The organism is Kineosporia babensis (assembly GCF_021129305.1).
In the GTDB taxonomy this organism is placed as follows: Bacteria; Actinomycetota; Actinomycetes; order Actinomycetales; family Kineosporiaceae; genus Kineosporia; species Kineosporia babensis.
In genome coordinates this window covers 1-57,671 of sequence record NZ_JAJOMB010000016.1, presented here as the reverse complement: position 1 = coordinate 57,671, position 57,671 = coordinate 1, and the positions used below count along the sequence as shown (strand labels likewise).

38 protein-coding genes (1 of these 38 running past the window's edge) are annotated in these 57,671 nt (G+C 69.3%); 20 read left to right on the top strand and 18 right to left on the bottom strand.

Annotated features, from left to right (window positions below; translation table 11 throughout):
- The 7 genes in view from LR394_RS25955 to LR394_RS25925 are tightly spaced (at most 30 nt apart) and all read left to right on the top strand, a layout consistent with a single transcriptional unit that may run on beyond the window.
- On the top strand, positions 1-984 hold the end of the coding sequence (locus tag LR394_RS25955) for an amino acid adenylation domain-containing protein (RefSeq protein WP_231446795.1). Its footprint begins 1,842 nt before the window's first position; 984 of the gene's 2,826 nt are visible here — the last part of the coding sequence; its start codon lies off the left edge, out of view; the stop codon is at positions 982-984.
- The gene (locus LR394_RS25950; protein ID WP_231446793.1) at positions 981-4,076 is read left to right on the top strand and encodes a non-ribosomal peptide synthetase; all 3,096 of its coding nucleotides are present in this window, start codon (positions 981-983) and stop codon (positions 4,074-4,076) included. The genes LR394_RS25955 and LR394_RS25950 overlap by 4 nt, the downstream gene beginning before the upstream one ends.
- Positions 4,077-4,106: 30 nt before the next feature.
- Complete coding sequence (locus LR394_RS25945) at positions 4,107-9,143, top strand: non-ribosomal peptide synthetase (RefSeq protein WP_231446791.1); 5,037 nt, start codon at positions 4,107-4,109, stop codon at positions 9,141-9,143.
- Positions 9,140-9,937, top strand: a complete 798-nt coding sequence (locus LR394_RS25940; protein WP_231446789.1) for an AzlC family ABC transporter permease — start codon at positions 9,140-9,142, stop codon at positions 9,935-9,937. The genes LR394_RS25945 and LR394_RS25940 overlap by 4 nt, the downstream gene beginning before the upstream one ends.
- Positions 9,937-10,260, top strand: coding sequence for an AzlD domain-containing protein (locus LR394_RS25935; protein ID WP_231446787.1), 324 nt, complete (start codon positions 9,937-9,939; stop codon positions 10,258-10,260). The genes LR394_RS25940 and LR394_RS25935 overlap by 1 nt, the downstream gene beginning before the upstream one ends.
- Positions 10,257-10,991, top strand: coding sequence for a carbon-nitrogen hydrolase family protein (locus LR394_RS25930; protein ID WP_231446785.1), 735 nt, complete (start codon positions 10,257-10,259; stop codon positions 10,989-10,991). The genes LR394_RS25935 and LR394_RS25930 overlap by 4 nt, the downstream gene beginning before the upstream one ends.
- The gene (locus LR394_RS25925) at positions 10,988-12,196 is read left to right on the top strand and encodes an ATP-grasp domain-containing protein (RefSeq protein ID WP_231446783.1); all 1,209 of its coding nucleotides are present in this window, start codon (positions 10,988-10,990) and stop codon (positions 12,194-12,196) included. Before LR394_RS25930 ends, LR394_RS25925 begins: the two co-directional genes overlap by 4 nt.
- Before the next feature lie 157 nt (positions 12,197-12,353).
- On the opposite strand, the gene LR394_RS25920 is transcribed toward LR394_RS25925, so the two are convergent.
- Both LR394_RS25920 and LR394_RS25915 read right to left on the bottom strand, forming a co-directional pair.
- On the bottom strand, positions 12,354-12,590 hold the full coding sequence (locus LR394_RS25920; protein ID WP_231446781.1) for a DUF397 domain-containing protein: 237 nt from the start codon (positions 12,588-12,590) through the stop codon (positions 12,354-12,356).
- Positions 12,587-13,423, bottom strand: a complete 837-nt coding sequence (locus LR394_RS25915; protein WP_231446779.1) for a DUF5753 domain-containing protein — start codon at positions 13,421-13,423, stop codon at positions 12,587-12,589. Before LR394_RS25915 ends, LR394_RS25920 begins: the two co-directional genes overlap by 4 nt.
- A gap of 545 nt (positions 13,424-13,968) precedes the next feature.
- Here LR394_RS25915 and LR394_RS25910 point away from each other — a divergent pair.
- Entirely contained in the window at positions 13,969-14,475 is a 507-nt protein-coding gene (locus LR394_RS25910) for a DUF6924 domain-containing protein (protein WP_231446777.1), read from the top strand.
- A 10-nt stretch (positions 14,476-14,485) separates the two neighbouring features.
- Here the strand turns inward: LR394_RS25910 and LR394_RS25905 are convergent, their stop codons facing one another.
- On the bottom strand, positions 14,486-16,339 hold the full coding sequence (locus LR394_RS25905; RefSeq protein WP_231447086.1) for an ABC transporter ATP-binding protein: 1,854 nt from the start codon (positions 16,337-16,339) through the stop codon (positions 14,486-14,488).
- A 253-nt stretch (positions 16,340-16,592) separates the two neighbouring features.
- Here LR394_RS25905 and LR394_RS25900 point away from each other — a divergent pair, with 253 nt between their 5' ends.
- Entirely contained in the window at positions 16,593-17,678 is a 1,086-nt protein-coding gene (locus LR394_RS25900; protein ID WP_231446776.1) for an alpha/beta hydrolase fold domain-containing protein, read from the top strand.
- A 29-nt stretch (positions 17,679-17,707) separates the two neighbouring features.
- Here the strand turns inward: LR394_RS25900 and LR394_RS25895 are convergent, their stop codons facing one another.
- Together LR394_RS25895 and LR394_RS25890 are read right to left on the bottom strand one after the other, a co-directional pair.
- A complete protein-coding gene (locus LR394_RS25895; protein WP_231446775.1) occupies positions 17,708-18,187 on the bottom strand; it encodes a hypothetical protein in 480 nt (159 codons plus the stop codon).
- 373 nt (positions 18,188-18,560) lie between these two features.
- Positions 18,561-19,496, bottom strand: coding sequence for a methionyl-tRNA formyltransferase (locus tag LR394_RS25890; protein ID WP_231446774.1), 936 nt, complete (start codon positions 19,494-19,496; stop codon positions 18,561-18,563).
- A gap of 212 nt (positions 19,497-19,708) precedes the next feature.
- Between LR394_RS25890 and LR394_RS25885 the strand changes: the two genes are divergently transcribed.
- The 4 genes from LR394_RS25885 (at position 19,709) to LR394_RS25870 (ending at position 35,895) form a co-directional block, all read left to right on the top strand.
- The gene (locus LR394_RS25885; RefSeq protein ID WP_231446773.1) at positions 19,709-21,034 is read left to right on the top strand and encodes a lysine N(6)-hydroxylase/L-ornithine N(5)-oxygenase family protein; all 1,326 of its coding nucleotides are present in this window, start codon (positions 19,709-19,711) and stop codon (positions 21,032-21,034) included.
- A gap of 25 nt (positions 21,035-21,059) precedes the next feature.
- Positions 21,060-21,263, top strand: coding sequence for an MbtH family protein (locus LR394_RS25880; RefSeq protein WP_231446772.1), 204 nt, complete (start codon positions 21,060-21,062; stop codon positions 21,261-21,263).
- A 49-nt stretch (positions 21,264-21,312) separates the two neighbouring features.
- Positions 21,313-34,839 carry a non-ribosomal peptide synthetase gene (locus tag LR394_RS25875; RefSeq protein WP_231446771.1) on the top strand — a complete coding sequence of 4,509 codons (13,527 nt, stop codon included), beginning with the start codon at positions 21,313-21,315 and terminating at the stop codon, positions 34,837-34,839.
- A 114-nt stretch (positions 34,840-34,953) separates the two neighbouring features.
- Complete coding sequence (locus LR394_RS25870; protein ID WP_231446770.1) at positions 34,954-35,895, top strand: Dyp-type peroxidase; 942 nt, start codon at positions 34,954-34,956, stop codon at positions 35,893-35,895.
- Between the two features lie 4 nt (positions 35,896-35,899).
- Here the strand turns inward: LR394_RS25870 and LR394_RS25865 are convergent, their stop codons facing one another.
- On the bottom strand, positions 35,900-36,721 hold the full coding sequence (locus LR394_RS25865; RefSeq protein WP_231446769.1) for an SDR family NAD(P)-dependent oxidoreductase: 822 nt from the start codon (positions 36,719-36,721) through the stop codon (positions 35,900-35,902).
- Between the two features lie 74 nt (positions 36,722-36,795).
- On the opposite strand from LR394_RS25865, the gene LR394_RS25860 reads away from it, so the two are divergent.
- The gene (locus tag LR394_RS25860) at positions 36,796-37,383 is read left to right on the top strand and encodes a TetR/AcrR family transcriptional regulator (protein ID WP_231446768.1); all 588 of its coding nucleotides are present in this window, start codon (positions 36,796-36,798) and stop codon (positions 37,381-37,383) included.
- A 7-nt stretch (positions 37,384-37,390) separates the two neighbouring features.
- On the opposite strand, the gene mltG is transcribed toward LR394_RS25860, so the two are convergent.
- Together mltG and LR394_RS25850 are read right to left on the bottom strand one after the other, a co-directional pair.
- A complete protein-coding gene (gene mltG / locus LR394_RS25855; RefSeq protein ID WP_231446767.1) occupies positions 37,391-38,536 on the bottom strand; it encodes an endolytic transglycosylase MltG in 1,146 nt (381 codons plus the stop codon).
- A gap of 466 nt (positions 38,537-39,002) precedes the next feature.
- The gene (locus LR394_RS25850) at positions 39,003-39,617 is read right to left on the bottom strand and encodes a DedA family protein (RefSeq protein ID WP_231446766.1); all 615 of its coding nucleotides are present in this window, start codon (positions 39,615-39,617) and stop codon (positions 39,003-39,005) included.
- 110 nt (positions 39,618-39,727) lie between these two features.
- Here LR394_RS25850 and LR394_RS25845 point away from each other — a divergent pair, with 110 nt between their 5' ends.
- Both LR394_RS25845 and LR394_RS25840 read left to right on the top strand, forming a co-directional pair.
- Complete coding sequence (locus tag LR394_RS25845; RefSeq protein WP_231446765.1) at positions 39,728-41,101, top strand: sensor histidine kinase; 1,374 nt, start codon at positions 39,728-39,730, stop codon at positions 41,099-41,101.
- Positions 41,098-41,757 carry a response regulator transcription factor gene (locus LR394_RS25840; protein WP_231446764.1) on the top strand — a complete coding sequence of 220 codons (660 nt, stop codon included), beginning with the start codon at positions 41,098-41,100 and terminating at the stop codon, positions 41,755-41,757. The genes LR394_RS25845 and LR394_RS25840 overlap by 4 nt, the downstream gene beginning before the upstream one ends.
- On the opposite strand, the gene LR394_RS25835 is transcribed toward LR394_RS25840, so the two are convergent.
- The 3 genes from LR394_RS25835 to LR394_RS25825 all read right to left on the bottom strand — a co-directional run bounded on the left by LR394_RS25835 (position 41,736) and on the right by LR394_RS25825 (position 44,669).
- Positions 41,736-42,230, bottom strand: coding sequence for a gluconokinase (locus LR394_RS25835; protein WP_269329804.1), 495 nt, complete (start codon positions 42,228-42,230; stop codon positions 41,736-41,738). The genes LR394_RS25840 and LR394_RS25835 overlap by 22 nt on opposite strands.
- 17 nt (positions 42,231-42,247) lie before the next feature.
- Positions 42,248-43,552 (bottom strand): lactate racemase domain-containing protein, encoded by a 1,305-nt coding sequence (locus tag LR394_RS25830; RefSeq protein ID WP_231446762.1) that lies wholly within the window; start codon positions 43,550-43,552, stop codon positions 42,248-42,250.
- Between the two features lie 64 nt (positions 43,553-43,616).
- Positions 43,617-44,669: a LacI family DNA-binding transcriptional regulator gene (locus LR394_RS25825; protein ID WP_231446760.1), complete on the bottom strand. Its 1,053-nt coding sequence runs from the start codon at positions 44,667-44,669 to the stop codon at positions 43,617-43,619.
- A 165-nt stretch (positions 44,670-44,834) separates the two neighbouring features.
- Between LR394_RS25825 and larE the strand changes: the two genes are divergently transcribed.
- The 3 genes from larE to larC are packed head-to-tail and all read left to right on the top strand — an operon-like array spanning position 44,835 to position 47,546.
- Positions 44,835-45,659 (top strand): ATP-dependent sacrificial sulfur transferase LarE, encoded by an 825-nt coding sequence (gene larE, locus LR394_RS25820; protein ID WP_231446758.1) that lies wholly within the window; start codon positions 44,835-44,837, stop codon positions 45,657-45,659.
- Positions 45,652-46,329, top strand: coding sequence for a nickel pincer cofactor biosynthesis protein LarB (larB, locus tag LR394_RS25815; protein ID WP_231446756.1), 678 nt, complete (start codon positions 45,652-45,654; stop codon positions 46,327-46,329). Before larE ends, larB begins: the two co-directional genes overlap by 8 nt.
- A complete protein-coding gene (gene larC / locus LR394_RS25810; protein WP_231446754.1) occupies positions 46,326-47,546 on the top strand; it encodes a nickel pincer cofactor biosynthesis protein LarC in 1,221 nt (406 codons plus the stop codon). The genes larB and larC overlap by 4 nt, the downstream gene beginning before the upstream one ends.
- Positions 47,547-47,596: 50 nt before the next feature.
- On the opposite strand, the gene LR394_RS25805 is transcribed toward larC, so the two are convergent.
- The 5 genes from LR394_RS25805 to uidA form a co-directional block, all read right to left on the bottom strand.
- Positions 47,597-49,726: a beta-glucosidase family protein gene (locus tag LR394_RS25805; protein WP_231446752.1), complete on the bottom strand. Its 2,130-nt coding sequence runs from the start codon at positions 49,724-49,726 to the stop codon at positions 47,597-47,599.
- Positions 49,727-49,746: 20 nt separating this feature from the next.
- Positions 49,747-51,036, bottom strand: coding sequence for a mannitol dehydrogenase family protein (locus LR394_RS25800; protein ID WP_231446751.1), 1,290 nt, complete (start codon positions 51,034-51,036; stop codon positions 49,747-49,749).
- Positions 51,033-52,427: a glucuronate isomerase gene (uxaC, locus tag LR394_RS25795; protein WP_231446749.1), complete on the bottom strand. Its 1,395-nt coding sequence runs from the start codon at positions 52,425-52,427 to the stop codon at positions 51,033-51,035. The genes LR394_RS25800 and uxaC overlap by 4 nt, the downstream gene beginning before the upstream one ends.
- A gap of 30 nt (positions 52,428-52,457) precedes the next feature.
- Positions 52,458-53,870, bottom strand: coding sequence for a glucuronide transporter (gene uidB / locus LR394_RS25790; protein WP_231446746.1), 1,413 nt, complete (start codon positions 53,868-53,870; stop codon positions 52,458-52,460).
- A gap of 95 nt (positions 53,871-53,965) precedes the next feature.
- Positions 53,966-55,756 (bottom strand): beta-glucuronidase, encoded by a 1,791-nt coding sequence (gene uidA / locus LR394_RS25785; protein WP_231446745.1) that lies wholly within the window; start codon positions 55,754-55,756, stop codon positions 53,966-53,968.
- A gap of 392 nt (positions 55,757-56,148) precedes the next feature.
- Here uidA and LR394_RS25780 point away from each other — a divergent pair, with 392 nt between their 5' ends.
- Positions 56,149-56,610, top strand: a complete 462-nt coding sequence (locus LR394_RS25780) for an AAA family ATPase (RefSeq protein ID WP_231447084.1) — start codon at positions 56,149-56,151, stop codon at positions 56,608-56,610.
- Positions 56,611-56,699: 89 nt separating this feature from the next.
- Here the strand turns inward: LR394_RS25780 and LR394_RS25775 are convergent, their stop codons facing one another.
- Positions 56,700-57,431: a siderophore-interacting protein gene (locus LR394_RS25775; RefSeq protein ID WP_231446743.1), complete on the bottom strand. Its 732-nt coding sequence runs from the start codon at positions 57,429-57,431 to the stop codon at positions 56,700-56,702.
- Between the two features lie 59 nt (positions 57,432-57,490).
- Positions 57,491-57,671, bottom strand: a 181-nt coding sequence (locus tag LR394_RS25770; RefSeq protein ID WP_231446741.1) for a hypothetical protein, incomplete at its 5' end; no start/stop codon positions are given.

Below are 57,671 nucleotides of genomic sequence, written 5' to 3'. Positions count from 1 at the left end.
GGCTGGTTCGACCGGTACCCCGAGACGGTCTGCCGGCTCGTGAACATGTTCGGCATCACCGAGACGACCGTCCACGTCACGTCGCGAACGTTGAGCCGCGCCGACGCTCTGACGGGTTCGTCCTCGGTGGGGTGGGCGCTGCCGGGATGGTCGCTGACCGTGCGGGATCGACGGCTGCGCCCGGTTCCGGTCGGCTTCCCCGGCGAGATCCTCGTCGGGGGAGCGGGATTGGCGCTGGAGTACCTGGGCCGGCCCGAGCTGACGGCCGAGCGTTTCGTCGAGGACCCGCTCACGGGTCGCCGGCTCTATCGCAGTGGTGACCTGGGCCGGCTCGGTCCGGACGGGCAGCTCGATCACCTGGGGCGCATCGACAACCAGGTGAAGATCCGCGGTTTCCGGATCGAGCTCGACGAGATCGCGAAGGTTCTGGAAGGAGCCCCCGGGGTCCAGGCCGCCGCGGTCGTGGTCGGCGGGGACACGGCGCAGGACACGGCCAACGCGCGCCTGGACGCGTACGTGGTGCCCGGCGGTCTCGACCTGCAGATGCTGCGTGTACGGGCCGAGCGGCTGCTGCCGGTGCACATGGTGCCGGCCACGATCACCCCGCTGGCGGCCCTGCCCCTGACAGCGAATGGCAAGCTTGACATCCGCGCCCTGCCCGATCCGTACGCGGTCCGGCAGCCCTCGCCTGCTCCGGTACCGGTCCCGACCATCCCGCCGGCCGCGACAGCAGATGTGTCAACGGACGAACAGGCGGTGGTGCCGCTGCCGGAGCGTCTGCGGGCCTTGTGGCAGGACCTCCTCGGAGTCCCGGTGAGCGCGCACGACAACTTCTTCGAGCTGGGCGGCAACTCGCTGCTCGCGGTGCGCCTGTCCACGCTCATGCGCGAGAACGGCCTGCCGCCGCTGAACCTGCGCCTGCTGTACCTCAACGCCACGCCCGGGGGCTTGGCCGCTGCCATGCAGGGGGTGCCGGTCGGATGACCCGGACCGTTCCTGATCCGCGTGATGACGCCCCAGCGCTCTACCCACGCGACACCCGGATCGAGCAACTCGTTCTGGACCGGGCGGCCCGTACGCCCCGCAGCGTTGCCGTGGCCGACGGCACGAGCCTGACCTACGCCCAGCTGGCCGATTGGTCAGCGGGTATCGCGAACCGGCTCGAGGTGAGCCCCGGTGACGTGGTCGCTCTGCACCTGTCCCGGGGCGCTGCCTTCGCGGCGGCCGCGCTGGCCGTCCTGCGCGCGGGAGCGGTGTACATGCCCGTCGACCCGGACCACCCGGACGAGCGGGTCGCCTATCTGCTCCAGGACGCCGGCGCAGTCGCCGTGCTCAGCTCGGCGGCCGACGCGCAGCGGGCCGCCCTGCGTGGGGCCCGGGTGATCGATCCCTGCGAGTGCGCCGAGGCCCCCGGGACGCCGCGCCCCCACGGGACGGCTGCCACCGACCCGGCGTACCTGATGTACACCTCCGGCACTACCGGCCGGCCCAAGGGAGTCCTGGTCCCGCACCGGGCGGTGGTGCGCCTGGCTCACGACGCCACCCATGCACACCTCGGGCCGGACACGGTCATGGCCCACATCGGGGCCACAAGCTTCGACGCCTCCGTCTGGGAGCTGTGGGGCACATTGATCAACGGCGGCACCCTGCAGGTGCTCTCCCGGGAAACCGTCCTGGACCCGGACGAGTTCGGGCAGGCGATCGCGACGCACGCGATCACCACCGGCCTGGTCACGTCCGCCCTGTTCAGTCATCTGGCGGATGCCGATCCGGGGATGTTCGCCCCGATGCGCGACCTGCTGGTCGGAGGCGACGTGCTCTCAGCCACCCACGCCCAGGCGGTGCTGGCCGCATGCCCGAACCTTCGGTTGGTGAACGCCTACGGGCCCACCGAGAACGGTGTCATCTCAACGGTTCACCAGGTCGTTCCGGGCAAGGACCACCGGCGCGTGCCGATCGGCCTGCCCATCGACAACTCGAGCGCGCTTGTCGTCACGGACGAGGGGCACCTTCAGCGACCGGGCCTGCCCGGGGAGCTGTGGGTCGGAGGTGACGGGCTCGCCGTCGGATACCACCGGCGTCCACAATTGACCGCCGCAGCGTTCGTCGAGGCATCGTTCGCTCCCGGGGAACGCTTCTACCGCACCGGTGACCGGGTGGTGTGCCGCCCCGACGGCGCGATCGAGTTCGTCGGCCGGGCCGACGGCCAGATCAAGGTGCGCGGCCAGCGCGTCGAGCTGGGCGAGGTCGAGAACCTCCTGATCGGGGTGGACGGCGTCGAGGAGGCCGTGGTCCTGGCCGACAAGTCGGTGCCTGGTGAACCCGTGCTGCGTGCTTTCGTCACCGGGACGGCAACGGCCGGCCAGGTCCGGGCGGACCTGAGCCGACGGGTACCGGAACACCTGGTGCCCTCGTCTGTCACCGTGATGGCACGCTTCCCGCTGACCGGGCACGGCAAGGTGGACCGGCAGGCTCTGGGCGCGCTGGTTGCCCAGCCGGATACAGACCCTGACCCAAGAGCCAGGACTGCCGGGACGGTCAGCCTCACACCCGCGCAGGAGCAGGTCGCCCAGATATGGCGGCGCGTGGTCGGTGTCGAGGAGATCGCACCGGGTGACACACTCACCCAGCTGGGCGGCAGTTCCCTGGCTGCGACCCGGATCGCGGGCCTGCTGCGAGCCGGGACCGGGCGTACCTGCCGGGTGATGTGGGTCCTGCGCGACGACCTGGCCACCCTCACGACGCGTCTGGAGCAGGCTCCGCCCGTGCCGGCCCGGCCCACCGGGGCCCAGAACGACGCCCCCTCCACCCTGCCGCTGCTGCCACAGCAGTCGGCCGTTCTCACCGAGGCGTTGCTGCGGCCCGGCGACCTCGGGTACAACCTCCCGGTCGTCGTCGAGATCCCCGGCCACCAGCTCGGACTCGACATCGCGGGCGCCCTGGCCCGTTTGCGGGACCGGCACGAGGCCCTGCGCACCACCCTGGTGGCAGGGACCGACGGCCAGTGGCGGCAGCGGGTGGGGCCGGTGAACGGGGGCGCGGTGCCGTTCGAGGTGCTGCGCGCGCCCGGTGACGACCTGGAGACCGTTCTGCATTCCTGGGTAAGGCCTTTTGATCTGGAAGCCGGGCCGTTGTGGCGAGCGGCGCTGGTCAGCGGCCCGACCCGCCAGGCCATGGCGATCGACGCCCATCACCTCATCGCGGACGGCTGGTCGCTGCGGGTGCTGCTGGAGGACCTGACCGCCGCCCGTCAGTCGGCCGTGCCCTCCTACGGCGAACTGGTGTGTGAGGCGCTGTCCCAGCAGATGGAGCAACCCGAGCGGCGAGCTGCGTTCGCCCGTCAGCCGGGTCCGGATCTGCCGCTGGACCGTCCTCGCCCGCCCTTACGGTCGACGGCGGGGGCCTGGGTGCGCCATCCGCTGGGCCTGAAGCGCACCCGCGCTGTGCGGGCCCTGGCCCAGGACTTGGGGGCACCGCCGTTCGCTGTCTACCTGACCGCGCTGGGCGTGGTCCTAGCCCGGGTCACCGGGAGCCCTCGGCCCACCGTGGCCGTCCCGTTCTCGGGCAGGCACGTGGCGGGCGGTGAGCACGCGGTCGGCATGCTGGTGGCCACCCACACCCTGGACGTGCCGGTGGCCCCGGAGACATCGTTCCCGTCCGCGGTGCGCGAGCTCGCCACGACGGCGGCCGAGACCGCAGACCTGCCGCAACCGGTTCAGGATGCGGGGCATGGTGGGCGCCGAGACCGCCATCCGGTCGCGGACGTCCTGTTCGCCTTCCAGGACACGGGTCTGGGCGACGTCGATGTTGCCGGAGGCCGGCCGCGCTGGCTACCGGAACTGACCGGTGCCGTGCTCTTCGACCTGGCCCTGCACATCGAGCCCCGCGGCGAAGGGGACGAGGCGCTCTGGGGTTTCGCGAGCGCGATCCTTGACGCGGGCACGGTGCACGCACTGCATACGGAGCTGACGGACGTCCTGGACGCGGCCGTCAGCGATCCGCACCGTCCTGTGGGGTCGCTGGGTGCCCCGGCGCCGAGCGCTGCGGTGCGCCCCGACTTCGTGTTCGACCTCTGATTCCCCGTCTTATCGCCAAGGAGTTGTTCCATGCAGTCTCTTGAGACCCAGGGCGCGCTGAGAGTTGCGGCAGCCCGCCGCCCTGAGCAGGCCGCGTACTGGGCGGCCGTTCTCGCCGACCTGCCCGAGCTGTCCCGGATCCTGCCCGATGCCTCTGCCACCGTCGGTCCCCGGCGTCAGCAGGAGTCGCTGTTGCCGGCGCCGGTGAGTGAGGCGGCCCGCCGGATCACCCGGGACGACGCCGGAGCGCTGCGGGTGCTGCTGATGGTCGCGGCCGGTGCGCTCCTGCGCCGGCACGGGCGCCAGGACGAACTGGTGACCGCGGTGACTCCGACCCGTTCGACGCTGACCCGGGCGCTGGTGGTCCCGTTCACCCTTGGGCGCCAGGACACGCTGCGTTCCGCGCTGGGCCGTGTGTCGGCGGCGGTGGCCGTGGCCGAACAGCACGCCGACTATCCGATCGAGGTTCTCGCCCCGACCTCCGATCCCTATCCGTTCGCCGAGGTCCTCATCGCACCGGTGGCGGGCTCGGGACAGCAGACGCTGGACGATGAGCGGTTCCCGCTGGTGCTCGGGATACGCCGCGCCGGAACGGACGGCGAAGACCTGGCCTTGTGCATCAGCGCCTCTCCGGCCTACTCACCCGCCGTGCTCACGCAGATCCTGCGCCATCTGACGGCCGTGCTCGCGGCGGCACTCGGCTCTCCCGACAACCCGCTGTGGGACGTCGACCTCACCGATGCGGGCGAAGCCGCGGTGGTCTCGGCGGCCAACGACACCCGGGCATCGTTCGAGGAGACGGCCCGGCTCGAGGACCAGTTGCGCCGGTACGCTCGCAGCCACCCGGACGCGGTGGCGGTGGAGACCGGCGAGAGTCACCTGACCTATGCGCAGCTGGACGCCGCCTCCGACGCGATCGCCCACCGCCTGCTGGCCGCCGGAGCCGGCCGCGAGAAGCTGGTCGCGGTCCTGGCCGAACGGGGGACCGCCCTGATCACCGGGATCTTCGGCATCTTGAAGGCCGGCGCGGCCTACGTTCCGATCGATCCGGGTTACCCGGCCGAGCGCATCGCCTACCTGCTCGAGGACTCAGCGGTGCGGGTCGTGCTCACCACGGCCGCTCATCGCGAAGTGGTGGCCGGGCTCGACGTCGCCACCGTGCTGGCGGACGAACCCGCGGCTGGTACGCAGGTCCCGGCAGGAGAGTTGCCGGGCGGGCTCTCATCGTCGGACGCCGCCTACGTGATCTACACCTCCGGCTCCACCGGTCGTCCCAAGGGAGTGGTGGTCGAGCACCGGTCGGTGATCAACCGGATCGCCTGGATGCAGAAGGCCTACCCGCTGACCAGCGACGACGTCCTGGTGCAGAAGACGCCGGTGTCGTTCGACGTCTCGGTGTGGGAGCTTTTCTGGTGGTCCTTCGCCGGTGCCCGCCTGGTACTGCCGCAGCCGGGCGTCGAGAAGGACCCTGAGGCGCTGACCGGCGTGATCGAGCGGCACAAGGTGAGCGTCATGCACTTCGTCCCCTCGATGCTGGGCGCGTTCGTCGGCTACGCCCAGCGCACCGGCGCCGCCGATCGCCTGGCCTCGTTGCGCCAGGTCTTCGCCAGCGGCGAGGCACTGGGCCGCCACCACGTCGACGCCTTCCACCACGCGCTCGCGCGTGAGCCTGAGAAGACCTGCGTACTTGTCAATCTGTACGGGCCGACAGAAGCGACGGTGGACGTCTCCCACCATCGCTGCGAGCCCGGTCAAGCGGGACCGGTCCCGATCGGTGTCCCGATCGACAACCTGCGCCTGTACGTCGTCGACGCGGATCTGCGTCCCGTACCTCTCAACGTCCCCGGAGAACTTCTCCTGGCCGGGGTCGGCCTGGCCCGTGGATATCTCGGGCGCCCCGAGCTCACCGCCGAGCGGTTCGTGCGTGGCGTCCTGGGGGAAGAGATGGTCTACCGCTCCGGGGACCTGGCCCGCTGGAGTCCACAGGGCACGGTGGAATACCTGGGACGACTGGACCAGCAGGTCAAGGTGCGCGGTCACCGCATCGAACCCGGTGAGATCCAGGAGTGCCTTCTGGCCGTCGCCGGAGTCGAGGACGCCATCGTCCTGACCCGCCCCGCCCCGGACGGGCAACTGGTGCTGTGGGCCTACCTGACGGGCGAAGGTGTGGACGCCGAGCGGGCCCGGGCCGAGGTCGCGCAGGTACTGCCCGATTACATGGTCCCCACCCACGTGGTCGGGCTGCCGTCCCTGCCGCTGACACCCAGTGGAAAGCTCGACCGTGCGGCCCTGCCCACCGACATCGCCGCCACCACGGACTACGTCGCACCCCGGACCGAGGCCGAGCGATCCCTGGCCGGGATCTGGGCGCAGGTCCTGGGGCTGGAGCGGGTGGGCATCGACGACAATCTCTTCAGCCTCGGCGGAAACTCCATCCATTTCGTGACCGTGCTGGCCCACGCCCGGGCTCTGGGGCTGACGTTCACCTTCCAGGACCTGTTCCGGCTGCCCACCGTCGCTGGGCTGGCGAGTGCGGCCACACTCGGCCAGGCACCACCCCAGGCACCCGACGCGCATCCCTTCGCTCTGGTTCCCGACAGCGACCGGGACCGGTTGCCGGCCGGGCTCGCCGACGCCTACCCGATGACGCAGCTGCAAGCCGGTCTGGTCTTCGAGACGGAACTGGACAAGAGCGTCGCTGGCTACCACGACATCCTGCTCTACACGATCTCCAGTTCCCTGGACATCGCGACGTTCGAGGAAGCGGTGCGCGAACTGGTGCGACGCACGCCGATCCTGCGCACCAGCTACGACCTGACCGGCTACTCGAGCAGCCTGCAACTGGTGCATCAGCAGGCTCCTTCCCCCCTGCGCCTGCACGACCTGCGAGACCTGGGCCCGCAGGAACAGGAACACTGGTACGAGAACTGGGTCGAGCAGGAGAAGACCGACCGCTTCACCTGGGACGCTCCCGGTCTCGTCCGCATCCATGTTCACGTGCTGGCCGACGACCTGTTCCGCTACGGGATCAGCCAGCACAACTCCGCCCTGGACGGCTGGAGCATCACCCTGTTGCACACCGACCTGTTCCAGATCTACGGCGACCTCAGGGCCGACCGCCCATTGCCCGAGATCACCACCGGAACACACCTGCGCGAGTACGCCGTCCTGGAACAGCAATCCCTGGCCGACCCCGACCACCGCGACTACTGGGGCCGGGTTCTGGACGGCGCCACCCTCACCCCTGTGCCCCGCAGCGACCGGCACGCTACCGACCAGCCGTTCGAGGTCGCCTTCCACGAGGTCGACCTGAGCGACCTGTCCACCCGGATCAAGGACACCGCCGATCGCCTCCAGGTCCCGGTCAAGAACGTGCTGATGGCCGGGCACCTGGCCGCCCTGGCCGCCCTCGGCGGCAGCGACGACGTCCTCACCGGTTACGAGCACTCCGGGCGCCCCGAGACCGAAGGGGCCACCCGGGCCATCGGGCTCTTCCTCAACACCGTGCCGTTCCGCGTCCGCCTCGGGCAAGGCAGCTGGGGCGACCTGGTCCGCGCCGTGAACGCGGCCGAGAGTGCGCTCCTGCCCGCCCGGCGCTATCCGATGGCTCAGATGAAGGCCGACCTCGGCGTCCAGATCCCTCTGTTCGAGACCGCATTCAACTTCACCCATTTCTCCCTGCTGCGTTCGCTGGACGAGCACGGGTTCTCCCTGCTGGACGTGCGCGCCAACTCCGAGACCGAGTTCGTCCTGCGCGCGGAGTTCTCCCAGCACTTCCGTACCGACGAGATCCGCCTGAGCCTGCACCACCACCTGACGGTCATAGACAGCCAGCTGGCCCTGATGTTCGCCCGGGCCTACCAGGCGGCGTTCACGGCGATCACGGCCCGCACCGATGAGCCTCAGGACGTCCGGCACCTGCTTCCCGGCCCGGACCACGACCTGCTCACCCGGCTGCGCCCGGAACCGGTGCCGTTCACCCCTGCCCAGGCCCGGGCACACGCCGCCACCGCTCAGCAGCACCGCGCCCCGGTCACCAGCACGCAGATGCGTATCGCCGAGGCCTGGAAAGAGGTTCTGGGCGAGGGCGAAACCGCCATCGGGCTGGACGACAACTTCTTCCTGCGGGGCGGCACGTCTCTGTCCGCCATGCGCCTGGCCGTCGAACTCGCAGGCCTGGTCAGCATTGCCGACATCATGCGCAACAGCCGGCTGGAAGACCTCAGCCGGGTGGCCGAGAAGAAGGTCACCGCATCCCTGTCCACGTCCACGCCTGCTGCCACCTCCGGCCCCCTGCTGCACCTGGTCGCCGGCGACCCGGTCAGGGCCGGTGTGACCCTGATCTGCTTCCCCTATGCCGGTGGCGGTGCCACGATCTTCGACGCGTTCGGGCAGGCGCTGCACCGGCAGGACCCACGTGTGGCCGTGTACTCCGTGGCCCTGCCCGGCCACGACATCTCCGAGAACGCCTCCGCCCTGAAGTCTCTCGAACAGATCGCCGACGCCCTCGTCACCGAGATCGAGGAGACCATCCCCACCCCGGTGGCTCTGTGGGGGCACTGCGTCGGATCTGCCCTCGCCCTGCGCACGGCCCACCTGCTGGAGAAGGACAGCGACGGCGTCAGGCACCTGTTCATCGGCGCCAAGCTCTTGTACCCGGCCTCCTCGGCCCGGGCCGGCATCGCCGAGGCCCGGGCCATGAGCGACCAGGATGTGGTGCGCTGGCTGGGGGAGGAGACCGGACTGATGGCGGCCCTCACCGCCGGCCCTCAGGTCGGCGCCTACCTCGCCCGTGTCTTCCGGCACGACTCGATCGCCGCCAACAGCTACCTCGCCGACGTCGCCGAAGGCCACGGCCCGCACCTGGAGACCCCTCTGACTCTGGTCCTGGCCGACGACGACCCGCTGACCGCGAACGGCCCCGACGTCAGCGCCTGGGCCGTGACCGGCAGCGACCCGCAGGTTCTGACCATCCCGACCGGGGGGCACTATTTCTGCGAGAGCGAACCGGACGCCGCAGCCGCCCTCGTCCTCGAACGCCTGCACGATCAGGAACTGACGAAATGACCACCGAGAACAGTGAAACCCGCCCGAGCACACCCAACCTGGAACCGCTCCGTCAGCTCACGGCGAAGGACCGCTACCTCGAAGGTGCGCGGGCCATGCTGCCCTTCCTCGTGAGCATCATCCCGATGTCACTGGCGGGAGGGGCTCTCGGCCCGGCCAGCGGCCTGAGCGCCCTGGAGACCCTCGGCCTGGCCATGGCCGCGAACTCCGGGACCGCCCAGTTCGTAGCGTTCTCCCTGGTACTTCAGGGCGCCAGCCTGGTGACCCTCTTCCTCACCACCCTGGTCCTGGGTCTGCGCATGCTCATCTACGCCACCGTGCTGCGCGAGCACTTCGAGGACGTACCCCGCGGCCTGAAGGCACTCGTGGCCTTCGGCCTGATCGACGCCATCTTCTTCGCGGCCATCGACAAGCTCCGGGACGGCACGCTCAACAGCCACAAGCACTGGTACTTCCTCGGAGCATCCAGCCTGATGTACGGAGTCTGGATGACCTGCACCGCCATCGGGGCGGTCCTGGGCTCACTCGTCCCGGACCTGCGCTCACGGGGACTGGACTTCCCGATGGCGGCGATGTTCGTGGCCATGCTCGTCCTGTCGGTCACCAGCCGCAAATTGCTCGCCATCGCCGTCGTGTCGGGAATCACCGTCCTGGCCGCCGCGACCCTTCCCTACAACCTGGGAATCGTCGTGGCCGTCGTGGCCGGTGTCGCCACCGGCGGTCTGTGGGATCTGCTGGCCGGCCGCCGCGAGGCCGGAACAAGCTCTGCCGTAACGCCCATGGAGGAGAACTGATGTCCGCTGTCGTCATGATCGCCCTGGTCGGGCTCGCGGCGTTCCTGCCCCGGTACCTGCCGTTCGTCGTGCTGCAGGACCGCAAACCGTCCGCCACGGCCAAGGACCTGCTCGGCTACGCGCCGGTCGCGGTGCTGGCCGCCCTGGCCGTGCCACCGGTGCTGACCCCCACCGGGGACGGGGACCGGCTCACGGTGCTGGGCCCTTACCTGGCCGGTGCCCTGGTGATCGTCGTCGTCGCCTACACCAGCCGGCACCTGCTGCTGTCGGCGCTGGCCGGGACCGTCGTGTTCTTTGTCCTCCGGGCGGTGATGGGCTCATGACCCCGCCGCTGACCGTCGCCGCTGTGCAGTCCGTCCCCGTGACCGGCGATGTCGTCGAGAACCTGGCCCGGGCTGAGTATCTTCTGGCCCAGGTGCCCGAGGCTGACCTGGTGGTGTTCCCGGAGCTGTCCCTGACCGGTTACGACCTGGACCTGCTGAAGAACGATCCCCGGGCGTGGTTCCGCCCCGGGGACGAGCGTCTGGACCCGATCCGCGAAGCCGTGGCCGCCCGAGGCGCCTGCGTGGTCCTGGGCGCGCCGGTCGAGGTCAAGGGCCGCCGCCACATCGCCTCTCTGGTGCTGACCGGCATCGGCCCCGATGTGGTGGCTCCCAAGACGTATCTGCACGGAGCCGAGAACGACCTTGTCGAACCCGGTGCCGGTCCCGTCGTTCTGGCCGTCGCCGACTGGAAGATCGCCCTGGCTGTGTGTTTCGACACCAGCGTGCCCGAGCACGCCGGTGCGGCCGGGACAGCCGGGGCCCAGGTGTACGTGGCCTCGGTGCTTTACACGGCAGGAGAGGAACGCAAGATGGCCGACCGGATGGCCGCGCGCGCCCGCGACAACGGGATGTGGTCGGTGGCCGCCAATCTCGGAGGGCACCCGGTCGGGGAACGCTCCAGCGGCGGCACCGGGGTCTGGGCCCCGGACGGCACCCTGCGCGCCGGGGCGACCGGTCGCGACGAGGAGATCGTCATCGAGATCCTGCACGCGCAGACGGGACCGGCATGAGCCCGGCGCCGACCGTCGTGCTGGGAGCAGCACCGGTGACGCTGGCCGCGGTCCGGCATCTGGGGATCGACATCGTCGATGTCCAGCACCCGGATCGGGCGGAGAAGGCAAGCGAGCTGGTCGTCGACTATACCGACGACCTCGCGTTCGACGCGGAGATGGACCGCCTGGCGGCCGGCCGGGGCCTGGCGAGAGTGATCTCGCTGACCGAGTCGGGCCTGGTTCCCGCTGCCCGCCAGCGCGAACGCCTGGCACTGCCCGGTCATGGCCCCGCGGTCTCGCAGCTGCTGCGCGACAAGGGGGCGATGCGTCAGGCGCTGGCCTCCGTACCCGGCCTGGTGCCGGTGCGTGCCGCAGTCGTGCACAGTGCCGACGAACTGCCGGAAGTGGCCCAGAAGATCGGGTATCCGGTGGTTCTCAAACCCGTGAACGGGGCCGCCGGGATCGGGGTGCACCTGGTCAGCGACCCTACCGGCCTGCTTGAGGCCGCCCGTCGGCACGAAGAGCTCCAGAGCCGGACCGGGCCCGCCCAGTTGCACCTTCGCGGCCTTCTGGTCGAAGAATATCTGGACGGTCCGGAGTACTCCGTGGAGGCGTTCTCCTTCGCTGGCCGTCACGTGGTGCTCGGTATCACCGAGAAGACCACTGGAGCTGGTTTCGTCGAGACCGGGCACGTCTTTCCCGCCCGCCTTCCGGCCGAACACAGCGCAGCCCTGGGCGAGGCAGTGCAACGGATCCTGGACGCTGTCGGGCTCACCGACGGGCCCAGCCACACCGAGATGCGCCTGACAGCCACAGGGCCGGCCCTGATCGAGTCCCACGACCGTCCCGGCGGCGGCCGGATCGTCGACCTGGTCGCTCTGAGCACCGGTTTCGCCTTGGACGCCGCGGCCGTGGCCTGGGCCGCCGGAACACTCGAACCCCTCACCACAGCCCCGGTTCCGGCCCGCGCCGCGGCGACGGCATTCGTCCTGGCGCCCGAGGGCGAGGTACTCGAAACCACCGGGCTGGAGGAGGTCAGGCAGATGCCGGGCGTCGTGGACGCCCAGTTCCTGGTGAAAACCGGTCAGTGGGTCGGGAGCGGACAGGGCAACCTTGACCGGGTGGCCCAGGTGCTGACCGTGGACACCAACGGCGCCCGGGCCCGTCGCACCGCGCGGCGGGCCGCGGAGAACCTTGTCGTGCGGACCGCAGCCACCTCGTGAAACCGGGGACCGCTTGCTCCGACGAAGGTGATGGGGCCGCCGGCCACGGCCGGATCCCGGGGATCCGGGTTCGTGCCGGAGGTTCTGGGCCGGGCGTGTGACCTGTGCTTGGGCGGCATCTCCGCGGCCGATGGCGGGGCCGACCAACGACATCAGTTCACATCATGGCCTCGTCGTCGAACTCGCGGGCCTGGACACCCTGAACAAAGGCGCGCCATTCCGGAATGGTGAAGCTGAGGGTGCCGAGGGCGCGGTTCTTGGTGTCGCGCACATGGACCATGCCGCCGCTGCGCCCGACCTCGACGCACGCTCCCTGCTCGCTGAAAGTCGACTTGTGGAAGTCGATGTCGGGGACCTCGCCGGTGCGCAGGTCGTTGCCGTCGGTGGCGCTCACAGGTACTCCTCGATCGGTGTTGAGCTGTCGAAAACGCTCTGGAACTTGTCGGTCATGCTCGCCACCACCTGGTGGTCGTCGGTGTGGGCGCCGCCCACCCAGCTCTCGGTGTAGACGATGGCCCGGGACTGGCCCCCGGCGGTGAACCGCAGGATCGTCGCGGCACCCCGCACCGCGGAATGGGCTCCCAAGGCGATCGGGTGGACGCGGATCTGCGCGTACTCCTCCCGAACCAGGCGCAGCAGGTGGTTCTTGAGTTCGTCCATGACCTCTTTGGACTCGACCTGCCGCAGGAGGACTTCCTCGTCCAGTGCTACGCGTACCTTCGCGCGTCCCAGGGTCAGGCGCTGGCGCTCCATGCGCAGGGCCACGACCACATCAGCCGCGGCTCCGTGGGCTCCGTCCAGACGCGCGGTCGCCGCTGCGTACCGAGGAGTCTGGATCAGTCCGTGCATCCCGCCGAGCGAGTCCACCCCCACGGCATGCCGCTCGAAGGCCAGATACTCGCGAAACGTCGGCTGCACGGAGGGAACCTGGGAGTCGACCTCCGCACTGGCCCGGGCCCGCATGTCCTCCAGCTCGTCGGCCTCCACGTCCGAGAGCCGAAAGGCCTTGCGCATCTGCTGAATATCGCCGGGGCGCAGGGCGAAACCACCCTTGTTGCCCTCGATCCGGTTCCACCGTGACTCCGAACCCAGACCGACGCCTGCCATCTGCCGGTACGTCAGCCCGGCCCGGAGACGGTACTCCTGGATCTGCTGGACCAGCAGCCAGCGGGTGATGCCGGGCCGTCCCCGTCCGTCCTGTGATGGTTCGTTCCCTGCCTCGACCACCGAGCCAGCCTACTGAGAAGTAGAAACTTCATCATGAGGGAAAACCCCCACGAAACCTGTCATAAAACGCCTTCCACCATGACAGGTAGTCAGGGAGTCGGATCATTTGTCAGGGTTTAGCTCCAGTAACCCGATCGGACGCCGAAGCAGACGCCGGCCGGACTTCCACGGGGGAAGCCCAGTCGGTCCGCTTCGGCGCCCCACACCGTGATGGGACAGCGATGCCGAACGAGTCAGGAAACACTGCCTACGGCCAGCAGCCGGGCGAACCGCCCGCCCCCGACTCGCTCGTTCGCTTCGTCATCCCGCGTCCCCGCCTTCCTTACGGCACCTCTTCGACGGGCGAGCGAATGGTGGGGTACGCGCCGCGAACGCGCTTGGCCTTCCTCGTCCCGCGCCCCCGTCGCTCACCGAAGCAACTTCCGTAGCCCGAGCATGACTGTGGGCTACGGCCAGCGTCCATGGGCACAAGGCAGCCTCAGGGATCTCTGGGTTACGCCGGATCACCTCCGCGAGCAGAGGCACGACCGGAGACAATGATGCCTATGCTTCCCATCACCGAGGACCACCTGGTCATCCGTACCGACTTCTCCGACCCCTCGGCCTGGGCCGCTGTCCAGGCAGACCTGGCCCAGAAGTGGGACGACGAGTTCGACATCTACGTCGAGATCATCGACGACCCGGCCTATGACGGGCTGGGCCCGGAGCAGTTCCTGGCCATGGCACCGGCGGACTACCCGCACCAGATCGTGGTGCTGGCCGACTCGGTGACCATGGCCGACCCTGAGCGTCTGTTGCTGGTGGTCAGTCTGGAGGAGAGCGACGAGGAACGGGAAGCGTTCCTGCGAGAACACGGCTACTGGGACGAGGAGACGGCCGCCGGAGGTCGCGGTTGGGAGAACGGTTGGCCGCAGCGGGGCGGGGTCTTCCGGTCCACCGCACCCGGTGTGGGAGCGATCGCTGCCAACCTGTCTGTCGCGAACATGGATCTTGGGGAATTCGCTACTGCGGTCGACGAGCAGGGGGTCTTCCGCAATTTCGAGAATGAGTGATCGCGCGGTCTCAACCTGCTGTTGCGAACTGAGTGTGGTGCAGTCCGGCGTAGCGTCCGCCCAAGGCCAGCAGTTCCTCGTTCGTGCCGCGCTCCACCACACGGCCGGCCTCCAGCACCAGGATCTGGTCCGCCGAGCGGATGGTGGACAGACGGTGCGCGATGACGATGGCGGTACGGCCCTCGAGAGCCTCGTCCAGGGCGGCCTGGACGGCCGCCTCCGAGGCTGAGTCCAGATGCGCGGTGGCCTCGTCCAATACCACGATCCGAGGCTGCGCCAGCAGCAGCCGGGCGATGGTCAGCCGCTGCCTTTCCCCGCCGGAGAACCGGTAACCCCGCTCGCCCACCACCGTGTCCAGACCCTCGGGAAGGCCGGCGATCACGTCGGCCAGCCGGCTGCGCCGCAGGGCGTCGAGCAGCTCCTCGTCGCTGGCCCCGGGCCGGGCCAACAGCAGGTTGGAGCGTAGTGACTCGTGGAACAGGTGACCGTCCTGGCTCACCACGCCGACGGTGCGTCGCAGCGATTCCGCCTGCAGCCGGCGCACATCGGTCCCGCCGACCAGAACCTGCCCGGAACTGACGTCGTACAGTCGGGCGAGCAGGTTCGCCAGCGTCGACTTACCGGCCCCGGACGAGCCCACCAGAGCGACCACCTGACCGGGCTCAACCCGGAAGGAGACGTCATGGATGATCTCTGCCCCACCTCGGGTCTCCAGCGTCGCGACATCTTCGAGTGAGGCGAGCGATACCTCCGCCGCGCTGGGGTAGGCGAAACGCACATCGCGGAACTCGACGCTCGCAGGGCCTTCGGGCACCGGACGTGCGTCCGGGGCCTCCTGGATCAGCGGGACCAGGTCCAGTACCTCGAACACCCGGTCGAAACTGACGAGCGCTCCCATGATGTCGATGCGGGCGCTGGCCAGGGCCGTCAGCGGCGCGTACAGCCTGGTCAGCAGCAGGGCCAGAGACACGATGCTGCCGGTCTCCAGGTCCCCGGCCACCGCTGCCACCCCACCGACCCCGTACACCAACGCCAGAGCCAGAGCGGAGGCCAGGGTGAGCGAGGTGATGAGCACCGTCTGCAGCACCGCCGTACGAACCCCGATGTCCCGCACCCGGCCCGCCGCCTCGGCGAAAGAGCGGGATTCGTCCTCGGGGCGGCCGTAGAGCTTGGTCAGGGCGGCCCCACTGGCCGAGAAGCGCTCGGTGCTGCGGGTCATCATCGCCGCGTCCAGCTGGGCGGCGTCCTGGGACAGCAGGGCCAGACGACGGCCCATGACCCGAACCGGAACGACGAAGACGGGCAGCAGGACCAAGGCCATCAGCGTCACCGGCCACGAGATCCCGATCATCACCGCACCGGTCAGGGCAACCGCGATCAGATTGCTGACGATGCCCGACAAGGTGTCGCTGAAGGCCCGCTGGGCGCCCAGCACATCGTTGTTCAGCCGGCTGACCAGAGCACCGGTTCGGGTCCGGTTGAAGAAGGCCAACGGCATGCGCTGCACGTGGTCGAACACCCGAGTGCGCAGATCCAGGATCAAGTCCTCGCCCAGCCGCGCCGACAGCCGGCGAACCGCCACACCCAGGACGGCCTCCGCCACCGCGATGAACGCAATGAACAACGCCAGCCGCACGACCGCGCCCCGATCACCCTCTCCGATCGCGTCCACGACCCGGCCGGCCAGGAGCGGGGTCACCACCGAAAGCACGGCCGTCACCGCACTGCCCACCACGAACAGAGCGAACAGCCGCGAGCGCTCGCGGGCCATGGCGATGACCCGGCGCACCGTGCCGGGCCGGAACGGTTGCCGTTCACGGGCCGACCGGGCACCGGCGATCGTCGACCAAGCTGCCATTTCCATGCTCACGGCGACGTAAACCTCTGTGCTGGTCCGAATTTCGCCAAGGGGCGCGGCCGGCCTCTCCCGGCGTGCATTCCGGCGCCCGGACCGGTGGGGCTCGGATTGCTCATGCGAGGGAGACTAGATGCTCAACTGCACTTGAGATCCAGCCTTCCCGCTGAAGGTGATGTCGGGCGAGCGGCTTGGTAGGTTCGTCCCGTTCGTCCCCGCCGAAGCAGGTGGGTATCCGGTGTCGTCGGAAGGTTGTGCAGTCATGGCAGGGAACGTTGACCAGCCCGGGCGTCTGGGCGACCCGGACCGCAATCTGAAGACCGACCCGCGCACGGACGTCCGGCTGGCGCGTCTACTGGGACAGTATGGGCTGGACCAGAACGCGCAGCCGGCATCGTTCGGGCCCGATGCTCCGCGCGAGCAGTTGCTGGAGTATGTCCAGGCCGCTGAAGACGGTAATGCGCAGTTCTTCGACCTGATTCTGGACGGTCTGGATTCGGTTCCAGGGCTACAGCATCACACCGAGACGATCGTCGGCTCGGACGGCAACGAGATCTCGCTGTACATCACGCGTCCTGGCGGCGTTTCGCAGGATCTTCCCGCGTTGCTCTACCTGCACGGCGGCGGCATGGTGATGCTGAAGGCGTCCGACCCGATCTACGTCCGGCTGGCTGACGAGCTCGCTGCGACCGGTCTGATCGTGATCACCCCCGAGTTTCGCAACGGGGCCGGGGCGCTCGGGCCGCATCCGTTCCCGGCCGGGCTCGACGACTGCGCCGCCGCTCTGGACTGGGTCCACGAAAACCGTTCTTCATTGGGGATTTCACGGCTGATCGTAGCGGGGGAGTCGGGCGGGGCCAATCTGGCCCTGGCCACCACGATCCGTGCGAAGCGTACGGGGCGGCTGGCTGCCGTCGACGGTGTGTACGTTCTCTGTCCTTTCATCTACGGCCAGTGGGGACGCGACGAGCAGGAACGCCGGGAGGTTCTGCCCTCGACGGTGGAGAACGACGGCTACATGAACACATGTCACGGCTCGTCGATGATGGCCGAGGTCTACGATCCGGGTGCCCAGCACGCCGAGGACCCGCTGTGCTGGCCGTATCACGCCACGGTCGAGGACCTGTCAGGATTGCCGCCGCACGCCATGTCGGTCAACGAGCTCGATCTGCTGCGCGACGAAGGGCTGGCCTACCACCGGCGTCTGCTCGAGGCCGGGGTCGAGTCGTCGGTCCGGACGGTGCCCGGCTTCACCCACGCCGCCGACCTGATGTTCCGGGCCGCCATCCCGGAGGAGTTCTTCGCGACGATCCGCAGCGTGCATCGTTTCGCCGTCGGCAACGACTGAGGTCGACGCTCAGGTAGAAGGGGTTCGACCTACTTCGCTGTCCGGGAACGGGAGAGCCGGGTGGTCTGCCAGGAGTCGATCAGCCCCATCAGCTCTGTGCGCTGCTCGGTCAGGCCGACTCTGGTGGTCACCAGTTTCGACGGGACCGCGGTTGTCGGTTGCGGGTCTGGGTTCATGTGCTGCTGCAGCATGGCGGTCTGGCTGCCCTGGGCGGGCAGGTGACTCCACGAGTCCACGTCCTGGGCCTGCGCAGGCAGATCGCGAGCGGGGATGTGGCCGGCTACGTACTCGCCGGTCTCGTCCTGGCATTGCCACTCGGTCTCGAGCACACATTCCTCGCAGGCCAGCACGCCGACCATGGCCGGAAAACGGCGCTGCCACTCGGGATCCAGCGCGAAGACCTCTTGCGCCGGGGGAATCAGCCGTCGGCACAGGCAGCACGTCACCCGGGGGACGGAAGATCCCTCGGGTGAGGAGTCCTGATCCTGGCGACCGCTGTAGTCCGTCATGCCCGAACGTTATGGTGGCCGCTCCCTCATCGGCCGCAGCGGCGGCGGTGTCTCACGACCACTGACTGAACGACGGAGCCGGTGCCCGGCAAGTGGCCAGGGGCCTGGTCCGGTCTTTCGCCTGGTGCAGGAGGGTGCGTCAGGCACTGCAGGTTCCGGTCAGCGGCGGTGTTTGCCCGTTCCCATTCAGCGGTCCGGTGACGGAGGCGCTTGCCTCTGGGCTTGGTCAGCCACCCGGCTGGGGATGGAGAAGCTCCTTGGCGGCGATGGCCAGAGCAAGCCGACCGTGCATGATGTCTCCTCGAATGCTGGAACCAGGTAGGTGGTCGGCGCTGCCCCTAGCCCACTTGAGTGAGTCGTCTCCAGGAATCGGCTAGTCCAGGTAGCCGCCCATCTTGCTGAAGAAGTCGCTGGCCAGATGGTCGGTGCCGTCCTCGGTGCGCACCCGCACCAGGCACAGGCCGTGCTCGGTGCCCCGCCGGGCGTTGGTGCCGGCCACGATCACCACGCCGTCGTCCTCTCGGTAGAAGATCCGCCCAGGAGTACCGCCGTAGGTGTTGGTGGAGACCCGGGCGCCGGTGATGCGCAGACGTTCGCCCTGGTAGAAGCAGTAGGCACTGGGGTAGGGGTCGCTCAGGGCCCGCACCAGCCGGTCGAGTTCGTCGGCCGACCAGGTCCAGTCGATGCGGCTGTCGCGGTCCGAGCGCTTGTGGAAGAAGCTGGCCCGGGAGCGGTCCTGGGCGATGAAGTCGGTGCGTCCGGCGGCGATCGCCTCCAGGCTTTCCAGCAGGATCGGCTCGATCAGTTCGAGGGTCTTGTGGAACAGGTCGGTGGTGGTGTCGCGGGGGCCGACCGATACGGCCTTCTGCACGACGATCGGCCCGGCGTCCAGGGTCTGGTCCATCATGTGGGCGGTCACGCCGACCTCGGGTTCGCCGTTGATCAAAGCCCAGATCAGCGGGGAGAAGCCGGCGTAGGCGGGCAGCAGCGAGTCGTGGACGTTGAGGGTGCCGTGGGCCGGTAGCGACCAGATCTGCTCGGGCAGGTAGGTGCGCCAGTTGTTGGCCACGATCAGGTCCGGCCGGATCGTCTGCAACTGCTCGAAGAGGTCGTCGTCCGGGCGGTTTCGCAGGACGACGGGGATGCCGTTCTGGGTGGCCAGGTCGGCAACGTTGTCGTCCCAGATCTTTTCGTAGGCGTGCTCGCTGCGCGGATGGGTGACGACGAGGACGACTTCGTGGCCGGAGGTCAGCAGGGCGGACAGGGTGCGGTGGCCCCAGGTCTGGTATCCGAACATGACGATGCGCACAAGTCCTCCAGGGGACAGTGGTTTTCGGTTGCGGACCTCGCGACATGATCGGTGCTGCCCGCCCATCTGTCCATGAACGCCCGGCCTCGGCCACCCCTGTTGCCGTGCCGATGCAGTGCCGTACGGGGAGGCCGGCGGGGTCGATATCGCGTGGAGGACAGATGTCGCGGCCCCCATGGCCGGAGCGTAGTCGCCGGGTTACTTTTCACTCGATGTCTACCGAAGCGCAAAAAAGCGGACAAAAACCTCTGGATGTCGTCGGGGTCGGGTTCGGTCCCTCCAACCTGGGCACCGCGATCGCCATCCACGAGCACAACGCCACGGCGTCGGCCGAGCAGCGGCTGAGCGCTGCCTTCGCCGAGCGCCAGGACCGGTTCGGATGGCATCGCGGCATGCTCCTGGAGGGCGCCACGATGCAGGTCCACTACCTGAAAGATCTGGCGACGCTGCGAAATCCGTCCAGCCAGTTCTCTTTCCTGGCCTACCTGCACGAGCACGACCGGCTCGCCGACTTCATCAATTACCGTTCCAGCTACCCGACTCGCCGGGAGTTCCACGACTACCTGGAGTGGGCCGCCGGGCGGGTGGAGAAACTGGCGGCCGAGAGCGTCGACGTCCGTTATGGGCGTGAGGTGCTGGAGGTCGTGCCGGTCCACGGGGACGGCACGGTCCAGGCCCTGGACGTCCTGCTGCGCAGCGGCGGTCAGGTGGAGCGTCTGCGGGCCCGAAACGTGGTCCTGGCCTGCGGTCTCGTCCCGGTGATGCCTGCCGGGGTGACGATGAGCAGCCGGATCTGGCACAACCGCGACCTGTTGTTCCGTACCGGCGAACTGGCGGGGACGAACCCACGGCGGTTCGCGGTGGTGGGTGCCGGGCAGAGCGCGGCCGAGACCGCCGAGCACCTGCACCGGACCTTCCCGGAGGCCGAGGTGCACGCGGTGTTCGCCCGGTACGGCTACAGCCCGGCGGACGACAGTTCTTTCGCCAACCGCATATTCGACCCGCCGGCCGTGGACCAGTTCTTCACCGCTCCGGACGAGGTCAAGGGCCGGATCGTGGGTTATCACAGCAACACCAACTACTCCGTGGTCGACTCCGACCTGATCGAGAAGCTCTACCGCACCCACTACGACGAGCGAGTGGCCGGCGCCGAGCGGCTGAAGTTCCACAACGTCTCCGAGGTGGTGGAGGTGGTCGAGGCCGGCGACCAGGTGAAACTCAGTGTTCAGTCGAACCTGGACGGCAGTCGCGAGGTGATCATGGTGGACGCGGTGGTGTACGCCACCGGGTACCGGGTCGACGATCCGCTGGAACTGCTCGACGACGGCCTGGCCGCAGCCGTGGTCCGTGATGATCAGGGGCGGCCGGCCGTACAGCGGGACTACCGACTCGCCACCACGACGATCGGCCAAACGCCAGTCAGAGCGGGGATCTACCTGCAGGGCGCCACCGAGCACACCCACGGCATCTCCTCCACCCTGCTGTCCAACGTCGCCGTCCGTTCCGGAGAGATCGTGCGCTCTCTGGCCGAGGTCTAGGGACCTCCGAACTACCTGGAGTCTGATGTCCACCAACCCGTTTGACGACCCTGACGGCACGTTCTACGCACTGGTGAACGAGGAAGGCCAGTACTCGTTGTGGCCCGTCTTCGCCGAAGTACCAGCAGGCTGGAACATCGAGCACGGGCCGGCGCAGCGGGCTGCGTGCCTGGAGCACATCGAGAACCACTGGACCGACCTGCGTCCACGCAGCCTGCAGGACCGCTGAGAACACTGAGTTCGCTGTTCACCAGTTCTTGCCCGAGGAGCCTGTCGCTGTGACCAGTACGCCGTCGTCCCCGTCCGCCCGCACGTCCGACTCGACGCAGGACGCGGCCCGGACCTGGCCACACCTGTTCGCCCGACGGGTTGCCGAGAACCCCGGCAAGATCGCGGTGGTCTGCCGGGACGAACAGCTCACCTACGCCGAACTCGACGATCGGGCGGGACGGCTGGCGACGGTGCTGCGGGAGCGGGGCGCCGGCCCGGAACGCCTGGTGGCGCTGGCCCTTCCCCGCGGGATCGATCTGATCGTCGCGCAGGTGGCGATCCTGCGGGCGGGCGCGGCCTATCTGCCGATCGACCCGGATCAGCCGTCCGCCCGGACCCGGCTGGTCCTCGAGGACGCCCGACCCGTGATCGCCATCAGCACAACAGAACTGGTGGGCCAGCTGCCCCTGTCTCCGCAGGCCGCCCAGGTGCTTCTCGACAAAGAGGACGACCAACGGACGATCGCGGCAGCGAAGCCGTCTGCGTTGCCAGACATCGATGTCCGGACGGCGGCGTACATCATTCACACGTCCGGTTCCACCGGCCGTCCCAAGGGGGTGGTGCTGACTCACACTGGCGTACTCCAACTGATCGCGACGCAGTCCGAACGGCTGAGGGTGGACGCGGACGCCCGGATTCTCGGGTTCGCCTCCACCGGCTTCGACGTGGCCTTCTGGGAACTGTGCATGGCCCTGCTGTCCGGCGGGCGCCTGATCGTGGTTCCGGCCGAGCTTCGGCTTCCCACCGAGGAATTCGCCCAGTACGCCCGCGAGCACGACGTTACGGTCATGATCCTGCCCCCGACCCTGCTCGCAGCGCTGCCGCCGGAGATTGAGCTTCCCAAGGCGGTTCTGCTGGCCGGGACGGAACGGGTCTCGCCGGAGCTAGTGGCCCGATGGGGACGCGGACGCCGCATGTTCAACGCCTACGGCCCGACCGAGGCGACGGTGAACTCGACCCTGGGGGAGTGCGACCCCGACCGGACAAGTGCGACGGTGCCGATCGGTGTGCCGGACCCGATGACCACGGCGTACGTTCTCGGCCCGGACCTGCGTCCGTGCGCGGAAGGCGAGCTGTACCTGGGTGGTCCGGGCCTGGCCCGCGGCTACCTGAACCGGCCGGGAGCCAGCGCCGAGCGTTTCGTCGCCGACCCGTTCGGGGCACCCGGCGAAAGGCTGTACCGTACCGGCGACCTGGTCCGTGTGGACGCCCACGGCGAGTTGGAGTTCCTCGGCCGCATCGACGATCAGCTCAAGGTGCGCGGCTACCGGATCGAGCCGGGAGAGATCGAGTCGGTGCTCCGGGCGCATCCGTTCGTCGGTGAGGCGATCGTCGGTGTACATGAGCCTGCTGCAGGTGAGCGGCGACTGACGGCCTGGGTGGTGCCGGCTACGGACAGGGGCGAAACCCAGGCCGAGCAGCAGGTGGCCGAGTGGAAGGACGTCCACGAGTTGCTGTACGCGGCCACCTCGGCCGAGGACGGCGATCCGCACGGGCACGAGGGCGGGTTCGCGGGCTGGAACTCCACCTACGACGGCACGGCGATCCCGCGGGAGGACATGCGGGCCTGGCGGGACACCACGGTGGCCCAGATTCGCGAGCTCGGGCCGGGGCGGGTCCTGGAGCTGGGCGTCGGCAACGGCCTGCTGCTGGCCGAACTGGCACCGCAGTGCCCGCGCTACGTCGGCACCGATGTCTCGGCCGAGGCCATTGCCGCCCTGGGCCGGTGGGTGGCGAACCAGCCGGAGCTGAACGAACGGGTCGAGCTTCGGGCGAGAGCTGCGCACGAACTCGAGGGTCTGGAAGGCCCGTTCGACACGATCGTGATCAACTCGGTGGCGCAGTATTTCCCCGGCCCGGACTACCTGGCCGACGTGATTCACCGCTCGGCGCAGCTGCTGGCGCCGGGCGGAGCGATCTTCGTCGGCGACGTGCGCCACGCCGGGCTGCTGCGGACGTTCCGGGCCGCTGTTCTCGAGGCCCGCAACCCCGGCGTCTCTCGTGAACAACTGGATGCCGCGCTCGCCTGGGAAGGCGAGCTGCTCTGCCATCCGGACTTCTTCAGTTCTCTGGAGGGGGTGAGCGGCTCCGACATCCGGATCAAGCGAGCCACCGCTCACAACGAGCTGAGCCGCTACCGCTACGACGTCGTCCTCCGGGCCGCCACACAGACCGAACAGACCGAACAGACCGAGCAGACCGAGCAGACCGAGCTGGTCTGGACGAATACCGCCGAGCTCCGTCAGGCGCTGAGCGAGCAGCCGCCAGCGCTACGGGTCATCGGTATCCCCGACCTGCGCTCAGCTGTCGACCGCGCGGTGCTGGCCCGGATCGACGGCGAAGAGCAAGGCCCGGACGGCGCAGACCCGGAGGAGCTCCTGCGCCTGGGTGAATCGCTGGGGTATGTCGCACACGGGACGTGGGGCACGGAACCAACCGTGGAGCTGCTGTTCATACGTCCCGGTGTGAAGGCCAGCCCGCTGTACCGGCCGATCGGCGCATCGGAGCTGACCCATGGCCCGGCGCCGTTCCGGGACATCGACGTTCTGCTCGGCTCATTGCGCGAATACCTGCGCACCCAGTTGCCGGAGTGGATGGTCCCGGCCGCGCTGGTGCCCCTGCATCGGGTTCCGCTCCTGGCCAACGGCAAGACCGACCGCGCAGCGCTGCCCGCTCCGGACCTGTCGGCGCAGGTGCGCGGGACCCGGGCTCAGACTGCGCGGCAGGAGCTGCTGTGCACGCTGGTCTCGGAGGTGCTCGGCGTGCCGGGAATCGGGATCGACGACGACTTCTTCGCCTTGGGCGGGGACTCGGTGCTGTCGATCCGGCTGGCGGTGCGGGCCCGGGAGGCCGGGCTGGCGCTCACCCTGCGGCAGGTGTTCACCCATCGCACGGTGCAGGAGCTGGCGCAGGTCGCCACGGTCTATCGGCAGGACGAGGCCGGCTCGCCGGTCGAGCTGGACGAGGTGGCCCGCCAGACGTTGGGGGCTCTGGACGGCCTGGTGCTGGCCGGGCCGGTCTCGCCGCTGCAGGAAGGCTTCTACTTCCACGCGGTCGTGGATCCGGAAGACACCTCGTACGTGGTGCAGGAAGTGCTGGATCTGCCGGAGGACGTGGACCGCCAGGTTCTGCGCGCCGCCCTGCAGGACCTGCTGGATCTTCACCCCCAGTTGCGGGCCGGATTCGCCCAGCGGGAGGACGGCCGGGTCGTCCAGGCCATCGCGGCCCGGGCAGTCCTGCCGTGGTCCGAACACGACTCGGACGAAGCCACCGAGATCCTGGACGCCGAGCGCGCCCGCCCGTTCGATCTGTCCAGGCCTCCGCTCCTGCGGGCAGCCCTCCTGCAGAACAAAGGACGCGTGCGGCTGGCTCTGACGTTCCAGCATGCGGTGCTGGACGGCTGGTCGGTAGCCGTGCTGATCGGGCACCTGCAAGATGCCTACGCCGCGCGACTTGACGGAACATCACTCAACCCCGACCAAGGGCAGACCACCCGTCTGCGTTCCTGGTTCACCCACCTGATCTCCCTGGAAACTTCTCGCGAGCAGGCCCAGGCCGTCTGGGAAGCAGAACTGGCCGGCGCGGAACCGGTTCTCCTCCTGAACGCCTTCAAGCAGGCCGAGGAACAGCAGCAGGGGCTCAAGCGCCCTCATGCCCACCGCACCCACACCCTCGACAAAGCCGCGACAACAGCGCTGGAGCAGGCGGCGCGGGCGCAGGGCGTTACCCCGTCGACCGTGTTGCATGCGGCCTGGGCGCTGACCGTCGGAGCGATCACCGGCAGCCAGGACGTCCTGATTGGCAGCACCGTCTCAGGCCGGGACGCTCCGGTGGAAGGGATCGAGGACGCGGTCGGGTTGTTCATCAACACCCTGCCGGTCCGGATGAGCTGGGCCCCCGGCGAAGCGCTCTCCGTACCGCTGCGCCGGATGCAGACCGGCCGGACCGCGGTCCTGGACCACCCCCAGGTCCGGCTGGCGGATCTGCAGCGGGGCCGCGGAGGGCTGTTCGACTCGATCGTCGTTGTCGAGAACTACCCCGCCGCCCCGGCCGGAACGGCACTGCCAATTGGGGACGTCGAGATCAGGGACGCTGTCCACTACCCGTTCGCTCTGGTGATCGCTACCGGGTCGACCACCACCGCCGTTCTCAAATTCGACCGGGCGCGCGTCGAGAACACCACGGCCGACCTCCTGATCAGCCTGTACGGCCGCTTCTTGCAGGCCCTGGTCGCCGACCCCGGACAGGCTGTGGGCGCACTACCCCTACGATCCGCACCAGAGGACGCGTCGGGTCCGGTTCGGTCCCTGGACCTGCGGACCCTGCCGCAGCGACTCCGTGAGGGACTGGCGATCAACCCCGCAGCAACAGCGGTGATCGCCCCGGACGCCACGCTTACCTTCGCTGAACTCGACCGTCGATCCGCCGCCGTAGCCGGCGCCCTGCGCGCCCGAGGAACCGGCCCGGTCGTCGGTGTCGCGGTACCCCGCTCAGCCGATCTGATGGTCGCTCTGTTCGGGGTGCTACGGGCAGGCGCCGCCTACCTACCCCTGGATCCGGACCTGCCCACCGCCCGGCTGACGTACCTGATCGAGGACGCCGGGATCGACACCGTCCTGGTGACCGGAACCGTCTCCAATGTGCCCGACACTGAACAGCTTCTCGTGCAGGATCTCGCCGAGCACAAGCACCCAGAGAACCTGCCCGACCCCCAACCAGACGATGCCGCCTACCTGATCTACACGTCCGGCTCGACCGGGCGGCCCAAGGGCGTGGTGGTCAGCCACCGCGCGATCGGCAACCGGCTGGACTGGATGCAGGAGCTCTACCCCCTAAACCCGGACGATCGGGTACTGCAGAAGACACCCGCGGGCTTCGACGTGTCGGTGTGGGAGTTCTTCTGGGCCCCCAGCCAGGGAGCAGCCGTAGTGCTCGCCGAGCCAGGGGGACACCGCGACCCGGAGTACCTCGCCGCGCTGATCGCCCGCGAACACGTCACCACCATGCATTTCGTGCCCTCGATGCTGGAAGGCTTCCTGGCCGCCAGTCAGGTCACCGACGATCCAACGTGGGCGCAGACCCTGCGTTGGGTGTTCTGCTCCGGCGAAGCCCTCCCGGCGACAGCCGCCCGGCGCTGGAGGGCCCTGACCGGCGTCGCCCTGCACAACCTGTACGGCCCGACCGAAGCCGCCGTCGACGTCACCACGCATCCCGTAGCAGCCGACCCGGGCGCATCCGTACCGATCGGCCGCCCGGTCGGCAATACCCGTACTCACGTCCTCGACGCCTGCCTGCGGCCCGTACCCGACGGGGTCGCCGGGGAGCTCTATCTGGCCGGCGTACAGCTGGCCCGCGGCTACCACGCACGTCCCGGCCTGACCGCCGAGCGTTTCGTGGCCGACCCGTTCGGCGCGCCGGGGGAGCGGCTGTACCGCACGGGAGACGTGGTCCGCCGGAACAACGGCGAACTGCACTACCTGGGCCGCGAGGACAGCCAGGTCAAGATCCGCGGCCAGCGCATCGAACTCGGCGAGATCGAAGCCGAACTCTCATGCCTGGACGGGGTCGCACAGGCAGTCGTCGTGCTCCGGCACGACGGCCCAGCGCCGCACCTGGCCGCCTACGTCGTCGGACGCCCCAAGATCGCCGAGCCCGCGCACCTCCTGGCCGAGCTAGCCACCCGCCTGCCCGAAGCCATGGTGCCCGCGAGCCTGACCGTCCTCCACGAAATCCCCCTGACCCCCAACGGAAAACTCGACCGTGCAGCCCTGCCCGCCCCCGACGCCCGCCCGGCCGGGCCGACCCGCGAGCCCTCCAGCGAGGCCGAACGTGTGCTGTGCACCGCGTTCGCCCAAGTCCTGCAACGGGAATCGGTCAGCCCGGACGACGACTTCCTGGCCCTCGGCGGAGACTCCATCACCTCCATCGCCGTCTCCTCGCACGCCCGCCGCGCCGGCCTCGACATCGGCCCGGCCGACGTGCTCGCCGCCCGTACCCCCGCCGCCGTGGCCGCCCGTGCCGCAGCCGTGGTCGACCATGCCCCACCCCTGCCGGACGCCGACGAGGCGGTCCTGCACCAACTGCGCTCAACCACGGCAGTCGACGTGGCCGAGGTCTGGCCGCTGTCCCCGCTGCAGGAAGGCCTGTACTTCCACGCCGGACTCGACGGCGCCGAGCACGACGTCTATACCGTCCAGGAAACCGTCGACCTGAACCACGAACTCGACCTACCCCGGTTCCGTGACGCCGTCGCCATCATGCTGCACCGCCACCCGGCCCTGCGAGCTGGCTTCACCGCCGAAGACCTCGACGGCCCGGTCCAGTTCATCGCCCGAGACCTCGAACCCCCGGTCGAGCTGATCGAGATCGCCGACGAGGACGAACGTGAGCACACCACGCAGACCGAACGCCTCAAACCCCTGGATCTCGCTGCGCCGCCGCTGTTCCGGATCACCGTGCTGCGCGGCGCCGGCTGGGACCGGGTCCTGATCCACCGGCACCTGCTGATCTGGGACGGCTGGTCGGCCTGGCTCTTCCTGCAGGGCCTGTTCGACACCTACGCCGGACAGGTGCCCGCCGAACCGGGCGGCTCGTACCGCGACCTGCTCGCCTGGCTGGCCTGGACCGACCCGGAACCGGCCCGCGAGGCCTGGCGCACTGCCCTGGCCGGACTGGACGAACCCACCCTCGCCGAACCCAGCGACCGAGGTGCCCAGCAACAGGTTTCGGAACTCCATCTCGACCTGGACCCGCAGACGTCAAACCGCCTGCGGGAACTGGCCCGAGCCAGCGGCGTGACCCCGAACACCGTCCTGTCGACCGTCTGGGCGCTCGCGCTCGCGGCGGGAACCGGTCGTTCCGACGTGGTTTTCGGGACGTCGGTGGCCGGCCGTCCGAGCGCGGTCCCGGACGTCGAGAACGTGATCGGGCTGTTCCTGAACACCGTTCCCGCGCGGGTCGTTCTGCAGCCCGGCGAAAGCGGTGCGACCCTGCTGTCCCGGGTGCAGCAGGAGCGTCTGGAGCTGTTGCCCTACGAGACCACCGGTCTCGGTGAGATTCAGCGGCTGGCCGGACATCGTCCTTTGTTCGACACTCTTTTCGTGTACCGGCCGGAGGGCGGCGATCAGCGGATCGCCGAGCTCAGTGCCCGCCACGGCGTGCGTGCGCTGCGCAACGTGGATGCCACGCACTACCCGCTGACGCTGGTGGTCACCCCGGGTGAGAAGTTCCGGATCACGCTGTCGCACAAGGTCTCTGAAGATGCAGCGGTTGCTTGGTTAGGGCGGGTGGAGAAGGCGCTGAGCGTTCTGCTGACCGACCCCGAGGCCCGGATCGGCACCTACGACATGCTGTCCAGCACGGAGCGGGCGGCCGTCGAGCAGCATCGAGATGGTCTGCGCGTCGATATCGGAAACGAAACGATCGCCGATCTTCTGGCCGATCGGGCCGCGAGTTCCCCCGACGAAAAGGCCCTCGTTTCCGGCGATCAGCAGCTCACGTATGCTGAGCTCGACGTCGCGATCAACCGTACGGCCCGGCTGCTGCTGGCGCGGGGTGCAGGCCCAGAAACCGTTGTAGCGCTGGGCCTGCCCCGATCCGCGGAGACGGTGATCGCCCTGTTCGCGGTGCTGCGGACCGGCGCCGCCTACCTGCCCCTGGAGCTGGATCACCCGGCCGAGCGGCTGGTCGGCATTCTGCGTGATGCTCGTCCGGTGGCGCTGCTGACGATCGCTGCGGTGGCCGAGAAGCTCTCGGCGGCAGGTGTTCCTGGCATCGTCTTGGACGATGCGGCCACCGCTGAGGAGCGGGCCAGTTTGTCGGCCGGAGAGCTGAAAGATCAAGAACTGGGGACGTTTGCGCGCACCAATGCGCGAAGGCTGGAGCGGCCCGCGTACCTGATCTACACCTCCGGTTCCACCGGCCGCCCCAAGGGGGTGCTCACGCCGTACCGGGGGCTGACGAACATGCAGCTCAATCACCGCCGGGAGATCTTCGACCCGGTCGTGACGGATGTGCGGATGCGTCGCGGTCCGCAGGCGCGGCTGCGGGTGGCGCACACCGTGTCCTTCGCGTTCGACATGAGCTGGGAGGAACTTCTCTGGCTGGTGGAAGGGCACGAGGTGCACGTGGCCGACGAGGAGCTGCGCCGCGATGCCGAACGTCTGGTGAGCTACTGCGACACCCACGCCATCGACGTCATCAATGTGACTCCCACCTACGCGTCCGCCCTGCTGGAGTCCGGGCTGCTGGAACGGCGTCCGATGCCTCTGGTCCTGCTCGGTGGTGAAGCCGTCCCGGATGCCGTGTGGGCAACACTGCGGGACACCGACGGGGTTCTGGGCTACAACCTGTACGGCCCGACCGAATACACCATCAACACCCTCGGCGCGGGGACAGCCGACTCGCTGACCCCCGCGGTCGGGCGTCCCATCACCAACACCACCACCCACGTCCTCGATTCTTGGCTGCGACCGGTGCCCGACGGCGTCCCGGGGGAGCTCTACATCGCCGGGGACGGTCTGGCCCGGGGGTACCTGGACCGGTACGGGCTCACCGCCGAACGGTTTGTGGCCGACCCCTGGAATGCCGGCGGCCGGATGTACCGCACCGGCGACCTGGTGCGGCGACGCCCGGACCGCGGCGGGCTGCTGGACTTCCTCGGCCGCACCGACGACCAGGTGAAAATCCGCGGGCACCGGGTGGAACCAGGCGAGGTCGCCACCTGGCTCGACGCACACGCTGCCGTTGTTCGCTCGGCCGTGGTTGCGGACCGTTCGGGTCCTGGCGGGATCGCCCGTCTGGTGGGGTACGTCGTTCCGGCCACCCCGGATGCGGAAGACCTTCCCCGGCGTCTGCGCGATGAACTGCGCGCCAGCCTGCCCGACTACCTGGTCCCGGCCGCGATCGTCCTCGTCGATGATCTACCCCTGACCGTGAACGGCAAGCTCGACACCGGTGCCCTGCCGAGCCCGGACCTGGCTCCGGCCGGACAGGGGCGGGCACCGGCCAACGCCGCCGAGCAGAGCCTGTGCGAGCTGTTCGCGAAGGTCCTGGAACTGCCGGCCGTCGGCCCGGACGACGATTTCTTCGACCTGGGTGGGCATTCGCTCCTGGCCACCCGGCTGCTGTCCCGGGCCCGCACGACGCTCGACGCCGCCCTGGTGCTGCGTGACCTGTTCGCTGCGCCTACCCCCGCGTTGCTGGCCGCCCGCGCCGCGCAGGCCGGACCGTCCAGGCCTCAGCTACAGCTGAAGGCCCGCCCGGACGTCCTGCCGCTGTCCTCGGCGCAGGCCCGGTTGTGGATGATCGCGCAGGACGGTGGGGGTGCAGCCTACAACTTCCCGCTCGTACTGAGGCTGCACGGCGAACTGGATGCGTCGGCGTTGTCCCAGGCGCTGGACGATGTTGTCGGACGGCACGAGGTGCTGCGCACCCTGATCGTGGAACCCGGCCCGCAGCAGCACGTTCTGCCCAAGGCTCAAGTACCGTTCACCCAGCGCGACGAGCTGGACCTGACGGCCGAGCTGGAGCGTCCCTTCGACCTGTCCCGGGAGATCCCGATCCGGGCCACCCTGTACCCGGTGGCGCCGCAGGAGCACGTCCTGGCCCTGGTCCTGCACCACATCGCCACCGACGAGTGGTCCGACCGTCCGCTGCTGGACGACCTGGCCACCGCCTACACCGCTCGCCAGCAGGGCCGGACCCCGGACTGGAAGCCGCTGCCCGTGCAGTACGGCGACCACACCCTCTGGCAGGCCGACCTGCTCGGCGACCCGAACGACCCGCAGAGCCTGGCCGCGCAACGACTGACCTGGTGGGCCGACACCCTCGCCGGCGCCCCCGAGGAACTCGAACTACCGGCCGACCGTCCTCGCCCGGCCCGGCCCACCTTCTCCGGCGGGGTGGTCGAACAGGCCTTGCCGGACGAGGTCCGGCAGGGACTGCACGCCCTGGGCCGCGCGTACGGGGCCAGCCCGTTCCTCGTCCTGCACGCCGTCGTCGCGGCGTTGCTGACCCGGCTCGGCGCAGGCACCGACCTGCCGCTCGGGGCACCCGTGACCGGCCGCACCGACGAACGGCTGGAAGAACTCGTCGGGTTCTTCGTCGAGACCGTCGTGCTGCGCGTGGACACCTCGGGCGACCCGAGCGTGGCCGAACTCGTCGAACGGGTCCGCGACACCGACCTGAACGCCTTCGCCCATGCCGAGATCCCGTTCGAGGCCGTCGTCGAACGGCTCAACCCCCTCCGGGAACCCGGCCGCAACCCCCTGTTCCAGGTGATGATCGCCTACCACGCCCGCAGCGGCGCAGATGTGCTGCAGCTGCCCGGCATCCGGGCCACCGAAGAGCCGCTCGAGGCCCGCACCTCCAAGTTCGACCTGGTCTTCGCCTTCGTCGAAACCCCCGACCAGCTCAGCCTGCATCTGGAATACGCCGGCGAACGCTTCGAGCACACCACCGCCTCGAGCATCGCCGCCCGCCTGGCCTCGGTCGCCGCCGCCTTCGCCGCCGACCCCCAGACCCGCATCGGCGCCATCGACCTGCTCACCACCGACGAACGCCACGCGATCGAACAGTGGTCAGGCTCCGCTGAAGCCGGCGGCACCTACCCCGGCCCGCTGTCGGACGTCGTCGCCCGGCACGCTGCCACCACACCCGATGCCCCCGCCGTCACCGGCCTCAGCGAGACCATCACCTACGCACAGCTACAGGAACGAGCCGAAGCCGCCGCCGCGCACCTGCACGCGCAGGGGATCAAACGCGGAGACGTCGTGGCCGTCGCGGTTGGACGCGACACCGTCCTCGCCTCCACGGTGCTCGGAATCTGGCGGCTCGGCGCCGTCTGGCTACCCCTGGACCCCGCCCACCCGGACGAGCGCCTCAGCTACCTGCTCCACGATGCCTCGGCCGCCGCGCTCGTCGTGACTCCGGAACTGGACCAACGCATTCCCCAGGTCGACGGCCTACCCCGGCTCCACCCGTCCGATGCTCGGAACGACAGCCCAGCCCCCGTCGTCCTGGGCCCGGACGATCCGGCGTACCTGATCTACACCTCCGGCAGCACCGGCCGGCCCAAGGGAGCGCTCGTCCCGCACGACGGCCTCGGAATCCTTACGGTCACTGCGGCCGAACGCTACGGCCTGGATGCCGACGCCCGGGTGCTGCAGTTCGCCTCGGTCGGCTTCGATGTCGTGGTGTTCGAACTGGCCATGGCCTTCGGCTCCGGCGGATGCCTGGTCTTCGCACCCGACGACGTCCGCACCGCCAGCCCCGCCTTGCCGAAGTTCCTGCACGAGCAGCAGATCACCCACTGCGTCATCCCACCCGCCCTGATCGGCGCTCTACCCCCGGGCACCGAACTACCCTTCGGCATGCGCACCCTGGTCGGAACTGAAGCCGTCCCCGCCGACCTGATCCAGCGCTGGGCCGGGCACCTCACTCTGACCGTCTGCTACGGCCTGACCGAAGCCAGCGTCAACTCCACCATGTGGATCGCCGAACCCGCCCACCAGGGCCCGGTCCCGATCGGAATCCCCGACCCCGGAACGGTTCTGCACGTTCTCGACGAACGGCTCGTACCAGTGCCGGACGGCGTCGCGGGGGAGCTGTACGTGGGCGGGCGAGGGTTGGCCCTGGGGTACTGGGGACGCTCGGACCTCACCTCCCAGCGCTTCGTCGCAGACCCCGACGGCCCGCCCGGCGCCCGGATGTACCGCACCGGCGACCGGGTACGCCGCCGCAACGGACTCCTGGAGTTCCTGGGCCGCACCGACGAGCAGTTCAAGGTCCGCGGCCACCGGATCGAACCCGGCGAGGTCGCCGCGGCCCTGGTCGCCCACCCGCGGGTCCGCCAAGCCGTGGTCCTGCCCCGAGGGGATGGGCTGGTCGCCTACCTGGTGGACGAAAATACTGGCAGCGGAGATTCTTTGGATGTGTCAGAGGTTCGTGACCTGGCCGCGCAACGCCTCCCGGCTGCCCTGGTGCCCAGCGCCCTCGTCGTCCTGGACGGTGCCCTACCGCTCACCCCGAACGGCAAACTCGACCGCAAGGCCCTGACCCGTCTCCCACTGCCCGGCGTGACCCGGGAGTCGACCGTCCAGGCCACACCCCGTCAGCAGGCCGTCGCCGAACTCGTCGCCGACGTCCTCGGGGTAGAAGGCGTCGGCCCCCAGGACGACTTCTTCGCCCTCGGCGGTCACTCCATGGCCACCATGCGCCTGATCGCCCGCATCCGGGCCCGGTTCGGCGCCGACCTGAGCGTGCGCGACGTCTTCGCCACCCCCACGATCGCCGGACTCGCCGACCTGATCGAACACCGCCCCAGCGACCGCCCCGCACTGACCGCCGGAGCACCCGCATCCCCCGACGGCGAACCCCTGGCCCCGGCCCAGGAATGGCGCTGGGCCCGCCACCAGGCAGACCCCCGCCCCGACCACGCCCTGATCCTGCGCCCGAGCAGCCCATACGACCGGCCGGCCCTGACCCAGGCCGTGAACGACCTGACCCAACGCCACGAATCCCTGCGTAGCGTGTATCGCGGCAACCTGCGTTTCGTCCGCTCCCAGGGCGCCCCCCTGACTTTGAGTGACCAGACCGCCGAAGTCCTGGCCCGCGTCCCCTTCGATCTGACCCAGGAACCCCCGCTCCGAGCCACCCTCGACAACGCCGGAAACCTCGTCCTGGTCATGCACTACCTCGGCGTCGACGAATGGTCGGTCGTCCCCCTGCTGCGCGATCTCAGCACCGCCTACGAAGCCCGCCGCGCCGGCCACGCCCCCGCCTACGAACCCCTCCCGGTCACCGTCACCGACCACGCCCGCTGGGCCCGGGCCCTGGCGGATGCGCCCGACTCCTACCAGCGTTCCGTCGCCCACTGGCAGGTCGCCCTCAGCGGAATCGAACCCCCGACCGTCCGCCCCGGCCCCAACCAAACCGCCACCCACGTACTGGAACTCGACACCGACATCAGCGACCTGACCCGCCGCGAACGGGTCAGCCTCTTCACCGTCGTCCAAACCGCGCTCGCCGTCGTCCTGGCCCGCCGAGGCGCCAGCGTCCCGGTTCCCACCACCTCATTCGTCGCCGCCCGCACCGAACTGGCCCTGACCGACCTCGTCGGCGCCATCGCCGACATCGCCGTGCTGCCGGTGCACCCAGGGGAGCGAGGCGTGGACTCGGCCCTGCTACGCAGCACCCGCGAGCACGACCTGACCGGATTCGACCACACCGCCATCGGATTCGCCGCCGTAGCCCGCGAGGTCTGGAACGCCGACCCGGCCGAACTCGAACCTTCCGTCCTGCTGATCCCGCACGAAACCAGCGCCCTCACCCACGAACAGGACGTCCTTGGCCAACTGGACGCCCTGGAGACCGGCGCGGCCGGAGCCGACCTGACCGTCAGCGTGGCCGAACCGCGCGACGACGGCCCGATCGTCCTGGAACTGGTGCACCGGCTGGACGCCTGGACCAGCGAGGACGTACAAGGCCTGGCCGCCGAACTGGTGGCCGAACTGCGGGCAGCGGTGCGCCGGTGAATGCCTCGGCCGGAAGATGGTGGCTGAGGTGTCGGTTCTGTGTGGGGTTCGGGTCGCAGGGCCTTTGGTCCTGAAAAACTCTCAAAGCGGACAATTCGTCCGTACTATCTGCGCATGGATCCGAAGGAGCAACCACAACCCGTTCTCACCCCGCTGACCGAGGCCGCCGTCATCCTGGTCTTGACCCAGGAGGAGGGGACCGAGGACGAGGTGTACGACCTGCTGCCCGATGTGGCGGGGATCAGTCGCTCGGTGGGGTTCCGGGCGCCCGACGATGAGCTGAACTGCATCGTGGGGATCGGGTCCGGGCTGTGGGACCGGCTGTTCGGTGACGGTCCCCGGCCGATCGGCCTGCACCCGTTCATCGAGCTGGAGGGTGCTCGGCACCGGGCGCCGTCCACGCCGGGGGATCTGGTGGTGCACATCCGGGCCCGGCGGATGGACCTGTGCTTCGAGCTGGCCACGCATCTGAAGGCCCGGCTCAAGGGCGCGCGGGTGGTCGACGAGACGCACGGGTTCAAGTACTTCGACATGCGCGACCTGCTCGGCTTCGTGGACGGCACCGAGAACCCGACCGGGCCGGCGGCGGTCAAGGCGGTCACCATCGGCGAGGAGGATCCGCAGTTCGCGGGCGGCAGCTACCTGATCGTGCAGAAGTACCGGCACGACGTGGACGCCTGGAACGCGATCAGCGTGGAGGAGCAGGAACGGGCGGTCGGGCGGACCAAGCTGTCGGACCTGGAACTGGCCGAGGACCTGAAGCCCGCCAACTCGCACGTGGCCCTGACCACGCTGGAGGACGAGTCCGGCGAGCAGTTGCAGATCATGCGTGACAACATGCCTTTCGGCCGGATCGGGGAGGGCGAGTTCGGCACCTACTTCATCGGTTACTCGGCCACCCCCGCGATCACCGAGAAGATGCTGCACAACATGTTCGTCGGTGACCCGGAGGGCAACACCGACCGGCTCCTGGACTTCTCCACCGCGGTCACCGGCAGCCTGTTCTTCGTGCCGACGGCCGACTTCCTGGACAAGCCGCCCAGCCGCGGCGAATGACCACCTAGCTCTGCACTGCTGTGCCGGAGTGGGCGGTGTTGCGGGAACGTGCGGAGACGGATCCGCTCACCAGAACCGTTGCGCGACGGGTGAAGAGCCGGGGCAGGTTGACAGTGAAGGCGTTGCGGCGGCCCGACTGCACACTGGGGCGGTTGCGTTCGAGGGCGCGCATAGCGGTGGCCACCACTTGCTCAGGGGTCTGGTACTGGCCGTTGTAGGCGCCGCCGGCCAGGTCGTCGAAGAACTCGGTGCGGGTCAGGCCGGGGGAGAGGCACAGGACGCGCAGGCCGGTGCCGCGCGACTCGTACCAGAGGGCTTCGGTGAAGTGCAGGACGAACGCCTTGCAGGCGGCGTAGGTCGCCATGTCGGGGGAGGGCGCGTAGGCGGCCATGCTGGCGACATTGACCAGGATGCCGGTTCCAGCCCGGCGTAGTGGCTCGATGAAGGCCCGGGTGAGGTCGACCAGGTTGGCGACGTCCACGTTGATCATGTCGGTCAGCTGGTCGGGGTTCTCGTGGTGGAAGGCGCCGTCGGTGCCGAAGCCGGCGTTGTTGACCAGCCCGGTGGCCTCGATCCCGCGGGTGGACAGTTCGGTGGCGAGCGTTCGGCCGGCCCCGGGCCGGCTGAGGTCGAGAGCGATCGGGGTGGCCTGGATTCCGTGAGCGGACCGCAGTTGCGCGCTGAGTGCATCGAGACGGTCCTGGCGGCGGGCCACGAGGACCAGGTGTGAGCCTCGGCGGGCGAGTTCATGGGCGAAGGCGACACCGATGCCGGAACTGGCTCCGGTGACGACGGTGGTCTGACCGGACAGGGAGAGAGAAGGCATGGCTGCACCATAGGCAAAGGTTTGCACTTGGTGCAATGTTCTGCGCTCGATGTAGAACGGCATAGGATGGTGCTGTGACCGAACCCCCTTCGCTTCGTGAGCGCACACGCCGCGCGGTGCATGCCGAGATCGCCGCTTCGGCGATGCGCCTGTTCCGGGAGAACGGTTTCGAGGCCACAACGGTGGACGAGATCGCCCGGGCGGCGGGAATCTCGCGGCGTTCGTTCTTCCACTACTTCGGGAGCAAGGAAGACCTGGTGATGGGCGACACCGAGGCCTTGGGGCAGTCGGTGCGCGCCGCGCTGGAGGCCCGGCCGCCCGACGAGGGTGCCTGGCCGGCGATCCGGGCGGCGTTCGAGGTGCTGCAGGAAAAGCACGGCAGCGTCGACGACCGGTTCGAGCTGGCCCGGATGTATCACCACGCGCCGTCCCTGCGGGCCCGCCACCTGGAGAAGCACCTGCGCTGGCAGGAACTGCTGGCCCCGGACATCCAGCGCCGGCTGGGCCTGCCGGGGTCCGAGGCGGTCGACCCGCGGGCCCGGGCCTTCGTCGCGGCCGCCCTGGCCTGCCTCGACGCTGCGGTGGACGCCTGGTTCGAGTCCGGTGGAGAAGCCGATCCGGGACAGCTTTTCGACGAAGCGGTGGCTGCTCTGCGGGCCTAGCGTCCGGCTAGTTGCCGGGGTTTCTCTCCCGCCAGGCATGCCATTCTTCGGAGTAGATCTCGTGCTGCTCCAGCGTTTCGGAGAACTTGGTCTCGCCGGTGTCCGGGTCGGTGGTGACGAAGTAGAGCCACTCACCCGGGGTGGGTTCGAGGGCAGCCTCGAGCGAGGCCTGGCCGGGGTTGTTGATCGGCCCCTGGGGCAACCCTGTGTACCGGTAGGTGTTGTACCGGCTCGTGCTGGCCCGGTCGGTGTCGGAGGTGCTCAGCGTGGTCCCCCCGGTGGCGTAGCTGACCGTGGAGTCCATCTGCAGCTTCATGTCGATCTCCAGACGGTTGTCGATCACCCGGGAGACCATGCCCATGTACTCCTGGTTGCCGGCCTCGGCCTCGATGACGCTGGCCTTGATCACCGTCGCCCGCACCTTGCCGGCCGGGATACCGAGCTCCTGGTAGGCGTCCTTGCCCCGCTCGACCATCCGGCTCAGCGCCTCGGTGGCGCTCACGTCCGGGCCGAACTCGTAGGTGGCGGGGAAGAGAAAGCCTTCCAGCTTGCCCCTGGCCGCCTTGGGCAGGCCGATCTCGCCGGACTCGGACGCCTTGACCAGGTCCTTGCGCTTGAGATCGAGCTGCTCGGCGATCGCGGTGAGGGCCTTGTCGGTGCGGGTGCCCTCGGGGATGGTCACGATCCGGGTGATCCGATTGTCCGGCTCGGCCAGGACATCCAGCGCGCCGACCGCGGACATCTCCTTCTTCAGCTCGTACGTTCCGGGCTGGATGCGGTTGCCCCGGGCCGTGTCGGCGTTGAGCGCATCGACGAAGGCGGCCGGCGTCTTGGTGACCCCGGCGTCGGCCAGGGCCCGGGCGATCACCCGGCCGGAAGCGCCCTCGGGAACCACCACTTCGACGGATCCGCTGCCTGGCCCGGCATAGTCCTTGGGTGCGGTCAGCCCTTCGATGACCGGCGCCACGGCCAGGTAGGCGCCGTACGTGCCACCCGCGGTGACCAGGAGGGAGATCACCACCACCACGGTCGTGCGACGGCTGCGGCGTTTGCGCCGGTTCTGCCTCTGCCGGTCCTGGCGGCGGCGCCTGGGCTGCTGCTGCCCGAAGTCATCCCCGGGAAACGCGCCGGGCCACGACCCTGTATCGCTCACGTCGCAGCTCTGCTCACGTTGGTGCCCTCCATGGCGCCGATCCGGGCCCTCCGGAACCGCGTGCATCGCGATCCGCGCGGGCTCGTGGCCTTCCCTGGCCGCTTGCCCTACCGCCGTCACTGCCGCCCGATCGAGAAGCTGACAGCACCAGGTCCCGACCAGCCGATGAAGTGTCTGCCGGACGAACGGGACACGGATCGTTCGTGCGTCCGCCGTACCGAGGCACCGGACGAACAGCAGGCACAGCCTACGCACAGGCCGAGGGGTGAATGACCGCATCGCCCGGAAGGAGAATGTGACGATCTCGTCAGGGCCGACCGGTCACAAAACGGAAGACGCCTGTCGTCGCCGGCCGCACGCTGGGGCGTCCCGGCGATCTTCGGCAGCCGGTGATGAGGTGGTTACTGCGTCGGACCCGGATCTGATCGCCGCCGCGCAGGAAGAAACTGCGGGTCTGAAGGCCGCTTCAGGACGGGGTCGTTCGACGGCGCCAGAGCAGCGCCCCGGCCGCGATGGCCACGAGCCCGAGCCCCAGCACTGAACCGGTCCGCCCGAACAGCGATTCGAGGTGCGTGAGCGAGGTACCGGCCAGAGCCCCGGCGAGCGTGTACACGCCGGACCACAGCGTTGCCCCGGCCAATGAGGCCACGAGAAAACGGGAGTAGCCGACCCCGGAAACACCGGCCAGCGCGGGCGTCAGAGTGCGCACGACCGGCACGAGCCGGGTCAGGAAGACCGCCCAGGCACCCCAGCGGTTGAGGGCCGCGCCCGCGCGATCGAACTGCTCGGCGCCGATCCGGGCGACCAGCCGGGTCTGCCGCAGCCGCTCGCCGTAGTGCCGCCCGAGCAGATAGCCGATGTGGTCACCGGCCGAGCTGCCCAGCGCCACCACGATGAACAGCAGGATCAGGAAGGGGCTGTCGGCCAGGACCGCGCCGAGCAGCAGCACCATCGTCTCGCCCGGCACGAACATGCCGATGCCCAGACCGGATTCGGCGATCGCGAAGGCACCGGCGGCGGCCACGGCGACTGGGGCCGGCACGGCGGAGAGCGCGAGCACGATGTCTGTCAACGAGGTCATGCCGAGCGACGGTAGAAAGCCATCGGGCCGCCGGGCAGTTGGCCAACGTGCACAGCCGAACTCACTTTGGTGAATGCCGCTCAGGCATCGCGGTCCGTAGGCTCGCTCGCATGCTTCTGCTGATTCTCTGCGTCGTCGCGGCAGCGCTCGGTGGGCTGGCCACGGCTCTACGACCGAACTGGCCGGTGCTGGGCCTGGCCCTGCTCGCTGTTCCGGTCGGTGCGGTCGCCGAGGGAGTCTCGTCCGGGCGCCTCGAGCGGGCAGTGGTCGGCCTGGTGGCTGGGACAGCGGTGGCGGCCTGCGCCTGCCTGGGCGCTCTGACGGTACGGGCGGTCCGGGCCCGGCGGGCCTACGTGGAACGCGGCTGGGCGTTTGCCCGGGCCGAGGCACGTGAGCGGGATGTCCGGGTGCGGGAGGCAGTTCTGCGGGAACGGCAACGGATGGCGGGCGAGGTGCATGACGGTCTGGGCCACCGTCTGACGCTGCTGGCGGTGCAGGCCGGCCGGCTGTCGCTGGACGATTCTCTGCCCGAGCCCGTCCGCCGGGAGCTCAGCGGCATCCGGGAAGGCGCCGCGAACGCTTCACTCGAGCTGGGACAGACTGTGCAACTCCTGGATCGTGGCGTCGGTCTTCCTGACCGCGATGCTGCCGGGACCGGCCGACCGCCGACTGTGCCGACTGCTCCGGTTCGCCCGTCGATCGCCGCTGTTGCCGACGAGGCCCGTGAGTCGGGCACGGACGTCCAAACGTTGTTCGAAACCGGGGTGGAACAGCGGCTGGGCGACTTCACCCACGCCGCAGTGATCCGCACGATGCAGGAAGGACTGGTCAACGCGGCTAAGCACGCGCCCGGCGCCACCGTGCACCTGAGCCTGGCCGAGGGGCCTGACCACAACACCGTCACGCTGGAACTCGTCAACCCGGTGCTGTCCTCCGCACCGCCAGAACCGTTGCCCGGAACGGGATACGGGCTGCGCGCGCTGGAGCACCGGGCTCAGATTCTCGGTGGTTCCCTGACCCCGACGGGTACGGGCGAGGAGTTCCGCCTGGTCCTCGCTCTGCCGGTCGACGCAGTCCCGGGGAACGAGCCGAAGACCGGTAACCAGGAGGCTGCGGTGATCCGGCAGCACCAGGCCAGCCGCCAGACCCGGTCATCGGCGGTGACCCTGCTGTACACCGTTCCGGCCGTGCTGGCTGCGGTGGCGGCGATCGTCGGGGGTGGCTACTTCATCTACGCCACCTCGGCCTCGGTGCTGCCGCCGCAGATGTTCGCGAAGGTCGAGGTCGGAGCTTCCCAGCCGGAAACGGCCGAACTGCTGCCGGCCCTAGACATGCTTGAGGCTCCCCGATCCGAGCAGGACGCCGCAGACGGCGAGTGCCACTACTACGAGTCGTCGCGTAGCTTCTTCGAACGTGACGACGTGTACCGCATCTGCTTCGACCAAGGCGTGGTCAGCGCCGTGAGCACGATTGCGGCGCCATGACCGGCGGGCCGATCCGGGTGCTGCTGGCCGACGACGACCAGCTGGTCCGGGCCGGTATCGCCGGCATCCTCGAGACCGCCGACGACATCGAGGTGGTGGCCCAGGCCGACGACGGCGGTGCAGCCGTCGAGCTCGCCCGCCGGATCCGGCTCGACGTGGTCCTGCTCGACATCCGGATGCCCAGGGTGGACGGACTGCGGGCCCTGGAACGGATCCAGAAGGAACGACCGGACCTGCCGGCCGCGATGCTGACCACCTTCTCCGACGAGCACCTGATCGAGGCGGCCGTCGCCCTGGGCTGCCTCGGTTTCGTGCTCAAGTCCGACGACCCGAAGAACCTGATCTCGGCGGTCCGGGCCCTGGCCGCCGGCGGTGCCGCCTTCTCCCCGGCGGTCGGTCGCTGGCTGGTTCGGCCGCAGGCCCGGGCCGCCTACCGGCGCTCCGCTCAGGCCCGTGAAGCAGTCGCGGCGCTGAGCCCGCGCCAGCGTGATCTGCTGGCCCAGCTGAGCACCGGCCGCTCGAACGCCCAGATCGCGCAGGCGCTCAGCCTCACGCCCGGCACCGTCAAGCAGTACCTCAGCACGCTGTTCGACGTCCTCGGGATCGACAACCGGGTCCAGGCCGCCCTGATCGCCTACGAGGCCGGGAACGACTGAATGCCCAAACCCAGCTGCTGGATGCTTACGTCGGCGATGTGAGCAGGTTCGGCATTGATCCGGACCACGATGCCGTCCTCGTCCGCCTGCAGCGGTTCGAGGGTGCTCAGCTGCGACTCCAGCAGCGACAGGGGCATGAAGTGCCCGGTGCGGCTGGCCAGCCGCAGCGCGAGTTGCTCGGTGTCGCCGTGCAGATGCACGAACCGGACCCGAACACCGGCCTGACGTAGCAGGTCTCGGTAGCTGCGTTTGAGGGCGGAGCAGGTGAGAACGCAGTCGCCGTCCTGGGCGTCGATCCAGGCGCGGACCTCGGTGAGCCAGGGGCGGCGGTCGTCGTCGGTGAGCGGGATGCCGTTGCTCATCTTGGCCACGTTGGCGGCGGGGTGCAGGTCGTCGGCCTCGCCCAGGGGCCAGCCGAGGCGGCCGGCGATGAGGGCGGCGACGGTGCTCTTGCCGCAGCCGGAGACCCCCATGACCACGATGGCCTGGTTCACTTCTCGGTCTCCAGGCGGTAGAGGACCTCACCGGCGTGTGGTTCGAACAGGGTGTCCGGGTCGTTGCGGTAGGTGTCGAGGTCGACGGTGGACGGGTCGAGGTAGTTCAGGTTCACGGCCCGCACCACGGCCTCGGGGATGCCGGTGGCCAGGGTGACCGTGACCCGGTTGACCTCGCCGTTCTCCGGGTCCCAGGTGCCCTGCCCGCGCAGGTGGGTGGAGTGGGCCAGGTCGCCCCAGGGGTGGTCGGCGAACTGTTCCCACTGCCGGGTGAAGTAGTCGCGGTTGTGGTAACCGATCTCGGTGATCTGGGGGTGCATGACCGAGACCTCGGTGATGTGCGGTGCATAGAGAATGACCTCGCCGCCGTCGGCGACCACGGGTTCGAGCTTGTAGAAGCCCTTGGCCGCGGTCCACAGGTCCTCGTACTTGGCCGGGATGACCGACAAGACCCGGCGAACCGGCTTGTGGACGTAGGTGACGTGCGTTCGGGCGGAGACGTCGGCACAGGCGGCCCAGGCGTCCTCGGGTGTGCCGAGCGCGGCGGCGTGCAGAACATCGGAGCCGGAGGCGACCACCACGCACAGGGCCAGGCGCCGGGCCGGGATCATCGAGGAGGCTTCGTTGATCAGGGCCCGCACCGGGGTCACGCCCCGGCTGCCGATCATCGCGGCACTGGTGATCAGCGCCCCGAGCCAGTGCGACACGTCAATCACCTCCTGCCCGGAGACCCCGGGGAAGAAGTACTTGTTCCCGCCGGAGAAGCCGACCACCTCGTGCGGGAAGACCGGCCCCACGACCAGGGCGATGTCGGCCTCGGCGACCAGCCGGTTGATCCGCACGTCGACGTCGGGGCCGTTGAGGCGTCCGTCGGTCAGCTCGCTCAGCCGCTGGGCCGGGATCGTGCCCAGCGAGACGAACGTCTCGGGCTTCTCGAACTCGTGATTGACCACGTTCCAGCCGGGATAGACCGTTTCCTGCTCACCGGGCGGGTATCCGAGGTGGCGGGCCAGTTGGTCCTCACTCATCGCCTGATGGGTGCCCAGCGCGATCACCACGTCCACGGCGCGGGCCCGTCCGGCCAGCGCCCGGTGCACGGCCCGCAGCAGCATCGGCAGCGGACAGGTGCGGGTGGCGTCCGGGATGACCAGACACACCCGCTGATCGTCGAGGTCGAGCGCGCTCAGGGACTGGGTGACGAAGGCGCTGACCTGCTGCGGGTCCAGATGCTCACCGGGAGCTCCTAGTACGGCCGCACGCTGCGGGTCTCCTGGGTCGGTACCGAAGCTGGACGCTGACATGCCGCCGACTCTTGCGCGCAGCCGAGGACGATGGCAAGACCAGCAGGCAAGAAGCGGCAACAAGTCACAAGCGGCGGGAACGGGCTCGGGAGGGGCGCGGCCCGGTCGAGCCGCGGACCACCAGCCAGGCCGGCAGCAGCACCGGCTCGCCGCTCTGACCGTCCCGGGCGGTGCCCGGGGTGATCTCACGGGCTGCCCGGGTGGCCAGCCGGCCGACCGCCTTGGCCCCGATGTCCTTGAGCGGAGCCGCGATCGTGGTAAGAGCCGGGCGGACCAGCTCGGCGTCGACGATGTTGTCGAACCCGATCACGCTGACATCGTCGGGCACCCGGTATCCGGAGGCCGTCACCGCCTTGGTGAACCCGATCGCCATCAGGTCGTTGAACGCGATCACCGCTCCGGCCGGGCGCCGGGCCCATTCCTGGGCGGCCGCAGCACCCCCGCGCAGAGTAGGAAGGTTCGGCCCGATCCGGCTGATCCGCAGCTCCAGCTCGATCCCGGCCTCCTGCAGACCCCGCCAGCGCGTCCCGTCCGCGTACGAGGCCTCCGGCCCGGCCAGGTAGGCGATCGAGGTGTGCCCCAGCTCGACCAGGTGCTCGGCGGCCTTCTTGATCGCCCGGACGTTGTCGCTGACCACCGACGTCACCGAGCCGACCGAACGGTTCAGGACGACCACCGGCTTGCGCTTGGCCACCGCCCGGATGGCCTGGTCGCTGAGCCGGGAGGAGGCCAGCAGGAACCCGTCCACGGTCGCTTCCAGCCGGTTCAGGGCCAGCGCCTCGACCGGCTCGGACTCCTGGGTCTCGATCACCGCCAGGGTCAGGTTGTGCTGCTGGGCGGCGCTCTCGGCCCCGCGGATCATCCCGACGAAGACCGGGTTGGCGATGTCCGCGACGATCATCGCCAGCACCCCGGTACCCCGCTCGGACAGCGGCACCTGCATCTGGGCCGAGCGGTAGCCCAGCTCGGTGGCCACCCGGCGGACGTGCTCGGCGGTCCGGAAACTCACCCGTCCGGGCTTGGCCAGCGCCCGGGACACCGTGGAGGGCGCTACCCCGGCGGCGGCCGCAACGTCATAGATCGTGACGCCCGCGTCGCCGGCCCCCTCCTGGTCCATGCCTCACCCTCCCGAGCAGCACAGGAACCCGGATCTGGTTCCCGTGCCGGAAACCTAGCAACAACTCCTGGCAACCCCGAGTCCGAGTGCCCAGCCCAGTGGCTTGATGGACTCGACCGAGCTCCCGTTTAACCTACGTGAGCAGCCGCCGCCCAGGAGGAAACCGTGCCCGACCCCGACGTCCCCGTCGCGCTCGCCGACACCTACCAAGGAATCGGACGTCTCGGCGTCGCCTTCTCCGGTGGCGTCGACTCGTCCGTGGTGCTCGCCGCCGCCCAGCGCACCCTCGGCCCGGACCGGGTAATCGCCATCCTCGGTGTCTCGCCGAGCCTGCCCGCCGCCGAGCGCACCGGAGCCCATACGGTCGCCGGTCACATCGGGGTGCCGGTGGTGGAGGTCCAGACCTACGAGGGGGAGCAGGCCGCCTACCAGGCCAACGGCCCGGACCGGTGCTTCCACTGCAAGGACGAGTTGTTCACCCGGATCGACGACGAGATCGTCCAGGCTCACCGCCTGGACGCGGTCGCCTACGGAGAGAACGCGGACGACGCCCGCCGTCCGGATCGTCCCGGTTCGCGGGCGGCGGCGGAGCATCGGGTGCTGCGCCCACTGGCGGAGGCCGGGCTGGGCAAGAAGGCGGTACGCGAACTGGCCCGGGCCTGGCGGCTGCCTAGTGCGGACAAGCCCGCCGCCCCTTGCCTGGCCTCCCGCATTCCGCACTTCCAGGAGGTCACGCCGCAGAAGCTGGCCCAGGTGGAGCAGGCCGAGGCAGCGCTGAGGGCGCTCGGCCTGGAGGATCTGCGGGTGCGTCACCACGGCGAGATCGCCCGCCTGGAGCTGACCCCAGCCGACCTGCTCCGGTCCGCCACCTCACCGCTGCGCGAACAGGTCCGGGACGCAGTGCGGCAGGCCGGTTTCCGCTGGGTCACGCTCGATCTGGGCGGCCTGCAGTCGGGCGAGTTCACCCTGCGGGTGCTCAACCGTGACTGACGACCTGTACGGCATCGCCGACCTGGACCTGGAACGCACCGCCCGTCGCGGCTACCCCGAGGCGATCTACTGCGCCGGTAAGACCCCCGAACAAGTACGCCGCATCGCTGCTGCGGTGGCCGAGCGCCCCGACGTGCGCACCCTGTTCACCCGGGCCACCGCCGAGCACGCCGCCGCAGTGCTGGAGTCTCTGCCGGACGCGCACCACGACCCGGACGCCGGGCTGCTGGCCTGGCCGCCCGAACCCCCACCGCCCACCGGCGGCCTCGTGCTGGTCCTTACGGCGGGCACCTCCGACCTCCCGGTTGCCCGCGAAGCCCTCCTGACCGCCCGCTACCTGGGCCGCCAGAGCGAGCTGATCACCGACGTCGGCGTGGCCGGCCTGCACCGCGTCCTGGCCAAGGTCGAGCGGATGCGTCAGGCCCGGGCCATCGTGGTCGCTGCCGGCATGGACGGCGCCCTGCCCAGCGTGGTCGCCGGGCTGGTCTCGGCCCCGGTGATCGGCTTGCCCACGTCGGTGGGCTACGGCGCCGCGTTCGGCGGAATCGCACCTCTGCTGACCATGCTCAACGCCTGCGCGCCCGGGGTCAGCGTGGTCAACATCGACAACGGTTACGGCGCCGGGCATCTGGCCGCCCAGATCGCCGCACCGGTGCCGGAACAACCATGACCCACGCCTGGATCGACGCCTCCGCCGGGGTCGCCGGAGACATGCTGCTGGGGGCCCTGATCGACGCCGGAGCCTCGCTGGACGCCGTCCGTCAAGCCGTCGCCGCCGTGATCGGCGACGCGGTGACGATCGAGGCGAGCACGGTCACCCGAGCCGGTCTGCGCGCCACGTACGCCCAGGTCGCCCTCCAGCAGGACGACCCGCCGCACCGCACCTGGACCACCATCCAGCAGATGCTCACCGCCGCACCCCTGCCCGCGCCGGTGCGCGACAACGCCCTGAAAGTCTTCGCCGCCCTCGCCGAGGCCGAAGGACGAGTGCACGGAGTTCCCGCCTCGGACATCCACTTTCACGAAGTTGGCGCCCTGGACTCGATCGCCGACGTGGTCGGGGTCTGCGCTGCTCTGAACGATCTCGGCGTCGGCTCGCTCAGTGCCGGTCCGGTAGCGGTCGGCTCAGGACGAGTGCGAGCAGCCCACGGTTCCATCCCGGTGCCCGTCCCCGCCGTGGTGGAGCTGGCTCAGGGCCGCCGGATTCAGGCCGGGGGAGACGGCGAACTCACCACCCCCACCGGAATGGCCTTGATCGCCGCGCTCGCCCCCACCGACGAAGACCTGCCCGGGATCGCCATCCAGAAATCAGGTACTGGCGCCGGCACCAAGGACTTCGCCGACCGCCCCAACGTCACCCGCGTCCTCCTCGGCAAAAGCCCCAGCCACAGCAGGTCTCAGGCCGTCCAGTTGGAGGCCAACATCGACGACCTCGACCCCAGGCTGTGGCCCGGAGTCCTGCGCCACCTGATGCAGACCGGCGCCGACGACGCCTGGCTGGTCCCGATCCTGATGAAGAAAGGACGCCCCGCCCACCAGCTCACCGTGCTGGCCCACCCCACCAGAGCAGACCAGCTGGAAAAGCAAATACTTCAGCACACCAGCACCCTCGGAGTCCGGCGAACTACCTACACCAAACGGGCGCTCGCCCGGGGCTGGATCGACGTACCGGTCGATGGTAGCCCTCTGGCCGTGAAGATCGGCCACGATCAGGGCCTCGTGCTCCAGGTGATGCCCGAGTTCGACGCCGTGGCCGCCCTTGCCGAAGAACTCGGCTGGTCCGAACGACGCGTGCTCGCCGCGGCCTTCGCGGCGGCTGAGACCTTCGGCTGGAGCATCGGGTCGCCGCCCCCAGAAGACTTTTCCGCTCTTCGTAACCACCAATGAACAGTGGACGTCGGTGGCCACCCAAGCCACCGACGTCCACCATTGGTCCCTTACCCGGCTACGGCGATCCGGCTCTCCAGCGGTGTGCTCGCACTGGAAGTGCCGACGTGGATGCCGTATTCACCCGGCCGGATCACGAAGTCGCGGGCCCGGTCGTCCCACACCGACAGCGGGTGGTTCGTCGCGTCCGGGTCAATGATGATCGAGACGGTCTGCGTGGTACCGGGTTCCACAGTGACCTTCTGGAAGCCGACCAGGCGCCGGGGCGGCTGCTGGGCCTCTTCCGGGAAGCTCAGGTACACCTGTACAACCTCGGCCCCGGCCCGCTCGCCCGTGTTCGTAACCGTTGCCGAGACCTCGACCGGAGCTCCGGCCGGCGCGGACACCTGAAGGCCGGAGAGCTCGAACGTGGTGTAGGACAGGCCGAACCCGAACGGGAACAGCGGTTCGATGTTCTGGGACTGGTACCACCGGTAGCCCATCTGCAGGCCCTCGGTGTACCGCATGGTCGGGTAGCCCTCGCCCTCGTCGACACCCGGGTAACGCTCCTCGTGCCCGGCGAACGGGGTGTCCTCGAACGAGCGCGGATACGTCGTCGGGACCTTGCCGGAGGGGTTGACCACGCCGAACAGCAGGTCGGCCACCACGTGCCCGTCCTCGGCGCCCTGGTTCCAGACCTCCAGCACGGCAGGGGCCTGCTCGATCCACGGCATCAGCACCGGGTTGCCGTCCTTCAGCACCACCACGGTGTTCGGGTTGGCGGCCAGCAGCCGGGCGATCATCTCGTCCTGCTGGTTGAGCAGGTTCGCGTGCGGCTGGTCCAGGCCCTCGGTGGCGACCAGACCGGCCATCACCACCACGACATCGGCCCCACCCGCAGCTTCAACGGCAGAGTCGAGGTCGGACAGGTCGTCGGCCACCGTGACCGAGCTGAGCGTGCTGCCGGAACCCAGCGACTTGAGCACGTCCTGCAGCCCGTCGAGCGGGCGCACCGTGTACAGCGGGTCCACCTTGGAGCTGCCGCCGCCACCCAGGCAGGCCTCGTCGACGAACTTGGCCTGACCGACCACCAGGATCCGCCCGGCGTCCGCCGCCAGTGGCAGCAGGCCGGCGTCGTTCTTCAGCAGCACCGCGATCTGCGAGCCGATCCGGCGCGAGGTGGCGCCGTTGCGGGCGGCGTCGATCTCCCGCGGTGCGTAGGGCTTCTCGAAGTGGCCGAAGCGGAACATCTGGGTGAAGCGGCGCACCAGGGCCCGGTCGACGGTCTGGATCTCCAGGCTGGTGTCGTGCAGCGCGGCCTTGACGTTCTCCTCGTTCAGCCACTTCGCGTCCGGCATCTCGTGGTCCAGGCCGGCCGACAGCGAGGCGGCGGCCGAGCGGCACGACCAGAAGTCCGACTGCACGTAGCCGGTGAAACCCCACTGCTCGCGCAGGATCGTGTGCAGCAGGTAGCGGTTCTCGGTGGCGTAGGTGCCGCGCACCCGGTTGTAGGCGCTCATCACCGCGGCGATGTCCGCGTCCTTGACCAGCATCTCGAACGGCAGCAGGTACAGCTCACGCAGCACGTTCTCGTCGATCTCGACGTTGGCCCGGAACCGCTCGTGCTCCTGGTCGTTCACCGCGTAGTGCTTGGCCATCGCGACCACGTCGTGCGCCTGGATCGCCTTGGCCACCTCGACGCCCATCACGCCGCTGAGGTACGGGTCCTCGGAGTAGTACTCGAAGTTGCGGCCCCCGGTGGGCAGCCGGTGCAGGCACACCCCCGGGCCTTCCAGCACGTGCTGGCCCAGGGCAGCCGCCTCGTCCCCGATCACGTCGCCGTACTGGCGGGCCAGTTCCGGGTCGAACCCTGCCGCCAGGCCGATGCTCATCGGCAGCGCGGTGGCCGGCGGGCTGGGCGTGCCGTCGCCCATGCCGACCCCGACCGGGCCGTTGGTGATCCGGTAGCGCGGGATGTCCAGCTCGTCCAGACCGGCCACGTGCCGCTCGATCTGGATCTGGGCCACCAGCTGGTCCATCTCCTCGGCGGTGGTCGCGTTGTTCGACATCGCGTAGATGTCCACCGTCTTCATCGCCCCGTGCAGCTGGGCGATCTTCTGCTCCAGGCTCATCGCGGCGACCAGCCGCCGGGCCCGCTCGGCGGGTTCCAGCGTGGTGTCGAGCCAAGGCCGTTCGGTCATGATGGTGGTGCCTCCAGATTTCAAAGGTTCTTGATCAGCGTAGTCAGGTCGTTCTCGTCGGCCAGGCGCTCGTCGATCAGGCCCAGCAGCACCGGCAGTTCGGCGTTCGTGAGGTCGGCCAGGCCGGTCTGCAGCGCGTCCGGCGGGAGCGTCCCGGCGCGGGCCGCGGCAACCCAGGCCGCCACCACAGCAGCGGCGGCGTGCCCGTCCCGGCCGGCGGCCCGTTCGGCCAGCAGCACCGGAACCGTGCGCAGGCGCAGCTTTTGCGTGCCGTCGCGGCCGATCTGGTTGAGCTGGTGCTGGATCCGGGCGTTACGGAATCGCCCGAGCAGCGCCTGCCGGTAGGCCGTCAGGTCCAGCCCGTCCGGCAGATGCCGGGCAGCCTCGTCCCACAGCGCTTCCACCCCGGCCAGCAGCACCGGATCAGCGATCGCCTCGGCCACCGTGCGGTGCCCCCGGGCCGGCCCGGCATAGGCCAGGTAGCTGTGCGATCCGTTCAGCAGCCACAGTTTGCGCCGCTCGAACGGTTCGACATCGCCCACCACCCGGGCGCCTGCCTTCTCCCAGGCGGGGCGACCACCGGGAAATTCGCCCTGCAGTACCCAGTCGAAGAACGGCTCGGTGACCACCGTGGCCGGATCCTTGATCCCGCTCAGCGCGAGCGTGCGGGCCACGTCCTCGGGGGTGGTGGCCGGGGTGATCCGGTCGACCGTGGTGGAGACGAACGAGACCTGCTCCAGCAGGCCAGGGGCGTGCTCACCGGCCAACTCGGTCAGGATGCGCCGGAGCAGATCGCCGTTGCCGGGCAGGTTGTCGCACGGCACCAGAGCCAAGGGCCCGGCTCCAGCCCGACGACGGGCCTCCAGAGCCAGAACCAGACGCCCGAGCGCGGTCACCGGTGCTTCCCCGCCGGCCGCATTCGTCTGACCGAGAAGAGCTTTCAAACGGAGGACGTCGGTGGCATCGCTTTGGTAGCCGGCCTCGGTGATGGTCAGGGTGACCACCCCGACCTCGGATCGGCTCAGCGTGGCCAGCAGATCGGCGACGTCCGAGCCGTCCACTGCCCGGCTGACACTGGTGACCGTACTGGTGACATCGCCGTCGGGCTGCCGCTCCAGCAGAGTGAACAGGCCGTCCTGAGCCGACAGCAGTTGGGCGGCGTCGGGGCGGCGCCAGGTGTAGGCGGCGATGCCCCAGCCGTCGCCTGCCTGCATGGTGGCCCAGGCCTGGTGCGCGCGGTGGAACGCGCCCAGGCCCAGGTGCACGATGCGGACCGGATCGGCGGGTGCGCTGCGGGTCAGACGGCTCACAGCTTGAACACCTTGCGCGGCTGGGCGTCGATCAGGTCGACCACCAGACGGCGGGCGGTGCTGATCGAGGTGCGGCCCTCGCGGACCAGGCGGGCCAGGTACGACGCCTCCAGCCGGCGGGCCATGTCGTGCCGGGCCGGGATGGACAGGAAGGCCCGGGTGTCGTCGATGAAGCCTGAGCCCCGGGTGAGCCCGGCCGACTCGGTGGTGGCCGCCCGGGCCCGCAGGATCGAGTCCGGAGCATCGAGGAACCACCACGGCGCCCCGACGAACAGGCTCGGGTAGAAACCGGCCAGCGGAGCGATCTCCCGGCCGTACGTGGTCTCGTCCAGGGTGAACAGCACCAGATGAAAATCGGGCGCGGTGCCGAACCGCTGCAGCAGCGGCCGCAGGTTCTGGGTGAACTCGCTGGCCAGCGGGATGTCGTGACCGGTGTCCGGGCCGAACCGGTCCCAGGTCGGGCCGTGGTGATCCCGGAACACACCCGGATGCAGCGTCATCACCAGACCGTCGGCCACACTCATCCGGGCGCTCTCGAGAAGCATGTGCCCCCGGAACACCTCGGCCTCGGCGAACGACAGCTCACCCCGCACCGCCCGCTTGTACAGCGCCGCAGCCTCCGCCCCCGGAAGGTCGACGGTCAGTGGCGTGCGCACCCCGAAGTCCGCCGAGACCGCGCCGTGCCGGACGAAGTGCTCTCGCCGCGCGGCCAGGCCGTCCAGATAGCCCTCGTAGTTGTCGACCGACGTCCCGCTCGCCTCGGCCAGCCGTTCGGCCGCCGACCGGAAGCCCCGATGCGCCGGGTCGATGTAGGCGTCGGGCCGGAAGGTCGGCAGCACCCGGCCGGCGAAGCCCGGATCGGCGGCCAGCGCCGCGTGGGCGGACAGGTCGTCGAGCGGATCGTCGGTCGTGGCCAGCACCTCGATCCCGAAACGCTGGAACAGCGCCCGGGGACGGAAGTCGTCCCGGGCCAGCGCTGCCGAGATCAGATCGAAGGTGGAATCCGCGTTCTCGGCGCTCAGCTCGTCGAAAATGCCGAACAGCTCACCGAGCTCGTGCTGCAGCCAGTACCCCGAGGCGGTGCCCACGAAAGCGGTCTGGTGGGAGCAGAACGCCCGCCAGATCTCTCGGGGGTCGGCGCCCTCGGTGGCCACCCCCAACTGCTCCAACGGAACTCCGGACGCGTGCAGCAGTCGGGTGACGTAGTGATCGGGGGTGACCAGCAGCGCGGCCGGGTCGCCGAACGGCTGGTCCAGCCGGATCAGGTCGGGGTCGACGTGACCGTGCGGCGAGAGGATCGGCAGGCCCGAGACCAGTGCGTACAGTTCTCGGGCCAGCTCCCGGGTGCCCGGGTCCGCGGGAAAGAGCCGGTCAGGGTCCAGTTCTGACATCAGGTGGGATTCCTTCGTGAGGCTCGTACTTCAGGAGTTCTGCTCGGTGGCTCTGCGGGCTTCGCGGCGTTCGGCGACCTCCTGCACCATCTTCCGGAACACGTCGTCGGTGAGCGGGTAGCGGATCATGATCAGCACGCCGATCCCGACGAAGAGCGCCGGGCCCAGACCGGTGATCCAGCGGATCCCGTCGATCGTGCCGGCCGACTGCGCCCCGGCCCCGGCCACGTATCCAGCGATGCCGATGCCGTAGGCCGCCGCCGAGCCACCCAGAGCCTGGCCCAGCTTGCGGGTGAACGAGAACACCGCGTACGTGGTGCCTTCGGTGCGCACCCCGTTGGCCCACTCGCCGTACTCCACGGTGTCGGCCTCCAGCGCCCACATCAGGGTGTTCGCGGTGGCGGTGCCCAGACCGAGCACCCCGAAGGCGACGAAGCACATCCAGGGCTGCGACGGCGGGGCCAGCACGATCCCGATCCCGCCGACCACAGCCACCAGCCCGGCCGTGATGTAGAGCCGCTTCTTGCCGAAGCGCCTGGTCAGACCGGGCAGCAGCGGGCCCATCAGGAAGGTCGCGCCCACACTGAGCAGGGTCAGCACGATGTAGTAGTTGGCGTTACCGAGCACGTCCCGGGCGTAGTACGCCTGCACCGTGCTCAGCATGAACAGGCCCATCAGGAACGACAGCGCACTGCCACAGAGCATCACCAGCGCCCGGTTGTGCCGCAGCGTGCCCAGGCTCTGCTTCAGGCTCACCCGGTCGACGTCGCGCTGCACCACTTCCCGGGTGCTCTTGACCGTGAACAGGTACAGCGCCATGCCCAGCACCACGAACGCACTGGTGGTGATCAGCAGCGAGCGCCCGAGGTTCTCGGCGTCCTGCAGTTGCGGCGAGACCACGAAGGCCAGCAGCACGATCGTGACGGCCGATCCCATCGCCCGGAACGCCCCGAGTTTTGCGCGTTCCTCGGTGACCTGGGTCATCGCCGAGGCCAGCGAGCCGTAGGGAATGTTGACCAGGCTGTACGCCACACCCAGCGCCGCGTAGCTCACGTAGGCGTAGATCAGCTTGCCGTCCTGGCTCAGCCCTTCCGGCACCGCGAAGACCGCGACTCCCAGCAACAGCAGCGGCAGCGAGCCGAAAAGAATGAAGGGACGGAATTTTCCCCAGCGGGTGCTGGTGATGTCGACCAGGCGGCCGGCGGCCAGGTCGGCGAAAGCATCCCAGATCCGCACCACCAGGAACATGGTGCCGACCGCGGCGGCGGACAGGCCGACCACGTCGGTGTAGTACAGCAGCAGGAACATGGTGCCCATGGAGAACGCCAGGTTGTTGGCGGCGTCTCCGGCGCCGTATCCGAAGAACCGCCAGAGCTTCAGGGGAGCGGGTCTGGCGGCGGAACCGGCAGCGGCGACCGCCGGCGTTGCTTCGAGTTTGGACATGGGAACTCCTCGTAGGTAGGCGCGGCAGTGGGCCGCCTCGAGAAAGCAAGGGGTGGGCGAACGCCCGCCTTCAGCGCGGGCGTTCGCGGGGGTTATCAGGAGTTCTTGGTACTCCAGCGCTTGCGCAGCAGGTGCGCGGCGGCCTTGGGCCGGCGGTCGCGGGTGAACACGCCCTTCTTGTTGCCGTCCACCCGGATGATCGAGCGGGTGTTGGTGGCGAAGTCGGCGAAGTTCCAGACGTGTTCGCCGATCACGGCGGGCACGGAGTCGAACACCCGGTGGTTCATCTCCAGGTAGGCGGCCTGGTACTCCTCCGAGTACGGCACCGGGACGGTGGTGTGCAGTCCGGTGACGGTGTCGGCGCCGTATTCGGTGATGATGATCGGCTTGTTCTCGCCCGCCCAGGCGGCGAGTTCCTCACCCCAGGCCTCTTCGGCCGACTCCAGGTCGTCGGTGTGCACGTACCAGCCGTAGTAGCGGTTCAGCATCAGCACGTCGGCCAGCTCCGAGACCTGGCACTTGCCGTGCGGGGCCAGCATCACGTTCACGAAACCGACCGGGCGGCTGGGGTCCAGCTCGCGGGTCAGCTCGAACAGCGGCTCGAAGTAGCGCCGGCTGGCGTCGGTGTCGGACTCCGGCTCGTTGGCGATCGACCAGAGCACCACGCTCGGGTGGTTCTTGTCCCGGGCCACCAGTTCCCGGATCGCCTGCTTGTGCACCTCCTGGGTGACGTCGTTGATCGTCTGGGGGGAGAAGGTCGGGTGCTTGGGGCCCATCCCGAACATGCCGCCGTCGATACCGGTGTTCAGCCCGACCGCGGCCACCTCGTCGATCACCACAATGCCCTGCCGGTCGGCGAAGTCGTAGACCTCGTCGGCGTAGGGGTAGTGCGAGGTCCGGAACGAGTTCGCGCCGATCCAGTCCAGCAGGGCGAACTCGTGCACCATCAGCGCGTCGTCGCGGCCCTTGCCGCGTACCGCCTGGTCCTCGTGCATGCCGAAACCCTTGAAGTAGAAGGGCTCGCCGTTGATCAGGAACTCCTGGCCGCGTACCTCGACCGTGCGCACGCCGAACGGCTGGCGGTACACGTCGATCACGCTGCCCTCGCCGTCCAGCACCTCGACCCGGGCCTGGTACAGGTAACCCTGCCCGGGCTGCCACAGGTGCACGTTCTCGATCTCCACGGTGCCTGAAGCACCGGTGACCGACGCGACCTCGGTGCCCACCTCGTCCTCAATCACCACCCGGACGGATCCGGCCGCCGAACCCTCGACGAGGACCGCGTAACCGACCAGTCCGGTGGTGCCACGCCGGTCCGTGGTGATCGTGACGTCCTCGATCCGGGTCTGCGGGGTGCTGCGCAGCCAGACCGAGCGGTGCAGGCCGGCGTAGTTGAAGAAGTCGTGGAAGTACCGCTGCGAGCGGCCCCGGGCGGTGTCGGTGACGATGCCCGGCGGGATGGTCTGCCAGTTCAGTTCGTTGTTGACCACCACGGTCAGGCGATGCTCGCTGCCCGGAACGACCAGATCCGTCACATCTGTCTCGAACGGCGTGTACCCGCCGGCGTGCTCGGCCACCTGATGTCCGTCGACCCAGGCCACCGCCGCATGAGTGGCGGAGTCGAAACGCAGGACGATGCGTTCCCCGGTCCATCCTCTCGGTACCCGGATGGTGGTCTGGTACCAGACGTCTCCGACGTGATCCTTGAGTCCGGTATCCACCAGAATGTCGTTGTAGCTGGCGGGTACCGGCATCTGTACCGGCGCCTCCAGCGCCGCCTGCCACCACTGCTCGCGCCGCCCCCGGCCCTCCGGGTCGAGCACGAAGTCCCAGATCCCGTCGAGGCGCTTGCTCTCCCGGGTCGCTGTTTCCGTCGGCCTCAGCATCTTTGCTCCAAACCATCCGCTGCTTCTCCCAAGAACCTTGGAGACCGGGACATCGTGCATCAAGCGGTTGCCAGGAGTTGCCGCTGGTGGGGCGGTGAAGGGGGATCCAGGTAGCAAATGCGACCGAAGAGCGTGGTTGGCTGGTCCGGCCGCGGGCCCAGGCCGCCTACCGGCGCTCCGCCCAGGCCCGTGAAGCAGGCGCGACGCGGGGCGAGGGTGGTTCACATGGATGAGGGCTTCGTCGGTGTCACTGATGCCGTACTGTCTGTGCGCCCTGCCGGAGTCACCGCGGCGACGGCTTGCGGGATGTTGCGGTCTGTACCCGCGAAAAGAAAAGGTTGGTGGGCATCCGGAAATGGGACACGCTCAGTTAGGGTTCCTGGGTGGCGACGATGGTGCTGACGTGCGGGCTGGCCGGTTCCGGGAAGTCGACGTACGCGCGGTCGCTCGAAGCCCAGGGCTGGCTGCGGCTTTCCATCGACCAGCAGGCGTGGGACCAGGGGTTCACCACGCATCCGCTGCCCCCGGAGATCCGTCTCGAGATCATCGCCGACCAGCGCCGGCAATTGGCCGAAGCTCTGGATGATGGCCACGACGTGGTAGTGGACTACGCCTTTTTCAGCCGGGCCATGCGGGACGAGTACCGGGCCATCGCGCAGCAGCACGGGGCCGAGGTGGAGGTCGCGCTTTTCGATGTGCCCCGGGAAGAGTTGCTGCGGCGGCTTGCGGGGCGGGGTTCGGCGGGACCGGATGACATTGCCGTCCCAGCCGAACTCCTGGACCGGTTCATTGCCGGGTTCGAGTGGCCCACAGCAGATGAGACCGACGTTCACCCGAGGAACGTGCACGGATGAAGGTGCGAACGAAGAGCAACGGCGACGGTGGCAAGGGCATCCTCGTGGGCGGTCCCGGCCGCAACCACCTGTCCAGCGCGGTTGAGATTTCAGTCGCTGCCGGCGCCGAAACCCGCACGCCCGAGCGACCATTGCGGCTGTATGCGGACGGCGCGCCGGGAGAGACCGCGCTGCTCGATGAGATGGCGCTGGATCAGTCGGCAGGTATCGCTCTCACCGGCTACGTAGGCGGCGGCGCCGGCCGGGCTGGGTAGCGCCAGTTCCTGTACAGCACGCAGCAAGACCCTTGAGCCAACCGCCTTAGCGTTTCCGCGGTGCACCCAGGGCAGTCCAGGCACGCCGTCCGCACCCGGTACCTCGTGGCCGGGTCCGGCAGCCTCGAACACCCCGTGAACGGAAACACGAGGGTGCAACGCGGCCCGCATCGCCAGGAGCGGAACGGCCCCGGTCTCCTCGCCGATGAACAGATGAGACGTGGCGGTCTCGTCGAGCGTGATCTTGCTGCGCGGCGGTTCGACGGTGATCCGATCGCCAGGCACGACACTGCGGGCCCAGACGCAGCCCGGACCATCCGCGTCGTGGATCGCGACGCGGATGGTCAGGGCGGCCTCACGGGGACGAAAAGTCCAGATCGAGTACACGCGCCGGGCCTCGCCCTGGCCGGTCGGCACCCGGACGACCAGATGAGCGCCCGGGCGGACCCGAAGGGACCGCAGGCCCGGGCCGACCAGTTCGATCTGACGCATGTGGTCGGTCACCGCGGTGACCGCACGGACCTTGGCCGGCAGATGCGGTCGGGGCATCCGTCGCGGATAGGTCACGCAGGAAGGCTACCGGGGCTATCGGATCAGCCTCGCCGGCTCGAGAGCCAAGCGCGGACTTACCGGTTCCGGGCAGTGTCGACCGGAACCGGATCCTTGCCTGCCCGGCTGCGGCTGCGCACGGTCCGGACCACCCAGGCCACGGCCACGACCACAGCGGCCACGGCTGCGTTCACCTCGGCAACCATGGCGCCGAGGATCTCCAGCCCACCGTCCTGCTTGGAGATCCATACCTGGCAC

What these genes read in the sequence shown, in the direction of transcription:
- LR394_RS25940 (WP_231446789.1), top strand. Translation starts at nt 9,140, where the DNA reads ATGACCACCGAGAACAGTGAAACCCGCCCGAGCACACCCAACCTGGAA.
- LR394_RS25885 (WP_231446773.1), top strand. Translation starts at nt 19,709, where the DNA reads ATGTCTACCGAAGCGCAAAAAAGCGGACAAAAACCTCTGGATGTCGTC.
- LR394_RS25895 (WP_231446775.1), bottom strand. Translation starts at nt 18,187, where the DNA reads ATGACGGACTACAGCGGTCGCCAGGATCAGGACTCCTCACCCGAGGGA.
- LR394_RS25945 (WP_231446791.1), top strand. Translation starts at nt 4,107, where the DNA reads ATGCAGTCTCTTGAGACCCAGGGCGCGCTGAGAGTTGCGGCAGCCCGC.
- LR394_RS25925 (WP_231446783.1), top strand. Translation starts at nt 10,988, where the DNA reads ATGAGCCCGGCGCCGACCGTCGTGCTGGGAGCAGCACCGGTGACGCTG.
- uidB (WP_231446746.1), bottom strand. Translation starts at nt 53,870, where the DNA reads ATGTCCAAACTCGAAGCAACGCCGGCGGTCGCCGCTGCCGGTTCCGCC.
- larC (WP_231446754.1), top strand. Translation starts at nt 46,326, where the DNA reads ATGACCCACGCCTGGATCGACGCCTCCGCCGGGGTCGCCGGAGACATG.
- LR394_RS25845 (WP_231446765.1), top strand. Translation starts at nt 39,728, where the DNA reads ATGCTTCTGCTGATTCTCTGCGTCGTCGCGGCAGCGCTCGGTGGGCTG.
- LR394_RS25825 (WP_231446760.1), bottom strand. Translation starts at nt 44,669, where the DNA reads ATGGACCAGGAGGGGGCCGGCGACGCGGGCGTCACGATCTATGACGTT.
- LR394_RS25910 (WP_231446777.1), top strand. Translation starts at nt 13,969, where the DNA reads ATGCTTCCCATCACCGAGGACCACCTGGTCATCCGTACCGACTTCTCC.
- LR394_RS25805 (WP_231446752.1), bottom strand. Translation starts at nt 49,726, where the DNA reads ATGACCGAACGGCCTTGGCTCGACACCACGCTGGAACCCGCCGAGCGG.
- LR394_RS25905 (WP_231447086.1), bottom strand. Translation starts at nt 16,339, where the DNA reads ATGGAAATGGCAGCTTGGTCGACGATCGCCGGTGCCCGGTCGGCCCGT.
- LR394_RS25780 (WP_231447084.1), top strand. Translation starts at nt 56,149, where the DNA reads ATGGTGCTGACGTGCGGGCTGGCCGGTTCCGGGAAGTCGACGTACGCG.
- LR394_RS25935 (WP_231446787.1), top strand. Translation starts at nt 9,937, where the DNA reads ATGTCCGCTGTCGTCATGATCGCCCTGGTCGGGCTCGCGGCGTTCCTG.
- LR394_RS25830 (WP_231446762.1), bottom strand. Translation starts at nt 43,552, where the DNA reads ATGTCAGCGTCCAGCTTCGGTACCGACCCAGGAGACCCGCAGCGTGCG.
- LR394_RS25870 (WP_231446770.1), top strand. Translation starts at nt 34,954, where the DNA reads ATGGATCCGAAGGAGCAACCACAACCCGTTCTCACCCCGCTGACCGAG.
- LR394_RS25840 (WP_231446764.1), top strand. Translation starts at nt 41,098, where the DNA reads ATGACCGGCGGGCCGATCCGGGTGCTGCTGGCCGACGACGACCAGCTG.
- LR394_RS25865 (WP_231446769.1), bottom strand. Translation starts at nt 36,721, where the DNA reads ATGCCTTCTCTCTCCCTGTCCGGTCAGACCACCGTCGTCACCGGAGCC.
- LR394_RS25835 (WP_269329804.1), bottom strand. Translation starts at nt 42,230, where the DNA reads ATGGGGGTCTCCGGCTGCGGCAAGAGCACCGTCGCCGCCCTCATCGCC.
- uidA (WP_231446745.1), bottom strand. Translation starts at nt 55,756, where the DNA reads ATGCTGAGGCCGACGGAAACAGCGACCCGGGAGAGCAAGCGCCTCGAC.
- LR394_RS25850 (WP_231446766.1), bottom strand. Translation starts at nt 39,617, where the DNA reads ATGACCTCGTTGACAGACATCGTGCTCGCGCTCTCCGCCGTGCCGGCC.
- LR394_RS25880 (WP_231446772.1), top strand. Translation starts at nt 21,060, where the DNA reads ATGTCCACCAACCCGTTTGACGACCCTGACGGCACGTTCTACGCACTG.
- uxaC (WP_231446749.1), bottom strand. Translation starts at nt 52,427, where the DNA reads ATGTCAGAACTGGACCCTGACCGGCTCTTTCCCGCGGACCCGGGCACC.
- LR394_RS25950 (WP_231446793.1), top strand. Translation starts at nt 981, where the DNA reads ATGACCCGGACCGTTCCTGATCCGCGTGATGACGCCCCAGCGCTCTAC.
- LR394_RS25900 (WP_231446776.1), top strand. Translation starts at nt 16,593, where the DNA reads ATGGCAGGGAACGTTGACCAGCCCGGGCGTCTGGGCGACCCGGACCGC.
- LR394_RS25930 (WP_231446785.1), top strand. Translation starts at nt 10,257, where the DNA reads ATGACCCCGCCGCTGACCGTCGCCGCTGTGCAGTCCGTCCCCGTGACC.